The organism is Nonomuraea sp. JJY05 (assembly GCF_043496855.1).
GTDB lineage: Bacteria > Actinomycetota > Actinomycetes > Streptosporangiales > Streptosporangiaceae > Nonomuraea.
Genome location: NZ_JBIEIS010000059.1, coordinates 1 through 55,999, shown reverse-complemented (window position 1 = coordinate 55,999; position 55,999 = coordinate 1). Strand labels below are relative to the sequence as shown.

Here is a 55,999-nt window from a genome sequence, read left to right as displayed (position 1 = left end):
GGGGGCGGCGCCGTCGCGGCCGATCGTGTTGACCGAGCGAGGTGACACGGTGACGGAGAACGCGCTGCTGGCGGCGGCGCGGCACGACGGGGTGACGGTGATCCGTAACGCCTCCTCCAACTACATGGTGCAGGATCTGTGCTTCTTCCTGGAGCAGCTCGGCGTGCGGGTGGAGGGGGTGGGGACGACGACGTTGACGGTGCACGGGCTGCCGGACATCGAGCGGGATGTCGACTACTCCCCCTCTGAGGATCCGGTGGAGGCTATGAGCCTGCTGGCGGCGGCGGTGGTGACGTCGTCGGAGCTGACGATCTGCCGGGTGCCGGTGGAGTTCCTGGAGATCGAGCTGGCGGTGCTCGAGGAGATGGGCCTCGATTGCGATCGGGGGCGGGAGTACGCGGCGGCCAATGGTCGTACGCGGCTGGTGGATCTGACGGTGCGGCCGTCGAAGCTGGTCTCCCCCATCGACAAGATCCATCCGATGCCGTTCCCGGGGCTGAACATCGACAATGTGCCGTTCTTCGCGGCGATCGCGGCCTCGGCGCAGGGGTCGACGTTGATCCATGACTGGGTCTACGACAATCGGGCGATCTATCTGACGGAGCTGACGCGGCTGGGGGCGTCGGTGAAGCTGCTGGATCCGCATCGGGTGCTGGTGGAGGGGCCGACGCGGTGGCGCAGCGCGGAGATGATGTGCCCGCCGGCGCTGCGGCCGGCGGTGGTGGTGCTGCTGGCGATGATGGCGGCGGAGGGCACGTCGGTGTTGCGGAACGTGTACGTGATCAACCGCGGGTATGAGGATCTGGCGGAGCGGCTGAACGCTCTGGGGGCGCGGATCGAGACCTTCCGCGACATCTAGGGCGCTCGCCCTGGCACCGGCGCCTCGGTGTTGAGGCGCCGGTCCCGGACGGGTGTTTCTGTCGGTGCCTGCCGCTACCGTCGTGCTTGGTTCTTCGTGGCGCGAGGGAAGGGGTGGCCGGTGCGGCCTGCGGAGCTCGACCGGTTGACGGTGGCGGAGGCGGCTGACCGCTATGTGGAGCTGGTGCGGGCGCGGACGGTGACGGGGGCGTTGTCGCCGTCGACGGCGGAGGTGTATGCGCGGGATGTGGCGACGCTGGTGGAGTTGGCCGGCGCGGATGTGGTGCTGGACGATCTGACCGGCGCGGATGTGGATGCGCTGCTGCTGGCGTTCGCCCGCCGGCCGGATGGGCGGTTGCGTACTCCGGCCGGGGGGCAGTCGCCGTCGTCCCAGGCGCGTTTTCGGCGGTCGATCTCGGCGTTGTTCAAGCATGCGACGCTGGCGGGGTGGGTGCAGATCAATCCGATGACGGCTTCGACGGTGACGTCGAAGGAGCGTGGGGGGTTGCGGCCGCAGCGGCGGGCGTTGACGCGGGAGCAGGCGCAGGGGTTGATCGGGGCGGCGCGGACGTTGGGGGACGATCCCCCGCCCGAGGGCAAGCGGCGTGATCAGCGTACGGAGTTGCGTGATGCGGTGATCGTGCTGTTGCTGGCGACGGTGGGGCCGCGGGTGTCGGAGTTGGTGCGGGCGAATGTGGAGGATTTCTTCACCAACGACGGGGTGCGGTATTGGCGGATCTTCGGCAAGGGCGGGCGGACGCGGGATGTGCCGTTGCCGGATGATGTGGCGGGGGTGTTGCAGGAGTATCTGGCGCGGGGGCGGCCGGCGGTGGCCGAGAAGGCGCTGCTGTTGTCGTGGCGGGGGCGGCGGCTGGCGCGGGGCGATGTGCAGGCGGTGATCGATCGGGTGCAGCGCCGGGTGGATCCTGATCAGCAGCGTTCGGTGACGCCGCATGGGTTGCGGCATACGACGGCGACGCATTTGCTGGCCGATGCGGTGGACATGGACGCGGTGCGGCGGGTGCTGGGGCACAGCGATCTGGCGACGTTGGGGCGGTATCGGGATGAGCTGCCGGGTGAGCTGGAGGTGGCGATGCGTGCTCATCCGTTGTTGCGCGGCCGGTGAGGTGGTCTCCCGGGCCGCGCTCGATGGGAGCGATAACTATACCGGTATTTGTATCGGTGGGTATAGAGTGGGTGTCATGGTACGACCTCCGCTGACCCCCGAGGAGCGGCTGCGTGGCGAGCAGCTCGGCTTGGTGCTGCGCCGGGCCCGTGGCGAGCGCAGCATCGTCGAGGTCGCCGCTGCGGCGGGGATGTCGGCCGAGACCCTTCGCAAGATCGAGACCGGCCGGATCGCGACGCCGGCGTTCTTCACGATCGCCGCCCTGGCCGACGTGCTCGGCATCTCGCTCGACCACCTGGCCACGCGCTCCACTCCCGCCCCTACCTGACCTGCGGGCCGGGAAGGTGGCGGTGCTCTCCCCCGCCGCTTCCGCATGGCCGCGGGTCTTTTCGTGAGCGCTCAGCATCGTCGGCTTCGGGCCGGTCGCCCTCGGAGGTCATGCGCGGCCGGGGTGGTTGACCTTGACGCAGGGTCAATCTCTCAGCATGGTCGCCATGACCATGAGGATCGAGGTGGCGGAGCCACGGCAGGCGTCCGGTGATCGCCGGGGCAGATCTGATCGTTCCCGCAGGCACCGTCTTCGGCCTGCTGGGGTCCTACGGGGCCGGCAAGACCACCGCGGTCCGGATCCTGCCCGCGCTGCTGCCCGCGTTGTTGCCCGCGTTGTTGCCCGCGGACGCCGGGCGGGCCGGGTTCGCCGGGTCGTCACCTCGATCGGCGTCGCGCCGAGGATGTGGCCGGGCGGCTGCCGGAGCGATTCCAGCCGGTGGCTGCCGGGGATCGGCGTGCGGTGACGTACTCGGGCGGTATGAAGCGGTGCTCGCGGCGCTTGTGCCGGACGCGCGCCGCGAGCTAGGAGACTGATCTGATGCTGACCATCGGCGAGCTGGCGTCGTATGCCGGGGTGACGGTGCGTGCGGTGCGGCACTATCACGCCAAGGGGTTGTTGCCGGAGCCGGAGCGGGACCGCTCCGGCTATCGCAGGTACGACGCCGGCGCCGTGGTCGAGCTGATCAAGATCCGGACGCTCGCCGCGGCCGGGGTTCCGCTGGCGCGGGTGCGGGAGCTGCTGCGGGCCGATGAGGAGGAGTTCGCCGCGGCGGTCGCGGACATCGACCGGCGGTTGCGGGCGGAGATCGCGCAGCGGCAGCGGCTGCGGGAGCGGATCGCCCGGCTGGCCGCCGGGGACCAGCTGGTGCTGCCGCCGGAGGTGGTCGAGTTTCTCGAGCGGCTGCGGGCGCTCGGGGTCGACGAGCGGATCGTGGCGGTCGAGCGTGACGGCTGGATCCCGCTGGCCGCGCACTCCCCCGAGCGGGTCGCGGAGTGGGTGGCGCGCAAGCGGGAGCAGATCGCCGATCCGCAGCTCGTCGACTTCTATCTCACGCTGGGGCGGGCTCTCGACCGCAGCGCCGGTGATCCGGGGCTGGTCGAGCTGGCGGACAAGCTGGCCGCCTACATCACGCGGATGGCCGACGAGCAGGGCGAGGACTACGTCGACGTGGCCGGCGTCGAGCCGCCGTTCGTTCAGTTGATGGACGATCTGGCGTTCGACACGGCGCCGCCGGCCCGCCGGTTGATCGAGCTGTTGAAGGAGCGCGGCTGGACGGGCTGGACCCGGCTCGAGCGCGTGGACCCACCACCCGGAGCAGGGCCGGGAGACAGCGCGGTGCGGCGTTCGCGGTGACGCGGGCGGGGCCCGGCGAACTGGGCGGCCCGCAGGCGGCCTGACCACTGGGACGCTCGCCACCCGCGGCCGGGCGGCCCGAGGGCGGCCTGATCACCGGGACGCTCGCCACCCGCGGCCGCAAGGCCTTCGACGGCCAGCGCTTCGGACCGTCGTCGGCCACCGGGACGACGCCGAAGCCGTACCGGATTTCCGCTGTGCCCGCTGCGCTAGCGTTGGGCTCCATGATCGTATGGCTCAACGGCACCCACGGCGCAGGCAAGACGACGACCAGTGCGCTCGTGCAGCCACTGATCCCGGATTCACGGGTGTTCGACGCCGAGAAGGTCGGCGAGACACTCACGGACATCACGCCGGGGCTGCCCTGGACGGGCAACTTCCAGCACTGGCCGCCGTGGCGGCCGCTCGTCGTCGAGACCGCCCGCCACGTACTCGACTACACCGGCGGCACTCTGGTGATCCCCATGACTGTCCTGGTCGAGCAGTACTGGCGGGAGATCAGCACGGGCCTCGCCCACCACGCCATTCCGGTACGGCACTTCGTCCTCCACGCTGATCAAGACACGCTGCGCGGGCGGATCGAGGGGGACACTGTTCTTGGCCCTTCCCCGTTCCGTCTCCAGTACCTTGAGCCCTACGCCGAGGCGGCGCGCACGTGGCTACACGCCGAGGCCGAGGTTGTCGACACCACGCATCTCACGCCCGCCCAGGCCGCCCTGCAGATTGCGGAGGCCGTCAAGGGTTGAGGCCGGCCCGCTCCTTCGTCTGCCTGCGCACCGGCCGGGCCGCGTCCTGCTCGACGCGCTGCCATACGCCACGTCAAACCCGGCCTCGAGGCCATTTACGCCGTCGTCGAGGGCCCGGCTCCACCGTGCCGCCGGTACTGACATCGTCGATGCCGGCGAGTTCATGGACAACGGCCCCGGCTCTCGCGGCCTTCCCAGGCACCCAGGCCCGGCTGCCCCATCCCACAGCGCCGGGAGGGCCGTCCGCGACGCCTCTCACTGACCTTTGCGCCCGATCCCTTGGCGGGAAGTGCCGGCCGGATTGTCGGAGCCGGCGGTTAGGGTCCGCGTCATGATCGCTTGTTTGTGGCGGGCCTGCCGGATCGCGGCGACGGCGTACGGTGCCCGGTGGGACGAGGTGTCCGCATGAATCCCTGGCAGGAGGTCCTCGACCGCATCGAGGAGGGCGACGAGGAGGATTTGGCGGCGTTCCTGGACGGGTTGAGCGACCTGGGCCGGCGGGCGGTCGCCGTGCAGCTGCCGGGTCACCTGGCCGAGGAGCTGCGAGGCGGGTTCCAGGCGCGGCGGGAGATCGAGGGCCTGGCGCCCGGATTCCGGCTGGCGGGGGCGGCCTGCTTCACGGGGGCGCAGCAGGTGGCGGCGTGGTTGAACCGCAGGGAGCTGCGCTGGGTGCGTGACCCTGAGCGGGACGCCGAGCGGCTGGTGTTCCTGCTGCGGCGCCGCCCTGTGGAGTGGCGTCGTGACCTGGCCGTCCGGTTGGCGGAGCGGCTGCGCCCGCCCGCCGGCGGCAGGTGGCGGCGCGGCCAGGGCGTGCCCGGTTGGGACGTTGCTGCCGCGCTGATGTCGCAGACGGGCCTCGAGCCGCCGGACGATGACGCTTTCGTCGTCGGGTGGGTCTGGCGGTTGGTCCTGCGGCGGCACGCCGACGGTCGTCGCCTGGACGGCGATCCGCTGCTCGCTGCCTTGCTGCCGCGCTTGTTCCAGGCGCAGGGGGTGGCCGGCCCGCTGGCCGTGGACGAGAGCCGGGGGGTGGGCCGGAGCGTTCTGGGCGAGCTGGTCGTGCTGGCCGGCGAGGGCCGGGTGCCGCGCGGGACGTTGATCGACGGTTGCGCCGGCCGGTTCCTGGCCGGCGGCCCGGCCGAGGAGATTGCCCCGTTCGTACGGTTGTGGCGGATGTTGCGGCCGTTGGCGGAGGAGATTCCGGTCCTGGAGTTCGTCCGTCTGCTGCCGTCGGCCTCCCTGGTGCTGGCGGAGCTGGCGCTGGAGGAGCTGCAGCGGGCCGAGAGTGCGGGCCTGCTGGATGAGGAGCTGTTCGCCGAGGCCGTGGGGGCGCTGGCGTACCGGCCGGAGAAGAAGTTGCTGCAGTCGGTCGTGCGGTGGCTGGCGCGGACGCCCGCGCCGCGGGGCGGCGGCGGGGTGCCGGCGCTGGCGATCCTGTTCGACGTCGACACTCCTGCGTTGCGGGAGCGAGCGGTGCGGCTGGCGGTCAAGCTGGCCCCGCACGCGGGCGACGCCGGCCGGGAGGCGGTCCGCGAGGCCGCGGCGCGGCTGCCCGCCGGCCTGCGTGAGCGGGTGGCCGCCGGTTACGGCGCGATCGCCTCGGCGGAGCCGGAGCAGCCGGTCGCCGGGGTCCTGCGGGCGCCTGAGCTGCCCGCCCTCGCGCCGCCGTTCGCCTCCCCGGCCGAGCTGGTCGCCGAGTTGCGGGCGCTGGGCTGGTCGGAGGAGCCGCAGCGGTGTGAGCGGGTGCTGGCGGGGATCGTCGAGCTGACCCATCGTGACCGTGACGGCATGGTGGCGGCGCTGCGGCCGTGGTGGGAGGAGAGCCGGCCGCAGGCCGACGATCCGAACGTGTACGTGTTCGACCGCCATGTCCACGATCGCGGCGTCCATACGCTGCTGGCGCGTTGCGCGCTGGCGGTCGTGGCGCCGCAGGAGAGCCGGCGGCTGAGCGCGGCTGTGGCGGAGTCGTACGCCTACCACGCCTGCGGTGATTGGCCGGCCCAGCGGCTGCTCCGGCGCCGCCTGGAGGAGGTGATCGCGCTCCTGGAGGGTGGAGGGACGCTTGCCGGGCTGCTGGCGACGCCGACCGCGGCCACCGGCCATGTCGACGCCGCGTCCCTGGTGGGGCGGATGGAGCTGCTGCGGGATGCCGAGCCGCTTGCGGCCGACTTCGAGCAGGCGCTGCTGCGGCTGCCCCGGGACGTCGATCCTGAGCTGCTCGTACGGGCGGACAAGCTGCCGTCGCAGGCGGGTCGGGTGCTGGCCGCGTGGTTGCGTGACGGCGGGTGGCCCGACCCTTCCGTGGACTGCCAGGTGCGCCGGCAGGAGCGGACGGGCTACGGCCTGCGCAGCGGCTCCTACCGGCTTCTGGTGAAGGTCGTGCCGCCTGCGGGGCTGCCGGCCTGGCTGGCGGAGTTGTGGGGGTCGGAGGCGCGCTCCACCTATCTCTCCGACCGCAGCGATGCCGTGTGGTGGCCGCTGATCATGCCCTCGCACCGCGAGATCGTGGCCGGCTGGCTGGTGCGGTGCATGCCCTGGCTGTCTGCCTCGAACGATTTCAGGATGGCCGCGCTGGCGGCCCTTGCCCAGGGTGAAGGACCTGTGGGCGCCGCCACCGCGGTGGCGGTCGCGGGCGGGCTGGCGCACCGGTGGGACGCGCAGCGGGCGGCGGCGGCCGAGGCGGCGCTGACGCTGGCCGCACGCGGGCAGTTCCCTGCCGCCGAGGTCGGGTGGGCGGTCGTGGAGCTGGTCCGGCACGAGTTCGTCACGCTCAAGCGGATCACCGTGGCGCTGGACGACCTGGCGGCGGCGGGTGCGCATGCCGAGGTGTGGCGGGCGCTGGCGGTGGCGTTGCCGCTGCTGCTGCCCGGCCCCGGTGAGCGGCCGCGTGCCGGGCTGGGCGAGTTGCTGGGGGTCGCCGTGCGGGCGGCTGTTCTCGCGGGTGCGAAGGGCGAGATCTTCGGGCTGGCGGAGATGGCGGCGCGCAAGGGGTCGAGCCTGGTGCTGCACGAGGCCAGACGTCTGTACGAGGCCATCACCCCCTGACGGCTGAGCCGTGGGGGTTTGGTGAGGCGTTTACGCGGGGCGCGGCGGCGGTGGCCAGCCTGGCGGGCGGCTTTGACGGGTTCGGGCCGCATCCGGTTGATCGGGGCGGGGCTTGTGGTGGCACGGGTGCCGGAAGCGTGGTGGCCGAGGTGCGGTCGGGGCCTTGCGTTGGGTCCGCCGGCGGTGGAAGGGCTCTCTCTTCGTCGCCTGCTCCCCCACCCGCTCGGCGGCCCGGGTGTCGTCAGGGTGGCGTCCGGCCTCAGGATCACCGTCATCTCGCGGCACTTTTCGCGGGGCTTTTCGTGAGGGCGGGAGTCAGAGGGGCTCGAGGGCGTCGGCGGGAAGGGCCGGCGCCTGCCACAGCTCGTGGACAGGAGGTGACCAGTCGCTGGCGAAGGGGCCCTGCCGGGTCGCGATGAGCCCGACGACCTCGTCGCGGGCCGCGGTGACGTGCCGGTGCACCTTATCGTGGATGAGCCCGAGCCGTCTGCCGTGCAGATATTCGTCTTCGTCCTTCCGTCGGCGCCGGGACAGGTCGGGTTCGACGATCAGGTGGAGCAGGAGGACGTGGCGGCCAGGTGCTGGGGGCGGGACCCGGCCTGCTCTACACCGGCACGCTCACCGTCCTGGCCGCGGTGTCCGTGTACGGGTGGACGCCCTCGCGGCGCCGCAACGCCCTCACCCGCGGCGCGGCCGGGTCGGACGAGGACCCAGGAGGTCAATAGGTGACGCTGCCCTTGACGACGCTGATCCCGCGTTCCTTGGGGATGACGGTGTCCAGGATGCGGAGCTTGTCGTTCGCGCGGCGCCAGCGGTAGCCGCTGCCGCGGACGATCATTCCATGGTGGTATTTCTTGGGGAGGTAGCTCACGACATCGAGATGGTTGGCCCGGTCCCAGAAAAGCCCTTGGGGGAATTCGTTGATGGGGATCGTTATGGCAGGGCCGACGGGCTTGTCGGCGGTCAGGTCCCACAACCGGATGGAGACGGGTTTGCCGATGGTCTCCGAATCGATGTAGGCGACGACCGCGCCGCCCATCCGCAGGGCGCCGAACTTCGAACCGCGACGCACCACGGTCCACGTCTTGGTGGAGAAGACCTCGTCCACCTCCGGCTGGCGGACGACGGGCGGGCGGCGGGCGATGAGGTAAGCGTTGTCCGGGCTGAAGGAGATCGCCCGGTCCGGCGTGAAGGGCAGCGTGTGGACCTGCCCGGTATAGGTATCCACCACCTGGTACGACGGCCCGATGACCGCGAAGCGGCCCGCCGGGGAGAGGTGTTTCAGCGGGTTGGCGTCGGGCGACCATGTGCCCGGGACGGCGCGGATCTTTCCCGTGGTCAGGTCATGGACGACCAGGGCGCCGTCGCTCTTGCGGTAGTAGGCCACCTGGCTGCCGTGCGGCGTTGGGACGGGGAGCACCGCGTCGGCCAGGCGGATCATCCGGCCGTCGCTCAGCCTCAGCCGCCATACGGTGCAGGGCTCGCCCTCTTGCATGGGGCAGGGGTCGACGACGTAACGCGCGAAGACCTTTTTCGTGGTGAGCGCGTCAGCCGAATGCGCCACCGCCAGCGGCGAGACCGTCACGAGGGCCAGAAGTAAGGCCGTTCGGAAAAGCAGTCTCACGGCGGGCCCCCGGTCGGTCCTTTTGATGACTGGCCCGATTATTGAGGCGAACGGCCCGTGACGTCCAGGTCACCGGCACAACGGCGCCATGCCGAGCACGGGCCTGACGCCGCCCAGCAGGTGCCGCGTGAAGTACTGGTCGCCGTATGGGCTCGTCAATCCAGGCGTTGACGTCGTGGCCGAGGAGGGTGAGCCACGCCTTGCCGCCGTCGCAGTACTGGCACCGGGTGGGCGCTCGCCATGGCCGGGATGGCCGAGGTTGCCGCGCACACCGCGGGGCAGGCTGCCCTCGTCCACCTCGGCCAGGTCATCTCAGGCCCCGCATCCGGGCCATGAGCGTCAGGCACGCCGGCAACGCCACCGGCTTGACCGCCTCGTAGCGGGACAAGGTGTCGGCCTCCCCCGGAAGTCGGCGAGCTTCGGCGGCGCTATGCCGTCCGGCCAGGTGTCGGTGTCGCCGAGCGCGTCCACCTGATCCGGCCATTTCACCTGCTTGCGGAATCGCGACCGGGTGGCCTGCTGGGCGCGCTTTCTTGAGCCGGTTGAATGTCGATTCGCCATCTGGTCGCGGGTGGTGGCAGATGGCCAGGCGACCTCAGATCTCTGAGTCGGCTCTACCGCGCGATCGATCGTGCTGCGGCCGCGACGCCGGGACCGGCACGCTGACTCCGCCGAGGGCGGACATGATTGCCGGTGCCGACGGATCCGTCACTCGGCCGCTGGCCGATGTCGCTTCCGCGCCTCGGAGGCATTGCGGTGTGCAAGCGAGGGCCATCGGTCGGCGGCCCACTCCGGCCAGCTCTGCCACCCCGGTGGCGGAGCGGGGATGTCGCCGCCGCCGAGTTCGGCGGCATCTGGTGTCTGGAACTGCTTACGCCATTTGTCGATGTCCGCCTCGCTCATCGGAAATGTCGTGTGCGGTGCGGTTGCCTGGCGGTGTGCGATCCGGGCGCGTTGGACGTCCTTGTCGATGGGCAGGTACATGACTTGGCAGTCTGCCCCGGCCGATGTCGCCAGCCGGCGCAGTGCCGACCGTTCGTCGCGGCTCCAGAGCCCGAAGTCGAGCACGACGCTGGTGCCCAGGTGCAGCGCTTGCAGGGCCAGTGCGATGAGCCGTCCTTCCAGCATGTCGCGCTTGCCGTCGGGCTGCGACCCGTCGAACAGGGAGATCATCCACTCGTCCGGGGTCAGCCGCAGCGCGCGGTGCGCAGCGGCGAGTTCTTCGGCGCGGGTGGTCTTTCCGGCGCCGGGGAGCCCGACCATCAGGAAAAGCTTGGCGGGTTCGGGCTGCACGTCATGGTTCGGCATCGCTTTCGCGGTGGCTGCGTCCGGCTTGTCGGCGACAACGGCGGGGAATGCCTCGGACGTGCGAGGGAAACGATCTTGGTGCGTTGGATGGAACTGCTGCGACATGGATTTGCTCCCCGGATCACGCAGGACGATCCGGCAGCACAGCGAGACACGCGATGGGGCTGCCGGCGGGACACACCTTCGGCCCGCGCCGCGCGATCAACGTGAGCAAGCGTCCTTAACGGCAGGCCGGCTCCCGTTGTGCTTCAGCCGGTCGCGACGGCTGCCTGAGCGGCGCTGCCCCTGGCCGACAGTTTTCGTATGTGTCGTACGGCGATGAGCGGCACCGTCACGCCGATCAGGTTGCAGTACGCCACCGCGGCGTAGAAGCCATCCGCGCTGCCGACGGCGTGTGCCGCCGCCGCGCCGACCGCGACGATCAGGCCGAAGTAGATCGCGTTGAGCACGATGGCCCGGAAGCCGCCGCCGGTCTCCTCCATGACGGTCAGCGAGGCGAGCACGGGCCCCTGGACGGCGTAGCTGAGCGCCACGGCGCTCAGGTAACTGCCCGTAGCTGCGGCCACCCCGGCGTCGCCGCCTACCAGCCGCGCCAGCGGGTCATGCAGTGACCACACCAGCACCGCGATCACCACGTAGGTCACGACGGTGACCTCGATGCCACCGCGCATCGATTCACGTATTCGCCGCCATTCGCCCGCGCCGCGTTGCTGGTTGATGGTGATCGCTGTGGCTGTACCCAGGACCATGCCCGGCAGCAGCACGACGCCCTGCAGGGTGGAAGCGACCGTGAACCCGGCCACGGCGTTCTCCCCGTAGTTCCCGAGGACGCCGATGACCGCGAGGTTGTACGCCGAGAGCACGAGAAAGGACATGGCGATGGGCACACCGATGCGGCGCAGGTCGGTGAACACCTCGCGCCGCCAGATCCGGACGGCCGGCGGATGCCACAACTCGGTGCGGCGCAGCAGCACCAGGCCCATGGTCAGGCCGGTCAGACCCGCTGCCGCCTCGGCGATGGGCACCGCCGCGATCCCGATGCCGGCACCGAGCCCGAGGCCGGCCACGAGGCCGATCCTCACGCTCGCCGTCCAGATGACCAGGACGGTGGCCTGCCGCACATACCCATAGCCGCGCAGGCTGGACGCGCACAGCTCCGCCCCGACGGCCAGCAGACTCGCGGCGCTGGTCCAGCACAGGAAGGAGGCAAACGTGTCCCGCAGGCCGGCGTCCACATGAAGGAGGCCAGACAGGGAGGGAGCCGCGACCGCGAGGACCAGGTACAGGGCCGCGCCGAGCCCGAGCCAAACCCTGGCCAGGCTGGCGGCGTTCGACATGACGTCCTGGGGGCGCCCGGCCCCCTTGCTGATCGCGGCGGCGACCTGGTTGCAGACCGCGAAGCCCACACTCAGGGCAAGGACGACGAGGCTGACAGGCTGATACAGGGAACGCACATAAATGGCCTCTCCCCCCATACGCCCCAGAATGGCGATAATTCCGAGCTGGGCAGCGAAATTAAGGGACCCGGCCACAAAAAGAGGAACAGCGAGGCCGGAGATGGCTCGCCACACCCCCCTTCTTTTATGAGCGGCTAAGGAAAACATGCGGACCTCCGGGGACGCAACGGCTCGCGGCGCGAATTGACCTGTGGGACGATAGCTACATTTGTCGACAAATGTCCACATTTGAGACCGCCTACGTGTGCAGCACCCGCGCTCCCGAAGTCTGCGGCCTGTAGGGGTCCCGGTAGCAATCGCGAAAAAACAACGAACCCGTCTCTGACCTGCGTCGCTGCCCGAGACCCGGAACCTGCTGAACGCCGACCGCCTCGCGCTGCTTCCCGACCACGCCACGGTCATCAACACCGCCCGAGGCAGCCTGATCGACACCGGCGCGCTCACCGCCGAATGCGTGAGCGGGCGGCTCAGCGCGATCCTCGACGTCACCGACCCCGAACCGCTGCCGGTCGACTCACCGCTGTTCGGGCTGCCCAACGTGCAGCTCACGCCGCACATCGCCGGCGCCATGGGCACGGAGGTCCATCGCCTCGCCGAGGCCGCCCTCGACGAACTCGAGCGGTACGCCAAGGGGCTGCCTCCGGCGTACCCGATCCATATGCGCGACCTCGCCCGCATCGCATAACGCGCCCCGCAGCCGGACGAAGATCTCCGGTGGCAGAATCTCCAGGATGACAATCCCCGACACCGTCGGTCATATATGGCGCACCAGTGTCCTGTTGCAGAGCACCCGATGGACGGTACGGCACCTGGCCCGCCTGGCGGGGCCCGCCCTCATCGCGTCGCTACCGGTGGCCATCGTGGTGTACCTGGCGGCCATGCCGCTGGTCGGGGATGCGGGCGGCCTGGTCAACGGGCAGTTCGCGCTGCTGTCCGCGCTCCCTGGACCGTTGGTGGGCTGGACGGTCGCGATGGGGGTCGTCTCGATGCTCGCGCACGCCGTGGTGCTGCCCGCGGCTGTGCTGATGGCGGCGGGGCTGATGCTCGACCGCTCCGTGGCGGGCGTCCGCCGCGCTGCGGCGCGCGCCCGCCACGCTCGCGGCCGCGGCTACCGCCTGGCCGGCGATCGGCTGGCACACGCCGGGGTCGCGCTGCTCGTGGGCGTGCTGGGGGTGCCCGCGCTGGCTTCGCGTGGGCCAGGCAGGAGCGCACCAAGACGGGACCCGTCGGTGCCAGCGCCCGGCTGGCCGACGGCCGCCTGGTCCTGACCGCCTGGAACGCGGACCCCCAGGTCCGGGGCCGCCTGGGGAACGCCGTCCGGCTCGGCCTGCTGATCTGCGACGGCAACGGGTGCGTGCCCCCGGCGGGCGGCAAGCCGCTGTCCCAGCCCACCTTCGACCCGCAAGGCAGCTCCGTGGCCCTCGCCGTACGCCCGGACGGCGGCAGATGGCCGCCGAACTGGAGTCGCCCTTCGACGACAGCGGTTATCGCAGCCTGGCGGTGGCGGTCGGCGCGGACGACCGTCCGGTGGCCGCGCGGCTCAACTCCAGGAACGGCGCCCTGTCCGTGATCACCTGCGCCGACGCGGACTGCACGACGCCGCGCGTGACGACGGCCCGGGACGGCCGGGACACGGAACCTTCGTACGAGAGCCGCATGCGCGGGGGTGTGTCCATGGCCATGCGTGCCGACGGTCGCCCGGTCATCGTCCACCGCGACATGCGTGACGGGCTCGGTCAGCCTGCTCGACTGCCGTGACCGTGACTGCGCCCGGATCGACCCGGTCGCGCCGGCGGGCCTGTCCCGCGGCGCGCTTCCCACCGTGGTGACGGACGCGGCCGGGCGGACGCTGGTGGCCTACCAGGACCTCGCCGCCCACCGGATCATGCTGGCCGCCTGCTCGGACGGCCGGTGCGAGAGCGCCGCCGTGGGCAGGATCCGGTACGGCCCCGGCGCCGGCCTGGCCATGACCCTGGACGGCCAGGGCCGGCCGGTGATCGCCTGGACGGACGACAACGGGCTGCGCTACGGCAGCGAATGGGCCCTCAAGGTCACCACGGTGCTCAACGCGAGGATCCTCACCGGGCCCCGGCCGGAACCCCCGGCACGCTGATCACACCAGTCCGCAGGACCGCCAGGCGATCGGCACGCGCGGCGACCACTGCCCGCCGTCGCCGCGCACCACCACGTACGCGGTGAGCGGCGCCGCGAACGAGCTGCCACCGCACAGGACCCGCCCCGTGTCGACCGAGTAGCTGCCCGCCGGTCCGTTACCGCCCGGCTGCGCCGTGGCCCGGCCCTGCCACAGCACCCGGTCATCCGAGGCGCGCCTGACCTGGACGGCGACCTGGGTGCCCGGCGTCAGGTAGTAGCCGCGGACGCCCACGGTCTGGTACGGCCCCTCGTTGGTGGTGGAGCAGGTTTCACCGTCGCACGAGGGCCCGTTACCGGCGTGGTTGCGCTTCATCATGACGACCCAGGCGAGCCTGCGGGCCGCGCTGCCGTTGTCCTGCCGCGCCTGGGAGCGGGAACTGGGGACCACGCACCGGTAGTCACCGGTGTACGCCTCCCGCCAGACGAACCCGGTCGTGCACGCGTGCCAGACCCCGGAGGCGTTCTCCGACCGCGTCCGGTCGCGTACGGCCGGGTCCACGCAGACGTGGTCGCTGGACCGCGCGCCGCGCCAGACGTACCCGCTGGCGCAGGTGTCAGGGGCGAACGCGGTCTCGGCGCCGGCCCCCGTAACACCGAGCACCGACATCGCCAGGCATCCCGACGCGGTCATCGCCGCGAGCCTGCCGGAACGTGTGAGCATGTTCTTCCCCCGGGAGAGATCAAGGAACGGATCGCGGGCGGGCACTCCCAGCCCCGTGATCGCATCCTGTCCCGCGGCCCACCGCCGGACATGAGTAGCCCCTACTCATATTCGGCTCTCCGGAGTGGGCCCTTGCTCAGGCCGCCACGACCGGCGCGACCCCCGCCGGGAGCACGGCCCCGTACTACCCGTGGTTCGTGGACGGCGAGTAGAGCATCGACACCGGGCGGGTGGCGGCGTCGAACGACGCCGCTGCCCCGGTCGCACCCATCCCGCTGACCCCCCACGGCTCGCAGACCATGTTGACGCCACCGTGTTGCCACTCGTTGATCCACACGAGAGCGGCGTTGATCTCCCTGCAGCGCCGCAGGTTCTCGGGGGTCGAGGAATAGACCGTCGCCGCGAGTCCGAAGCTTGTGGTGTTGGCCAGGTCGATGGCTTCGGCGAAGGAGTCGACCACGGTGACGGGGGCGACCGGCCCGAAGGTCTCCTCTTTCATGATGCGCATGTCCGAGGTGACCTCGGTCAGCACCGTCGCGGGGTAGAAGTATCCGGGCCGGTCTGGTTGCCCGCCACCGCAGAGCAGCGTCGCCCCGCGGCCGACGGCTTCGTGGACGTGGTCGTGCACGATCCTCCTCTGGGTGTCGTCGACCAGTGGTCCCAGGCCCGGGGAGTAGGGGTCGTCGCTCATCGTCCAGCCTTCGGCTTCGGCCACGAGGGCGGCGATGAACTCGTCCGCGACCGCGCGGTGCACGTAGATCCGCTCCGACGACGTGCAGATCTGTCCGCTGTTGAGGAACGTCGACGTCGCGACCGCCTTGGCGGTGGCGGCCACGTCGACGTCGGCGTCGACGAGGACGGGGTCGTTCCCTCCCAGTTCCAGGATCGTTCGCTGAAGGCGCTTGGCCGCGGCGACGGCGACGCTGCGGCCCGCCTCGACAGACCCGGTGAAGTGCACCAGCTTGACCGCCTCGTGCTCGGCCAAGGGCTTGCCGGCGCGCGCGTCGCCCAGGAGAAGGTTCACCACGCCTGCCGGAAGGTCGCACAGCTCGACGAGCCGGGCCGCGGACAGCGGCGCCTTCTCCGAGGGCTTGATCACCACTGTGTTGCCGGCGGCGAGCAGGGGGCCGAGGGCTCCCAGGATCGAGGTCACCGTGAAGTTCCAGGGCACGATGAGTGCCAGCACGCCCAGCGGCTCACGGATGACCACTGTCCGTCCGGACTCGCCCGGAGCTGTGACGTCGGCGACGAACGGATAGGACCGCGCCCGCTCGATGCCGAGCCGGAACGAGGCGATTCCGCCCGCGATGAACTGCTCGGCGAGCGGGACAGGCTTGCCCATCTCCCGGTTCTCGAGTTCCGCCAGCTCGCGCACATGCCGTTCGAGGAGGTCGGCGGTGCGGCTCAGCCGGCCGAGGCGGTCCTCGAGGTCGAGCCTCGCCCAGCCCGCGTGCGCGGCCTGCGCCGACTCCACCGCCGCCGCGGCGTCGGCGGCCGATCCGGCCGGAATCAGTGCGACGACCTGTTCGGTGGCCGGGTTGACGACGCTGCGGAGTTCCGGGTCCGCGGCTTCGACCGGGGTGCCGTCGATGATGTTGCTCAGGCGCTTCATCTGCTCGTTCCTTCTGGATCGAAACCGGCTTCAGTGGAGCCTGCGGGCCATGTGCTCGCCGAACATCACGCAGGCGAGATGGGTGTTGGCGCGTGGGACGAAGGGGAAGACGGAGGCATCGACGACTCGGAGACCCTCGAAACCGAGGACCTCGCACCGGGGGTCGACGACCGTCTCCGGCGCGTTCGGATCTCCCATCCGGCACGTGCTCGTCGCGTGCTGCGTGTCGACCACGCTGGCGCGCAGGTAGTCGCGCAGTCGCCCTGGTGTGTCCAGGGCATCGCGCAGCGACGAATTGACCCGCCAGAGATCGCCGTCGGCGATCTCCGCGAAGCTGGAGTGGGCCACCAGGTCGCCGAGGAGCCTGATGCCCGCTTCCAGGCGGTCGATGTCGCGCTCGTCCGACAACATGTTCAGCGCCACCCGGGGCTGCGTGCTCGGGTCGGCGCTTCGAAGCTTCAGCGTTCCGCGCGAGTAGGTCCGGTTGACGAACACCCCGACGGCACCGGCGCCGGCGCGCACTTCGGCCGCCGCCATGGCCATCGCGTTCTGGTTGAGGGCGACCAGCATCATGTCGTTCCCGCCGGGCACGGTGCCGCTGCTGTAGCGCACGCAGCAGTTCGTGTGCCGGTCGGCGGGGCCGGCCGAGGCCGCTTCGGTGAGCGGGATGCCGATCAGGGCCATCGGATGGTCCTGGAGCCCACGGCCCACCGGCAGATCGGCACGGACCTCGATGCCCAGCCGTCGGAGGTCATCGGCGGGGCCGATGCCCGAGCGCATGAGGATCGAGGGCGAGGCCGTGGCGCCCGCGCTGAGCGCGACCTGGTTCGCGTGGAAGGCCGATCCGTTGGCCAGCCGGACGCCGACTGCCCGAGCACGTTCGAAGAGAACCACGTCGACCAGGCTGTCGCCGCGGATGGTGAGGCCCGGGTTGTCGCGACGTGGCTCCAGGTAGGCGTCGTGGCACGAGACCCGTCGACGGTCGATCGAGTTGATGGGGTAGGGAGAGACGCCGGTCGCGCCGGGTGCGTTGACGTCCGGGGCCCACCCGAAACCCGAGGCGAGCGCTGCCGCGCGGAGCGCCTGGTCGACCGAGCCCCACGTGTCGACCGGGGCCCGGTAGACGGGGATCGGGCCGGCGGTGCCGTGGTAGTCCTCGTCGCCGAAGCCGGCGTCGGACTCCAGGGCGACGAAGTCCGCCATGACCTCCGCGGACGACCATCCGGTGCAACCGGAGGCCGCCCACTCGTCGAAGTCCTCGATGGGCGGCCGGATCGCGATCTGCCCGTTCACCGTCGAGCTTCCGCCGAGGCCCTTGCCTCGCCAGTACAGGTAGGGCTCCTGGGCCTCGGTCCTGGTGGCCAGATGCCCGTCCCACAAGAACGCGTTGTAGTCGGAGTTCAGGATCGCGTTCAACGGATTCGGCGACCTCCATGCCTCCGGAAGCTGCGAGGCCGCGTAGTCCCGGCCGGCCTCGAGCAGCAGCACCCGCTGTCCCGCGTCGGCGAGCCGTGCCGCGAGTGCCGAGCCGGACGAGCCCGCTCCGACGACGATGGTGTCGTAGCTGCCTGCTGATCCCATCTGGCCTGATCCTTGGTCTCGTCGCTAGGCGGTGAGGTCGAGCGTGTGAACGGTCATCTCGCCGAGTGCCGCGGGAAGGGGTTCGACGCCGAACCCGGGTCCGCCGGGGATCGACACCGCGCCGTCCTTCATGACGATCGGCTCGGTGATGTCCTGGGCGTAGAACCGATCCGAGCCCGAGATGTCGCCGGGCAGCGTGAAGCCCGGGAGCCCGGCCAGCGCCGCGTTGGCGGCTCGGCCGATGCCGGTTTCGAGCATGCCGCCGCACCAGACCGCGACGCCGTGCGCCAGCGCGAGGTCGTGGATGCGTGCCGCCTCGAGGTATCCCCCCACTCTTCCAGGCTTGATGTTGATGACACTCGCCGCCCCCAGCGCGATCGCGTCGGCGGCCGACCGCGCGTCAACGATCGACTCGTCCAGGCAGATCGGCGTGGTGAGCAGGCCCGCGAGCAGAGCGTGTTGCCGCAGGTCCTCCTCGCCCAGCGGCTGTTCGATCAGCAGCAGATCGAAGGGGTCGAGTCTGCGCAGCCGCTGGGCATCGGAGAGACGGTAGGCGGTGTTCGCGTCAACCTGCAGCGCGATGTCGCCGAACCGCTCGCGCACCGCCTTGACCGGCTCGAGGTCCCACCCGGGCTGGATCTTGAGTTTGATGCGCGCGTAGCCCTGGTCGACGAAGTCGGCCACCCGGCCGAGCAGGTCGGGAATCGACTTCTCGATGCCGACGCTGACCCCCGAGGGCACCGAGACGCGGGTCACACCGAGCTGCGCTGCGAACGACATGTTCCGAAGCCGCAGCTGGGCATCCAGGATCGCCATCTCCAGAGCGCCCTTGGCCATGCGGTGGCCGACCACGTGCTCAAGTGCCGCGCCGACCGTCGATGCCGACACGGCGTGACCCGCGGCCTGCCACTCGAACAGCGCGGGCACGAGGAATCGCCGCAGGACCTCTCGTGCTCCCTCAAGGTATTCCGGCGAGTAGAACGGCTCGGCGAGGGCGACGCACTCACCCCACCCTGTCACGGTGCCGCCGTGGTCTGAGGCCGTGACCCGGATCAGGAGCGGAAGGCGCTCCGTCTGGGTGGAGAACGAGGTGGTGAACGGGTGGATCAGCGGCATCCGGACCGTGATGAGCTCGACACGCTCGATGTGCATTCTCAGGTGCTCCTCGTGAGGCAGTAGTGACCCCGGCGGTCGAAATCGACGACGACCCAGCCTTCTTCCAGCAGCCCACCCAGCGCCCGTCGTAGCGCGAGCCGCCATGAGATCGCGAGCTCGGGTTCGTGGCGCCGTAGAGCCTCGATGTCCGAGGGGATCTCCACGACGCATCGGGTCAGCGACTCCGCCCGGCCGAGGTCGAGCTGGGGTCGCCGGTCCACGGACCTCAGCACGGCGGGGCCGTGCTTCTTCTCGGCTCGTGAGGGCGCCGTGGCCTGCCCGATGTGCCAGGCCACCATGATCCGGTCGCTGTGCTGGCCCTGGTTGAGCCCGTCACCCATCGGTCCGTAGAAGTCGGGCAGGTAGACCTCGACCTCACAGCCGAGCTTGTGGAGGTTGAAGTACGCGTTCCGGGCCACCAGGGGGTCATAGGTCCACGTCACGCGAGTGACACCGCGGGCCAGGCACCAGTCGCGCTGGTGGTGCTTGAGGGCTCTGCCCCATCCTGTCCCCGCCGCGTCTGGTCGCACGCCGGCGATGTGGGAGTGCAGGGCATTCTCCCGGGGCGGGTAGAAGAACCCGACGCAGACCGCCATGAGCTCATGGCCGCGGAAACCACCGGCGACGTAGTTGCCCGCGTGCGCGAACGCCGTGAGGAGCTCCGGGCTGACATGCGACTGGGTGTTTTCGACCTTCCAGATCTGCGCCACGAGCTCGGAGGCGGCAGACATCTCCTCCGGGCGGTGAAGCAGCCGCAACTCCATGGAGGTCGAGCTCGGCGCCTGGGTCGTCATGAGCACTCCTGCCGCAGGAAGCGGCTTCCGTTGTAGACGCCGCCGGCGACGGGCCGGAACTGCTTCTCCCCCGCGAGCTCAGCGGTGGTGTAGGCGTAGCAGCCCGGGATGTTCGAGGCATGCAGCGCGACGAACTCCGGCTCTGCTGCCGTGCCGTCGCGCAGATGCCCCTTCCGCTCCCACAGTGTCAGTCTGAGACCGTCCGCGTCGGGGGCCACCTCCGCGCGATAGCCGGCGCACTCCCAGGCGCCCTCCAGCGGTTCGGGCGGACGTGTCATGTCGGCCCGGACCCGGACCGGGGGCAGACTGCCGTCGATCGACGACGTGACGTCCGCGAACAGCTCGTAGAAGAGACCATCCGGTTGACCACCGCTGGTCAGCAACGCCACCGCGTAGTTCGTACCGGGGATCAAGCGCAGGTATGAACGTTGGCCGATCGTGCCGCCGTCATGGCCGTATACGAAGGTTCCCCGCCAGTCCTCGAGGAACCAGCCCAGTCCCCAGCCTTGGACGGTGGCGACGCTCTGTCTCAGATCGACATGCTCGATGGTCATCAGGCGAGCGCTGCCGGCTGACAGCAGACGAACGCCTTCCCGGGTCACCCCTCCGCGCAGTGACATCTCCGCGAACGTCAGCAGGTCGCCGACGCTCGCCACGATCAGGCCCGCGGGTCCCATGGATCGGGTGATCGACCACTGGGGCACCGGGGCCGACTCGTCGCCGAAGCCGGCGTGGCCGGTCGCCGTGGCGAACCTGGGTGCGTCCTCGCTCAGGGTGATGGTGTGCCGCAGGCCCATCGGCTTGATCAAATAGTGGAGCAGCGCCTCGTCCCACGTCATGTCGCGGAGCACCTCGACGATGCGGCCCGCGACGACGAAGCCGGCATTGCAGTAGGAGAATCTCTCTCCAAGCGGGTGGATGTGGGAGACGGCGGCGAGGTGCTCCACGTACCGCGCGACGCAGTCGTCTCCCCTCCCGGTGTCGGTGAAGACGTCCCCGTCGATGCCGCTGGTGTGGTTGAGCAACGCCCGTACCGTCACCGAGGGCGACTCGTCATCGGCCAGCCTGAAGTCCGGCAGGATTTCGCGCACGGGAGCGTCGAGATCGAGCAGCCCCTCGTCGACGAGCTGCATGACGAGCATCGTCGTCCAGACCTTCGTGATCGACCCGATCTGAAAGACGGCGTCGTCGATGACGGGTTCCCGGGTCGAGACGTTCAGGACCCCGGAGCTGACCGTGATGCGGTCGAAGACCGTTCCGCTCCGATCGAGCTGCACGATGCCGAGTTGCGCCCCGACGACTCCGTGCCGTTCTCGGAGGAGGTCCAGACGGCGGCGCCAGTAGTGCTCCCCACGTGGGGCCGGCGACAGCGCGGCCGGCCGTGCGGCGGCGCGGGTGTGCAGCTCGACCCATTCCACGACCCGGGCGTGGTAGTCGACGCGGTGATCGACCTCGCCGTCGGCGATGAAGAGGTGGCTGCCTCCTGGATAGACCACCAGGCGAGTCGGCACACCCTGGATCCGCAGTGCCGAGAACCACTGCTGCGCCTGTCCGATCGGGCAGGTGTTGTCGTTCTCGCCGTGCAGCACGAGCGTGGGTGTCTTCACCTGCTCGACGCGTGCGATCGGAGAGCTCTCGATGAGCCGGACCACGTCTGTCGGCGCGGCACCTGCGGTCGCCGAGGCGAAAAAGCCTTCCGGCAGCAGTCGCTGACCGGCGATGGAGGCGAAGTCGCAGATCAGGCCGCCGGCCACCGCGGCCGCGAACCGGTCGGTGTGGGCGGTGAGGGCACAGGTCGCGACGCCGCCGTAGCTATAGCCGGCGACAGCGAGTCGCTCGGGGTCGGCGATCCCCTCGGCGATCAACTGGTCGATCGGCTCGATGAAGTCCGCCAGATCAGCTCGTCCCCAGCCGCCGTCGACGGCTCGGTAGAACTCCTCGCCGTACCCGTCGGATCCACGGGGGTTGAGCGTGAGGACACGCCACCCGCGTGCGGCGAGGAGCTGTTGGTACAGATGGATCTCGTCGGCCACACCGGCCCAGGCGTTGTGCGGCCCACCGTGGATGTCGAGCAGGAGCGGAGCGGTTCCGGTCGTGTCCGGTGCCGCCATCAGCCACCCGTGGACGACGACGCCATCGCTGATCGTGAACTGTCGTGGCTCCGGTCGACAGAGCTGGACCCCGGGGAGGCTCTCTTCCATCAGCGAGGTGAGGACCTCGACTTCGCCGGTGGCGAGGTCGACGATCGCGACCTCGGCGAACGACTCAGGAGTGGTCAGGACGATCGCGGCACGGGGTGCCTCGGCGGCCACCGAGAGCGCGGAGACGACCTGATGCGGCTCCGCGACGATCGGCCTGCCCTCTCCGCCATCCGGACCGACCCCGTACAGATGGGTCCAGCCACGGTCACGCAGGCAGAAGACGATCTCGCTGCCGTCGTGGCTTTGCGCCGGGTGGCCACCTGGGTAGCCCGTCGCGCCCGGCAGCACATTGCGGTCCAGCCCAGCCGTGATGTCGGTGTCGGGCCTGCCGTCGCCATACAGCCGGAGAAGCCGGGCATGACCTGCCACCATCGCGGGTGATCCCACGGCGAGCAGCGACGCGCCGTCGCGAGCCCACATGACCGGACCGGTCACTCCTGTGGCCTGTCCGAGCACCTGCACCGGAGCGAGCGGGTCGTCGACCTCGACCGCGTAGGCGCGGCGTTCGAGCTCGACGTCCGCGCGGTGGGCCATGGAGGCCGTGAATGCGAGGCGGTCGCCGTCGGGCGACCATGCCGGGCCGTCCGCGTCGTAGTCGCCGTCGGTGACCTGTCTGATCTGCCTGGATCCCAGGTCCATCACGAAGATCTGGCGGCGGACACTGCCGATCCAGCCGATCTCGTCCGCCTTCTGGTCGAGCGTGTCGATGACGATGGGCGCAGCGGCGTCGCCGGGCGCGCGGTTCACGGGTGCGGAGAACGCGACCCGGCGACCGTCCCGGCTGACGGCCGCGGCCCCGGCCCCCAGCGGCAGCTCGGTCAACCGCGTCGGCTCACCCATGTGCGGCAGGAGATGCAACTGCGGGAATCCGTCGACATCGCGCAGGAACATGATCCCCGTTGGGACGATGCGAGGTGCTCGATCCGTCGGCCCGTGGGTCAGCGGCTGTGGCTGAGAGTCGCGGGAAACCGCCCACAGCGAGGTCTCCGTGCGGTGCTCTGCCGCCTGGCGCCGCGTGAAGACGACCGTTCTTCCATCCGCCGTGATCGCAGTCTCGGGAACGGTGACGACCTGACGGACGTCATCGAGACTGAACAGGCGAGAGTTCATAGAGTGGTTCCTTTGCCGAAAAGAGGGGTGCCGATCCGGGGGACGGCACGGACCAGCTCACGTGTGTAGGGATGTTCGGGGTGGTCGATCACCTCGGTCGCCGATCCGACCTCGACGACCTCCCCGTCCTTCATGACTGCGACGTCGTCGCACAGCTGCCTGACCACAGCGAGGTTGTGGCTGATGAAGAGAACCGTCAGATCGAGGTCCCGCTGGACGCGCATCAGCAGATTCAGCACGGTCCCCTGCACCGAGACGTCCAGCGCCGAAGTGATCTCGTCAGCGAGCAGCACCCGGGGCTCGGCGGCCAGCGCCCGCGCGATCGCGACGCGTTGACGTTGACCCCCCGACAACTGCATGGGCAGATCGCCGGCACGGGCCGGGTCGAGCTCGACCATCTCGAGAAGTGCGGCCACCTCGCCGCGCCGGTGAGCGCGATCGCGTCGCGTGGATCTTCCGCGTACGGCAAGCGCCTCCTCGATCGAGGCGCCGATGGACATCCTTGGGTTCAGGCAGGAGTTGGCGTCCTGGAAGATCAGCTGCACGGTGCGGCGAACGGACGCGGCGCTCCCCCGGGCACCGACGACATCGGTGCCGTCGACCAGGATACGGCCCGTATGCGCCTCGTGCAGGCCGACGACGGCGCGAGCCAGCGTCGACTTGCCCGAACCTGACTCGCCCACCAGCCCCACCGTCCGGCCGCTCGGCACGTGGAGACTCACCCCACGGACCGCCTGGTGGGCGGCGGGTCCGTGCCCGTACCTGACTCCCACGTTCTCGAAGGCGAGGTCGCTCACACCGACCCCTCCCTTACGGCGTCGAGGGGAAACTCGGCACCCTCGGTGATCGTGGCGAACTCGGTGCCCGGGACGGCGTCCATGTGCGGCACCGCCGCCACCAGCGCCCGGGTGTAGGGATGCGCCGCGCGTCCGCTCGCGAGATCCTCGGTGCTCAGGCTCTCCACGATGGCTCCCCGGTACATGACCAGGACCCGCGTGCAGAATGACGAGACCAGCGAAATGTCGTGCGAGACGAACATGACGGCCGTCCCATGCTCACGGTTCACCCTCCGCAAGAGCGCCAGGACCTCCCGCTGCACCGTGACGTCGAGGGCCGTTGTCGGCTCGTCGGCTATGACCAGCGCCGGTTCGCCCATGAGCCCCATCGCGATCGTGGCTCGTTGCCGCATGCCACCCGAGAACTCGTGGGGATACTGGCGGGCGCGGCGAGCCGGGTCGGAGAGCCGTACCGCGGCAAGCCGGTCGACCGCACGCCGGCGTGCCTCGCGCCGGCTGAGGCCGCCGTGCAGCAGACCGACCTCCGCGACCTGCGTACCGACGTGAAGGGCGGGGTTGAGCGAGGTCGAGGGATCTTGGAAGACGAACGCCAGCCGCGTACCGAGCTGTCGGGCCAGCGACTTGGAACGCGGTCTGCCGGGCACCTTGCCCCTGACGACCAGTTCCGTGCCGTCGAACTGGACCGATGACGCCGCCACGTGAAGTGGCTCTTCCAGGAGTGACGCGACCGCCATGCAGGTCAGTGACTTCCCCGAGCCCGACTCACCGACGATGCCGACGATCTCCCCTCGATCGATGTCGAAGCTGACGCCACGAACCGGCGTCGCCCATCCATCCCCCCGGGGCGCCTCCACGCGCAGGCCGCGTACGCGGAGCACGGGGTCGGCCGCGACCTGCGGGACCGGTGATGCCGCCGTCGAGCCGGTGGTCTTCCGCCGCCGGCGGCGGCCGGAGGGCCGGTGCAGCCCGAATGCCCGGGCGAGCACCTCGCCGGCGAGCGCGAACGTCACGCCGGCGAACACGATGGCGGCGCCCAGCCCCAGAGACGGAGCGGGGTTCACGTAGATGGCTCCCATGCTCTCGTTCAGCATGCGGCCCCAGTCGTAGTCGGGCGCCTGTACGCCGAGGCCCAGGAAGGACAGCCCCGTCGCCGCGACCAGCGCGGTGCCGGCGCCGATGCTGGCGTTGACGATGAGCGGGTCTCGCACGTTGGGCAGGACGTGCCGTACCAGGATCCGCGCTCGGCTGACGCCGAGGATGCGAGCGGCGGCCACGAAGTCGCGCCCGGTCACCGACGCACCGAGGGTCTGAGTGAGCCGGGCGTAGGACGGCGCCATGGCCAGGCCGATCGCCAGTGTGACACTGGTGGCGCCCACACCGAGGGTGATCGACACGACGATGGCGAGCAGGAGAGCCGGAAAGGCGAGTGCCACGCCGATGGCGCTGTTGACCAACCGCCCCAGCCGCCGGGGCGCGATCGTCGGCAGCAGGCCGATGACCACACCGACGAACACGCCGAGGGCGGCCGACAGGACGGCGGTGACGATCGAGAGCCGGGTCGCGGTCAGCACCCGCGCGAGAACGTCCCGGCCACCCGCGTCGGTGCCGAGGAGGTGGTCCGCGCTGGGCTTCGCGGACAGTTGGGTCAGATCGGCCTGCCGCGCGGCCTCGCCCCACAGCACCGGTCCGAACACCGCGAAGAACGCGACCACCATCAGGGCGGCCAGCGCGCCGATGCCGAGGGGAGAACGCAGGACGGTCAGGAACCTGCGGCGAGACGAGACCGCCATGGGCATCGGCTCGCCCGCCGCCGTCGCGGCGGCCGGCCCCGCCAGCGCGGAGTCGGGAGTGGACATGCTTGTCACCGCCATCACGTGTCTTTCAGCGCTGAACGCGGGTCAAGGCAGACCAGGACGATGTCGATCAAGAGGTTGGAAACGAGGACGATCAAGCCGTAGACGATGACGATCCCCTGCGCGAGCGGAAAGTCCTTGCTCCGCACCGCGTCCACGATCGTGAGCCCGAGTCCGGGCCACGAAAAGATGGTCTCGATCAGCACCGTGCCCGCGACGAGGGAGCCGAGCACGATTCCGGCGACGGTGAGCGAGGAGGTCACCAGGTTCGGCAGAGCGTGGCGGAAGTACAGGCGCCACCTCGACATGCGCTTCGCCCGCGCCGTCCGGATGTAGTCCTGCTCGAACACGGTGAGCGCCTCGACCCGGACGATCCTCGAGACGCCCGCGGCGACCGCGATCGACAGTGCCAGGACGGGCAGCACGTACGAGCTCGGATCGGTTCGGCCCGCCACGGGCAGCAGGTGGCTCTGAACGGCGAAGAAGTACACCAGAGCGACTCCCATGAGGAACTCGGGGATGACGGCGAACAGGCCGCTCGCCGAGGTGTAGGCCAGGTCGACGGTGGGTCTGCGGCCGCCTCGGGTGAGCGCGGCGACGACGATGCCGAGCGGGATCGACACCAGGAGCACCAGCGCCAGCGACAGGAACGCGAGTTCCAGGGTCGCCGGCAGGCGCTGCTCGATGATCGTGGTCACCGGCAGGTGAAGGGAGAAAGAGTCTCCGAGATCCCACGTGAGCAGCCCCTTCCAGAAGTTCAGGTACTGCGTCCACAGCGGGTCGTTCAGTCCCAGGCTTTCGCGTTGTGCCTCCACGACCGCGGCCGTCGCGTTGATTCCGAGGGCATTGCGGACCGGGTCTCCTGGGATCAGCCGGACCATCAGGAAGACGACGGTCACCAGGGTGACCACCGAATACGCGAGCCGCACCAGCCGCCGCACGATGAAGGCCCCCAGTCGCCCACCTCTGCCCCGGAACGTTCCGGTCGCGGAATCCGGTCCCGCCCCGGTTCCCGTCAGCAGGGTGACGGTCGGTTCCGTGGTCACTTCAGCACGCGGATCGCGGAGCCGCCGATGGGCAGGTAGAGCGCCGTCGCGCCATTGAAGTACATCTTGTACGGCGTGACGGACACCGGTATGAGGTCAGCGCTTGTCATCAGGGTCTTCTCCGCCTCGGCCCAGGCCTCGCAGGCATCGTCACCGGTCCGGCCGGCGGCCGCGGCGACGCTGCGGTTGTAGTCCTTGTTGTCGATGGAGGCGAAGTTTGTCCCCGCAGGGGCGGCAGGTCCGGAGAGGTACTGCGGGAAGATGGCCGGTGTGCCCGTCTGGAGGTTGAGCCCCAGCGATGCCGTCCAGCCCGACGGGTCTTTGGCCGCGAAGGTCCGGCTGATGATGTAGTTCTCGTCACCACCGTCGAGTTTCACGGCTGCGCCCGCGGTCTCCCACTGCTTCGCGACGTATTCCGCGGCGGCGCTGCCCGTGTCCGTGGAGTTGTCGTAGACAAGTGTGATGTCGACCGGCTTGCCCACCGCGCGCAGGGCCTGGCCGGCGGCGTCCGGGTCGTGGGAAGGCAGGTTGCCCTGGACGGTGTCGTAGGCGCACCGGCTCGGGTGTACGGAGAGCAGCGATTTCGCCCGCTCGCCCTTGCCGCCGGTCAGAATCTTCGTGAGGGTGTCGAGGTCGATCGCCTGGGTCAGTGCGCGCCGTACGGCGGCCTCAGCGGTCGGGAGACCTTGATGGTGGTTGTAGACGATCATTCCGGACATGGCCGGCGTCGGCTGCGACTTGAGAGCGGCGAGGCGTTCCTCGTCCTTGCCGCTCACTATGGCCGCGTTGAGTTGACCGGACAGCAGCAGGTTCGCTCTGGTCGACGGGCTCGGCACGATCTTGGTCGTCACGGTCTTCGGCATCCCCGGCGTGTTCGAGGTGCTGTTCTTGGAGCCCCACGTGTAGCCCTCTCGGCGGGTCATCGTGATCGAGTCTCCGGCCACGACGCGATCGATGGCGAACGGGCCGGTGCCGTCGCTCCCCGCGGAGAGGCTCTTGGGGTCCTTCAGGCCGCGCTCGCACACCAGCTGCTGCGCGCCGATGTCGTACAGCATGAAGGGCCGCGGCTTGGAGGTGGTGACGGTGAGAACGTTCCCCTTCGCGCTCGCCTTGGCATCTGCCGGCACGACGGATTCCAGGCGCGGCGACTTGTTGGCGGGGTCGACGATCCAGTTGAGGTTGTCAGCGGCGGTCTGCGCGGTGAACGGCGTGCCGTCGGCGCAGGTGATGGCGTCGTTCAGGGTGTAGGTGACCTTGGTCGGGCTTTCGGTCCAGCCCTCCGCCAGGAAGGGCGCGGGCTTGGCCGTCTCGGGGTCGAGGAAGATCAGCGTGTCGTAGGAGTACATTCCGACGATCTGCGCGTTGACGAGGTTGGTGACGAGCGGATTCAGGTCGCCTGGGTCGGAGTCGATCGCGAACGCGAACGTGCCGTCCGTCGCGAAGCCCGCCTGGCCCCCGTCCGAGCCCGAGCCCGAGCCGCCGCAAGCCGCAAGAGCCGGCAGAGCGATGAGGAGGGCTGCGAAAGCAGCGGCGCGTCGATTCATGGCAGGCCCGCCTTAAGGTCCGAGTCGGGGTGTGACGTCGAACACCAAGACTCACCCGCCTGGTCGCAGAGGCGCATCGTACGTCCGCCTGATCTGCGTGCGCGGACCTTGGACGATCGACCAACCCGGGACCGGCTGATGCGGTCCCGGTCGCTACGCGGGAGGCCGCGGCGATCGCCGACCGGGGCCGAGGCGGAGTTGCAGCATCAGAGCGAATCGTTCGTCGGGGTCGGCCAGATCCACGCCGCCGATCGTCTCGATCCGGCCGAGCCGGTATCGGAACGTGTTCTTGTGCACGTGGACGGCTCGTGCCGCGGCGGCGACGTCCCCGAAGTGCTCGAGCCAGCTCTGGAGTGTCGGCACCAGCTGGGTGTCGTGTTCGGTGTCGTAGTCCTCCAGGTCGGCGAGCGGGCCGGTCAGTTCGATGCGGTCGGCTGCCATCAGGTCGCCGAGGCGGAGCAGGAGGAACTCGATCGCCACGTCCGCCAGTGACGCGACGCGTCTGCCCGCGCGCGGATTGGAGCTCAGCACCCGCATCGCGGCATCGGCATCGCGCCGGGATGAGCCGAGTTCGCTGACGTCCTCGACGATGCCGCCGAGTCCGGCGCAGAACTCGGTGGTGGTGTCCAGACGGGCGATGAACTCGGCGGCCAGGTCCTTCATGGCGGCCAGCGCCGGGGCGGCCGCGGCACGCACGGGGACGACGGCGTAGACCGCGCCGCCGAGTTGGGCGACGATGGCACGCGGATAGGTGGGCCTGAGGTGCGTCCGAAATGCGGAGGCCGTTCGCTGGATGTCGGCCGCCGTGCGGACCTCGTCGTCGGACTGCAGCGGCCCCAGGACCAGGACGCAGGCCGGCGACGAACCGAAGGCCAGCTGCTGCGCGGCTTCGTGCGCGCCGGTCCCTCCCTCAAGGAGCATGGACAGCAGGGCCACTCCGAGTCGTTGGGAGGCATCGGCGCTGACGCGGGCACGCAGCATCTCGAGCGCGATCACCCGTGCTGCCTCGATCATGGCGGCTTCCCGCTCGGGGGTGAGCGGCCCTGCCACGGCGGCCCAGATGGAGCCGAGAAGCTCATTGCCCGCCTGGACCCTCATCGCCGCCCGAGGACGGGTGCCGGGGGCGGGGTTCTGCATGAACACCGGTCGCTCCGAGGCGTACACGCGGCGGAACATGCCCTGTTCTCTCTGGTATTCGCTGTAGATCTGCGGCACCTGGAGGCCGAGGATCGTCAGGCGGCGCGGCTCGTCGGCGCCGGCCTGGTCGGCCGAGAAGGCGACCACCCGCGACGACAGATCCTCGATGGTGACCGGGGCGTCGAGGAGAGCCGACAGCGAGTTCGCCAGGGCGAACAGGTCTCGGTCCGCATCGCCGCCGACAGCGGGCGCCCCATCGGCACCGAGATGCAGAGCGCCGCTCAGCAACGTCGCCACCTGGATCCACGATGCGCCCTGCACCAAGCCGAAGACGGACACCTTGCCGCGCTCCGCCTCGCGGGCGACCTCCTCGTCGACGGCCAGCGGCTCCCGGACCACGAGGGCCGTGGCCCCGGCTTCGCCCAGCGCTCTGACCAGGGTGACCAAGCTGTCGTCAGCCGCCACGCCGACGCCCAGCACCACTGCGTCCGCCGGGACGTCGGGTTGGTCCAGAGGATCGTGAAGGATGACGGTCGTCACGGCACGAGCCGGCTGACGTGGCCCCGCCTTGATGGTCAGCAGCGTCGAGCCGAGCCGCTCGACCACCCGCCCCAGGTCCGCTGGACTGCTCGTACCGCCTTGCATTGTGTGATCGTACATCTGTGTCCGATTTGATTCGGTCGATCGACCCAGTGTTGGCGCGAAAGCCTCGACAACAATGGGGGTGACGCGTGGCACCGACGAAGGAGCAGCTCAGCGATGAAGGCGTACATCTCCGTCGACATGGAGGGCGTCGCCGGCATCGCGACCCTCGACCAGATCGTGCGCGGCGGGTACGGCTACCCACGAGCCCAGGAGCTCATGACCGAGGAGGCCAATGCCGCGATCGCGGGCGCCTTCGACGGCGGAGCGACGAGCGTGCTCGTGAACGACTCCCACGGGACGATGGACAACCTGATCCACGAGCGCCTCGACCCGAGGGCACGGCTGGTCTTCGGGCAGCCCAAGGCCCAGTGCATGGCCGAGGGCCTGACCGAGGACTGCGCCGTGGCGCTCTTCGTGGGCTACCACGCGCCGGCCGGCACGCCCGGGCTCTTGGCGCACACCTTCTCCGCCTACTTCGGTGAGGTCAGAGTCAACGGATCACCGGTGTCGGAGGCCGAGGTCAATGCCCTGTACGCGGCATCCCTCGGTGTCCCGGTGGGCCTGGTCACCGGGGATGACGTCATCGGCGCGATCGCGACCGAGATCTTCCCTGAGGCCACGATCGTGACCGTGAAGAAGACACACGGATTCTCGGCCACGGACTCCGTCGCGCCGAGCGTGGCGAGGAACCTGGTGCGGGAAGGGGCCGCCGATGCCGTGGCCCGCGCGTCGGCACTGAGCTGTCCGCCGCCGCCCCCGTCGTTCGAGGTCGAGGTCGACCTGCCCTCGCCGGTGGCCGCCGAGCTCGCCGCCTGCATCCCCGGCTGCGCCCGGACGGCCGACCGGACGGTGTCGACAGTCCTCACGGCGTCGGCGGATCTCCTCGGATTCATCACAGTCCTGTACGAACTCGCGGCGAGCAGCGAGCGCGCGCGTCAGGTGATCTCCGCCCGCCGTTGAGGCCCGGCGCTCCTACCTGTGAGTTCTTCGATGAGGGTGGTGAGCAGTCGCGTACGCGGGAGGATCCACGCGATCTCCGCGTGCTCGTCGCGGGCGTGGGCGCCGCCGCCGACGGCACCGAGCCCGTCCAGGGTGGGCACTCCCATACCCGCGGTGAAGTTCCCGTCCGATGCGCCGCCGACCGTCATCTCCTCCAGCGGAGGATGGCCGAGGCTGCGTGCGATTCGTTGTGCCTGGCTGAACAGCGCGGCTGCCGCGCTCCGTTCCATGGGCGGCCGGTTGATTCCGCCCCGCACCCGGATCTCCGCCGGGACGAGAACCGGCGCGACCTCGCGGATCGCCCGGTCCACGCGGTGCTGCTCCTCGGCGGTGCCGGCCCGGACGTCGACAGCCACGGTGGCCGTCGCGGGCACGGTGTTGGGCGTCGTGCCCGCGCTCATCACCGTCGGGGTGACGGTCGTACCGGCCGCCGGGTCAGCGAGCTGGGCGATCGCCAGCACCACCTCGGCGATCGCGATGGTCGCGTTCACGCCCTTCTCCGGATCGAGACCGCTGTGCGCGGCACGACCGAGCACCTCGATCCGGTAGAGGGACACGCCTTTGCGCCCCGTCTTCAGTGCGCCGCCCGGGCCGGCCGCCTCCAGCACGAGGGCTGCCCGGCAGCGGCCTGCTTCCTGCTCGATCAGTGCCCGTGATGTCGTGGACCCCAGCTCCTCATCGCCCGTGATGAGAAGGGTCACCTGGTCGAGGACGCCGGTGCCGCGGCATCGCCGCAGCCACGCGAGAGCGTGGATCGCCTGGACGAGGCCGAGTTTCATGTCGAAGCAGCCCGGGCCACTGACGACGCCGGCAGTTTCGGTGTAGGGCAGCTCGTCCAACGTGCCGAGCGGCCAGACGGTGTCGTGGTGCCCGAGGACCATGACCTTCGGATCGGCCCCGCGCAGCAGGACATGGTCGACTCCGTCGACGCACAGGATCTCTGGCCGACGCCCCAAGCGCTCATGAACCAAGTCCGCGACCACCCGCGCGGAGCGGCCGACCGCGTCCAGGTCCGTCGACGGCGACTCGGTACGAACGAGTCTGCTCAGATCCTCGAGGAGGAGCGACAGGTTCCCGGACGCCTCCGGCCCGGTGGAATCCTCGGGTGTCGGCTTTTTCCTCATGAGCCGGCAGCGTTCGCGAGCCGGGTGCGCAGGAACGCGGCGAGCAGGTCCGCGGAGTGGTCGTCGAGGTTGGTGAGGACGACGACGGTCGTCGCGGTCGCCGGATCGTGGCCGGCGAACGATTGGAATCCGGGCAGTTCGCCGTTGTGGCCCCACATGCCGTCGAAGTTCGCGATGCCGAGGCCGTAGGTGATGGTGCTGTCGGGCACCGGGTGGGTGCGCATGCGTTCACGCCGGGTCTGCTCCTGGAGGAGGTCGCCGCGCACCGATGCCTCGATGAGCAGTCTCAAGTCGCCCACGGTGGACACCGCGTTACCGGCGGTCCACGCCCAGGACGGGTTGATGCGCGTCGCGTCGACGAGTTCGCCGTCCCGGCGGTGGTACCCACGCAGCCGAGGATCCGGCAGGGCGGCGGCGTCGTGCGTCAGCGGCGGGAGCTCGGTCTCCCTCATGCCGAGGGGGTCGAAGACCAGCCGGCGCGCGACGTCCTCGACTCGTGCGCCGGTTACGTGCTCGATGAGCATTCCCAGCATGATGTAGCCGGCGTTGCAGTACGCCCAGGAGGTGCCGGGCTCGAACTGCTGCGGGTTCCGCAGGGCGACTTTGAGCAGCTCGGAGGGAGTCCAGAGCCGGTCGGGCTCGAGGAGCAGACCGGCGACGAACTCCTCCGAGGTGTAGTCGGGCAGGCCCGAGGTCATGTCGAGGAGACGGCGAACGGTGACTCCTCGCGGGATCTGCGGCTCTGCCAGATGGACCTGTATCTCATCGTCCAAGGAGAGGTCTCCGGCTTCCGCCAGGCGCAGGACGATCAGCGCCACGATGGTCTTCGTGAGGCTCCCGATCCTCATGCGGCTGCCGGCGGTGAGCCGCACCCCGGTGGCCAGATCGCAGACGCCGAGCGCACGGGTCCAACTGCCGTACGACGGACCGCTCACGTGGACGACGGCACCCGGGATGCCCAGTCGCCGGCGCTCTCCGTCCAAGGCGCCGAGCAGGTCTGGAGTCGAGGACGCATACGCATCCGATGCATTCTCAGGCAAGCGGAATCCTCACTCGTGGGTGTTATGCCGACCTTCGCATCATTGTCCTCACCAGGTATCGGCGCATTGTGCCGAAGGCCGGAAGCGGCGCGAATCCCTCGTGCGATCGACCGAATGCCCGGGAGAGAGCTCTGACTACTGTGAGGCCCAGAAGACGGGGGCCGGTCACCTTGGGAGGAGAATCGCGTTGTCGAGCGTTGAGAAGGACGAGCTCGCGGAGTCCGGCGACACAGGGATCATCGGACCGCCCGATTCCATCAGGCAGCTCCCGCGTTTCGCGGGGCCCTCCACGTTCGCCCGCCTGCCGCGGCTCGACGAGGTCTCCCGGGCCGACGTCGCGATCTTCGGCGTGCCGTTCGATGCCGGTACCACCTACCGGCCAGGCGCACGATTCGGCCCGGAGGCCATTCGCGCCGGCTCCAAACTCCTGAGGCCCTACCACCTCGGGCTCGAGATCGAGCCGTGGTCGAGGTTGCAGATCGCCGACGCCGGTGACGCCGGCGTGACTCCCTTCGACATCGCCGAGGCGGTGAGTCAGATCGAGTCGGCCGCTCAGCGGCTCTATCGAAGTGCTGACCGGATCATCACTCTGGGCGGCGACCACACCGTCGCCCTCCCGATGCTGCGAGCCGCCCATCGGCACCACGGCCCCGTGGCACTCATCCACTTCGACGCCCATCTCGACACCTGGGACAACATGTTCGGTGCGCGGCTCACTCACGGCACTCCGTTCCGCCGGGCCACCGAGGAGCGACTGCTGGCGGTGAACCACTGCGCCCATGTGGGCATCCGCCACACAACCCCGGCCGCCAAGGATCTGGAGGACGACAGGGAGCTGGGATTCGCGACGATCTCCACACTCGACGTCGCGCGGCGCGGCATCGAGCACGCCGCCGACCGGCTCCGGGAGAGAGTGGCTGATCGGCCGGTCTACATCAGCATCGACATCGACGTGCTCGATCCCGCCCATGCGCCCGCGACCGGCACCCCTGAGCCCGGCGGACTGAGCACCCGGGAGCTTCAGCTGCTGCTGTACTCCCTCGCGGACCTCGACATCGTCGGTGCGGATGTCGTCGAGGTCTCACCCGCCTACGACCACGCTCAGATCACCGCGCTGGCCGCCGCCGGCCTCACGTTCGACCTCCTGGCCATGGTTGCCCGGGGAAGGTAGTCATCGGAACGGCCCCGGTCCGGGCCGCGATCTCGTGGCGGGCACGCCGTTTGTCAGCGCTTTTGGCGAACGCGACCACCGAAGGGGTCGTCCGCGAGCCCTCGGTGTTGGTGACAACGGTCGGCTTCACCGCCTTCCAGCACGCACACGACCGAGTTCGTCGTGCCCAGGTCGATACCGACGGGTCGGGTCATCACCGGCCTCCTTCCTTGCGGCGCTCCTCATGGCACCAGCTCCGCCTTGCGCGGTTCACCGCCACCACAGGCGCGCCGTGGGCCAGCCGAGCCGCGGCACCTCACGCGTATCCCTGCGAGTCAGGCCCCACCGGGTGGCGCCCATCCGCAGCAGCACATGTTCCAACGGCGCAACAGCAGAAGAACGCTCCACGATCACGACCGCCACATCAGCCGCGTGAGCAGGAACACGCCGGCGGACGGCGCGCGCGGACACGTCGAGGCCAAGGTCCGGCGTGTGGGTGCCCCGGACAGAAACAGACCGCCCTTCGAGTCGGGCGCCGCCTCCGCGCGTGGCGTCGTAGGCTGCGCGCCGGGCGGGGTCGCGCAGCACGGCATAGGCATCGATCACCTCAGCGAACCGTTCCCGTTCCGCCGGCCCGGCGGGGCGAACATCAGGATGCAGGACGCGCACCAGTCGGCGGTACGCGGAGGTGATCTGCTCCGCAGAGGCCGACGATTCCACACCGAGCACCCCGTAAGGGTTCCGCCGGGGCTGCTTGCCGCCGTACCGTACAGTCACCGTGCTCATCTCCTGCGCCACAGACATCAGCTGGATGCGCTGCGACCTGCAGGTATGAACGGAACCTCGATATGAATGCTATAGCAGCGCACAGCTGTGCAGGGAAAACCTCCTGATCACCATGCGCATCAAATTCACCATTCGTAGCAGAATCGGGAGCGTCGGCGCCTCCTCCGGGAGTCCAGGCACTCCTCCGGACCTGTTCCTCGGATCCGGAGGCTTGGGTCATGTGACAGCCCGCTGGTGGGCCGTCCCGTAACCGCGCAGCCGCGGGATTACTCAGAGCACAGGTCACCGAGTTCGGCCGATGTGTCAACAGCCATGACTCCATCGCACCGATTCGCGCCGTTGGCTTCGCCACTTGATCGTCACACCCGTCGCGAAGGCCGTTGCCCGGCCCCGGAGACTCGGGCCAGGCAACGGCCTTCATAACGCCCACCAGTCCATGGGTCCACTGCAGCGGTCGGGACTGTCTCGATAACGATGGCGGCCGCCTACGGCCTGCTCCAACTGCTCGCCCTGCTCACCCACATCGGACCCTGAAAAGAGGATGTTGCGTTTCTGCTCCACCGACAGCTTGGATTTGCGGCCGCCGGCGTGGGTGAAGCAGTCCAGGAAGCCGGTGCGGGCGTCCAGCTCGATCAGCAGGGAAGCGATCGGTACGAACGGCAGCATCCCCGACAGCTCCTCCCGCAGTTCCTTGGCCTCGGCCGGGATGTCCTCGGCCGACAGCGGCGGGATGACCAGCCGTCCGGCCTCGTCCAGCCGGACCGCGCCGACGTCGTTCGGGGAAGCGCTGGCGAGCGTCTCCTCCAGATCCTCCAGGGCCTGGTGGAGCTCCTCCTTGACCTGCTCGATCGCCTCGGCCGCCTGAGCGGGTTTGCGGGCCAGCTGGCAGAACTCCGCCCGTTTGCCCTCCCACTGCTCGGGGGTGTACAGGTAGGTTCCCGGGTCGGCGTAGCGGCGCGAACACATCCCCGCTGCGCAGACCATCCCGCAGCGCGAGCACGGTGCACAGCTCCCAGTAATGCCGGAACGCGGTGTCGTCCCCGCTCTTGCGCGCCTTGGCCAGATAGTCGGCGTACCGGGCGGGCACGAACGACGTCGGCGCCCCGGCCGGGACCTTCCGGCCGCCGGTCCGGTTCAACTCCCTGAGGATGGTGACCGCGTCCATCAGGTCCGCGGTGCCGGGCCCGCCCTGGAAATCAACCGCAGCCAGCACCCTGGGGGTGAACTTGCGCAGATAGGTGTAGGACGCCTCCAACGCCGCCAGTCGACCATGATCCCTGGGGAGCGGCTTCCACCGCACCGCGGCGACCTCGCGGAGCTTGTCCATCCCGATCCGCTCCCGCAGCATCCCGCCGACATGTTCGTCCGGAACACCTGGGTCGACCAGGACCGGCAAGATCACATCCATCAGTAGCTGGCGGGCCTCGCCCCTCTTGGCCCGCTCCGCCAAAGCCTCGTCCGTCTTGGCCTTGGCGTGCGGCTCCCGCCCCGACACCGCCTGATCTAACAAGGCGATGACCTCGTCCAGCTGGTCCACCGCGGACTGGGCCACCACCGCGAGCAGGATCGGGAACCGGCGCTCCTCGCGCCGCCTCAACCCCTGCACCGTCGAGCGCTGCCCCAACGTGGCCAGAAACCGGCGCCGCTCCCGCGGCAGCATCGACAGATCCAGCAGATGCGCGTCCAACGCGCGCAGGTACATCAGCTTGTCGATCGCCAGCTTGATCGACGTCGGCGTTGCCTCCACCGCCGGCGTCGTCAGCCACGCCAGCCGGGTCGCCCCGATCTCCGGATCGTGCACCAGCAGCCGGTCCAGATCCGCCCGCGTCGGCCTGGTCAGCAGATGATCGACCTTCTCCGACGTCAACGCGCCCGCACCGGTCCGAGCGGTCGCTACCATCTCCTTCAGCGTCTCGCCCGTGGTCGGAACCGGTTTCCAGTCCAGATACTTCAGCACCAGCTTCAGATGATCACTGCGGGTCTGCGCCCGCCGCCCGTACTGCTCCAGCATCCCCGGATACACAGCCAGCTGGTTCGCCAGCCGAAGCACGGCCGCCTGCGGCACCGCCCAGATGTCATCGGGCACGAAACCCAACCACGGTAACGTGCACAGCTGGACGGCCAGCCCCAGCCGTGCCGCGGGCCCGCGCCCGCCGCCACGGTCCAGGTTGTCGATGAAGCCCAGATCCTTCCGCGTCAGCGTGAAGAACCGGATCAGCTCCTCCCGGCCGATGTCTGGATACGACCGCAGCCGCTCCATCTGCTCATCAGAGAAGAACTGGGTCGCCAACCCCATCAACCTCCACGGAAGCACCACAACCAGTACGAATCGTAGCGGCAAAGATCGTCAACCGCCCCAAGAAGCCGAATAACAGCAGGTCAGCGACGGGTTCGTGGTATTTTCCGCGATTGCTACCGGGACCCCTGTACGTCGAAGACCTCGATCTACACCTGGACGACGACCCTGTCCGCATCCACGGCGACGGCCGCGGCGGGCCGCTGTCCTACGACGCCGCCCACCACCGCCGGCCGAGTTACTGCGCCGCCGCGGGCGTGCAGATCGACATCCACCAGCTGCGGTGCGTGGCTAGTGTGGGAGGGGGCGCGGGAGCAGCGTGGGCTGGCGTGCGCGGGGTGATTGCGCTGGGCTTGTACGGGTTCGTGGCCACGTTGCAGCCGGATGCGCGTTTCGGGCGGATTCTGGCCGCTTACGGCGGGGTGTTCGTGGTGGGTTCGCTGCTGTGGGGTGTGGTGGCCGACGGGTTCCGGCCGGATCGGTGGGGTGTGGTGGGGGCGTTGGTGTGCCTGGCGGGCGTCTTGGTGATCATGTATGCGCCCCGGGGCTGACGGGCGTTCCTCTTGATCGCGAAGTGACTCAAGCGGCGATCCCCGTAGCGGGACGGTCAGCAGCGGGCGCCGATGGGGCCCTGGGACGGCGTCGAGGTCGGACGGAGACGGCTGGACGCGTACGGCGCCCGCGTGGTCGGCGACGCGGGGGCCGCCATGTCGTCCATGATGCTGAGCCTCAAGGCGCCCGGCCGATGACGCCGGCCTGCGGTCCGCGGGCGGCGAGGGTGGTGTTACGCATGCCGTCTTCTGCCTTCGTAGCGGATCGGAGGGCTGACGGATGACAGGTGGTGAACGGAAAAGCGCGGGCTCCTGACCCGGAGGGACCGGTGCTAGCGGAGGTGGGAGACCTGGTAGTGGCTGATGAGCCACTCGGCCGGCGAGCGCCTCAGCAGTACGAGGAGGTTGACGCTGATCGTGGGCCGGTCCGTGAAGGAGAAGTCGACGCTCAGGTAGCCCAGCACGATGTCCTCGGACAGGCGCCGGCTTTCCAGGACACGGTAGGCGGCCGACAGGCCGGCGGGCTGGGAGGCATAGTAGTCGGCGACGCCCTGCCTTCCCACGCTGTAGGGACGCAGTCCTTGGAAGATGGCGTCCTCGGTGAAGAGGGATGCGATCTGATCCGGGTCGTGGTCGTCGATGCCTGCCTTCCACCGTTCGAGAACGCCGCACAAGATCGCTTCGATGTCTGTCATGTCGCTGTTGTCTCTCAGTGGCCGGCGCTCATGCCGCCGTCGACGTGGAGAATCTCGCCGGTGACGAACGGGGCGTTCTCCAGGTAGAGCACCGCGTCGACGATGTCGCCCGGTTCGCCCATCCGGCCGACCGGGTGCAGGCCGGCGAGGACCTCGTGGGTCTGCTCGGGGTGCATGGGTGTCTTGATGGTGCCGGGCGAGACGGCGTTGATGCGGATGCCGCGAGTGGCGTACTCGATGGCGAGGGACTTGGTGGCGGACTGCAGTCCGCCCTTGGTCAGCGAGGCCAGGACGGAGGGTACTCGGGCGTCGGCGTTGTCGACCAGGCTCGTGGTGACGTTGACGATGTGACCGCCGCCCTGGGTGAGCATCCGCTCGACGGCCAGCTGGGTGATGCGGAAGAAGCCGGCGAGGTTCACACCGGTCACGGCGGCGTAGTCGCTCTGGGTGTAGTCGGTGAAGGGCTTGGCGACGAAGATTCCGGCGTTGTTGACCAGAGTGTCGACGCGGCCGAACCGCTCCACGCCGGCGGTGATGACACATTCGGCGGTGGCGGGGTCGGCGAGGTCGCCCTGGACGGTCACGACGCCCGCGTCGTCGCAGGGGGCGATGGTGCGGGAGGTGGCGACGACGGCGTAGCCGAGCTTGCGGTAGGCGTCGACGAGACCAGCGCCGATGCCTTGCGAGCCGCCGGTGATGACCGCGACCTTCTGAGCGCTCATGATGACCTTCTTTCCTGGTGGGGTGGGATTCCGCGACCCGTCGTCGTAGAGCTAGCCGACCGGTCGACTATTGGAATGTAGAGGCCTGGGCGGAGGGAGGTCAAAGGTCAACAGGGCTTCGGCCAGGACCTGTTTCCTCGCACCTGATAGGCCCGGACTCCCAGAGGCCGGAACACCAGCGTTGCGTGCGCGGTGGTGCTGTCCAGGGTGCCGTCAGCCCTCGGCGTGCAGGGCGTCCAGCTGCAGCTGCGGGTCTTGATCGGTTGTGGACACCCGCGCCTATCCGATCTTGCGGCCGTGCACCGGGCCGACTCGCCGGGTCCGGTCATCGTGCGGTCCGCTGTTCGGCCGGCGCGCCCGGTCGGCGCCGTTGACGGTGCGTTCATGCGGTCGCCCACTCGAATCGCCGACCGCGGGCTTGCTACCGCCCGAAAACCCCTTCACCGGCCCGGTCATCGATCTCGCAGAGCGGCTGCACAGCCTCGCCACCCCTACCCAGCGTCGACGCCTGGTGGATGCACACCTGTCCTGGTATCTCGGAGTGGCCGGGGAGCGCGCTGCCCGCCAGCAGCAGCTGACACCCACCCTGAACGACTACCTCTACACACGGCTGCTGTATGTGGCCGGCTTCTCGACGATCGCGTGGTTGCAGGTCAGCCAACTGGATGACATCCCCGACACGGAGATCAACTTTCCGGCCGTACACGCGCTGACCGAGATGGCCAGCATGGTCGCCGCCCTCGACGACGACCTATTCTCCTACGGCAAAGAACTCTGGCACGCCTCCCGTCATCCCCAGACAACCGGTCCCATCCTCAATCTCGTCGACCTCTACCAGAGCTACGACCAATGCAGCCGTGAGGAAGCCCAGCGGCGCGTTGTGGCACTGCGCGATCGCATCCTGGCTCGCTTCACCGAGGTCCGCGACCTGGTCCTGCCCGGCGCAGTACAAGCACTGCGCCGGTACCTATCCGATTTGACCTGCCTGATACGCGGCAACTACGAATGGGGCATCGAGGTCGGCCGTTACACCAACCCCGACGGCCGCCACCCCGGCGCCATAAAGTCACCGGCACGGTCACCGACAGGCCCAGCGCCCTCGGCCCGCCCGAAGGCATCCCTTGCATCGGATGGTGGTGGCAAGACATGCCCGGACTGGACTGACTGCTCCAGGCGGTGGAGATCGTGACGGTGTTGATCAGGCGGCGCAGGACGGCGTGACGGTTGCCGGCGTTGATCTGGGCGGCGAAGGCGAGGGCGGCCGGGTGACGGTTGATCATGGCGCGCGGGTCCTTCTGGTCGCGCGCTTCAGCTCCCGCACGGTGGTGACCAGCGTCGCCACCCGCCGCTCACCCCTCAAGTTCTTGATCCTCGCGGCCTTGGCCTTCATGCCGTAGGAGGCCAGCTCGGCCGGCTTCACCGGCGCCACCGCCGACAGGTCGATCGCGCCCGTCCCGAACCCGAGCACATACGAGGTGCGGTCCAGCGCCTCGACCTGGCCCGTCCCGGTCAGCTTCACCACCGGGGTCCGCATGCACTCCAACGTGGAGACCCGCTTGCCGTCCGGCACCTCCAACTCCAGCAGATCCCGGATCTCCCGCGAGTGCTCGTACGGCGTCGGCACCCGCTCGGCGTGCTCCTCAATGCACGACGGATCGTCGATCCCCAGCTGCTCAGCCGCGTAATCCACGACCACCCGCGGCACGTCGATCGGGTCCTCCAGGAACGTGCCGAGCATCCGCACCGTGCCCCACTGGACGGCCCAGCCGAGGCGGTTGTGCCGCCGCCGCTTTTTCCGATGTACGCCGCACGAGGAGGCTTGAAAGCCCTCGAAATGCCCGGTTGTTGCCCTGGTTGCCGTATGAGCGAAAAGATACCTTTCTCGCGATAGCCGTTCTTCGCGCCAGGAAGACAACCGCAATGCGCAGGGTCGAGAAGAACGGGCATCGTGCTGGGCGTGAGTCCATGAGCGCTGCTCATCAATGCAGCGCAGATGCGGAATGGTACGGCACAGCACTGATCGCAGTTCGGGAATTCACCGAGATCATGTGGTTCACCAGGAAGATCAAGCAGGAGATCACAAGGTACGAGAGAGGGAAGATGAAGAAAATGGCATGGGCATCCATGATTGCCCTGACGGCCGCGTTCATGACTACTCTGACCCCCTCCGCGGCGGCGGCCTCGCCGACGGACAACGAGGTTCACAATACGAGCACGATCGCCGTCGGCGCCGTCCAGGTCTACAGGGGCCCTTCCTGTATTTACAGTCAGGGCTGTTACGATGCCCTGATTCCAGCAGGGCAATACTCAGGCTGGCGGCACACGGCCGCCATTTTCTACGGAGACAATTATTGCCTGAGAGTCCGCCGCTGGCTGCCGGGAGGCGGTCTGGGGCCCGTGGAGATCAGCCCTGAGGGGCCTGGGTACGCCGTATTGCCCGATGCTCCGCCTGGTTTCGACGTGAGGGCAAGGGCAATCGGCGATCCCCTCTGCGACCGCTCAGCACAGGCCTCCGGGGATGCAGGATACTTTGTTCGGGCCGAGCATTGACGCTGACGGCACGGCTCTGCGTCCGCCGAAGGCGCGTGCGAACGGCGCAGGGTGGCCCTCGATGACGCGCACGTGAGCCGGCGGCAATCGTTCATCTGTGCTCCCGGGGTCCACTGCATCACGACCATAGGCCGTTCAAAGGATTGGCGGCGTGCGCCGGGATCCGCAGCGGCTGGCGGCGTTCTGGTGTGAGGTGCTGGGCTTCATCGTGCTCGGTACCGAAGACGGCGCGGTGGAGATCGGAGCGCGGGAAGGGGTTCGGCGGATTGCGGCCGACTCTGATCTCCAACCCCATCGCCGGGGCCGAGGCGGGCAGGCTGCGGCCGCACTTCGGCGTCAACGCCGCCGACCGCGATCAGGACGCCGAACTCGAACGCCTCCTGAAGCCCGGGGCGCGGCCGACCGATATCGGCCGCACCGGCAAGCGACGAAATCACCCCTTGACCCGCGCTGGTCAGGTCGTCCGTTTTCGGCCGCGCCCGTGGCAGTGTGCGCCCGTGAGCCGTCCGTCTCAGGGCTGGTCCGGGATGCGCACCGTGAGCAGGGCGACGTCGTCGTCGTTGTCCGCGGGGCGGACTTGGTCGATGAGCACGTCGCCCAGCGAGGCGACGGGCCGCTGAGCCAGCGAGGCGGCGTACCGGCTCAACCGGGACATCCCTTCGTCCAGCGTCCGGGTCGGGGACTCGATCAGGCCGTCGGTGTAGAGCACCAGCGTGGAGCGGGGCGGCAGGTCGGTGGTGGCGTCGATGCGGACGGTGGGGATGCCGGTGCCCAGGAGCAGGTCGGTTCCCTCCTCCAGGAAGCGGGTGCGCCCGTCCCGCTCCACCAGCAGCGGCGGCGGGTGGCCCGCGTTGGTCCAGATCAGCCGCCATCCGCCGTCCTGGCGGCGCTCCAGCCGGGCCAGGACGGCGGTGGCCATCGTGCTCTGGGCCATGCGGGCCACCGCCTGGTCGAGCCGGTCCACGATGACGCTGGGCGGATCCTGGCCCGCGCCGGCGTAGGCGCGCAGCATGTTGCAGACCTGCGCCATGCCGGCGGCGGCGTCCAGGTCGTGGCCGACCACGTCGCCGATCACCAGGGCCGTGGCGCCGTCGGGCAGGACGAAGGAGTCGTACCAGTCACCGCCCACCTGCGAGGCGCGCGGCGCGGGCCGGTAGGAGGCGCTCATCTCCAGCCCCGGCACCGACGGCAGCTGGGGAAGCAGGTGGCGCTGCATGGTCTCGGCGACCCGCCGTTGCCGCTCGTACAGGCGGGCGTTGTCCAGCGCCAGGCCCGCCCGGCGGGCGATGTCCTCCACCAGCAGCAGGTCGGCGGCCGTGAAGGCCGCCGGCTGCCCGGAACGGCCCAGCGTCAGGGCCCCGACCACCTCGCGCACGCCGCGGATCGGCGCGATGCACGCCGAGTGCATGCCCGTCACCCGGAACAGCTCCTGCTGGGCGACCGCGATACCCGAGTCGGGAAGCCCCTGGTAGGTCTCCGGGCTCACGAGCGTGGCGGTGACTCCGCGCAGCGCCCGCGACAGGGGCATCGGCGACTCCTGCGGAACGGGCGGCATCGGCCCCTCCAGGTCGTCCCGATAGGTCAGCAGACCGTTCTCGAAGTGGGCGACGGCGGCGCGTGACACTCCGCCCTCCTCAGTGAGCAGGTCGACCACCACCCAGTCCGCCAGCAGCGGCAGGACCAGGCGCACGAGCTGGCGCAGCGTCTCGTTCACGTCCAGGCTGGCGGTGAGCGTCGTGGTCGTCTCCGCCAGCAGCGCCAGCCGGTCGAGCTGCGACATCGAGGCCGCGGCGCCGGCCGTCTCGTGCGGGGCCGGCGCGGATGAGGGGCTCTCGTGGAAGAGCACCAGCGCCCCCGTCCCGCCCCCGTCGAGCCGGCAGGGGGTGACCAGCCAGGCGATCCTCATCAGCAGGCCGTCACCGCGCTCGAACCACTCCCCCTCGCCCTGCGCGCTGCCGCCGACGATGAGGGGCTGGCGCATCGTGCAGCGGCTGCGCGGCAGAGGCTCACCGTACTTGCCCCGGTGCAGCAGGTCGTGGGCGTCCCGGCCGAGCAGCTCCTCGGCGGGGCGGCCCAGCAGCAGTTCGGCCTGGGCGCTGACCTCCACGATCTGCCCGCGGTCGTCCACCACGTACGCCCCCGCGTCGGAAAGGTCGGGCAGCCGGCGCAGCCGCATGCCGTCCACCGTCCACGACGCCCCGGCGTCGCCGGCTGACACGTTCATGGACGGCGCTCCTCCCCTGGTGACGGCGACCCGTGCCGCCACAGGCAGCCTAGAGGAACGCGGCATATGCCCGGCAACCGTCGCCCCTCAGGACCCGTCCCCGGTCCCGGGCATGGGCCGGCCCCGGCCGGCAGGCGACCGGGGCCGGGGCAGCCGCGGATCAGTCGGCGCAGATGGCGAAGACGCTGATGCCGACGTCGCTGTAGCCGTCCTGGCGGCCGATGCCGATCCAGCCGCGGCCGTCATCGGTGGGGAACGACCCGACCAGGATCGCCCTGTTGCCGCGGGCCTCGGCGCCGCCGCCGAGGACCCTCTTGCTGCCGGGGCAGTAGAGCGTGCGGCGCTGGAAGTTGGGGACGTTGGCGTTGGGCAGGGTGACGAGCTGGTAGCCGGGTGGCAGAGCCGATGGACGGGCGGCCGACGGGACCGGTGCGGACGCCTGGCTGGCGGCGGCGGTCGCCGTCAGGCATGCCCCCGCCGCGAGGGCGGTGAGAGGGATGGCCAGGAACCACTTCGACTGCATCGTTCTCCTTCTGTCCTGTCCCCTGACGGCCACGACTCCGGGCAGCGCGCAACACGCGGAGTGGCAGTACGATCGCGGGGGGTAAAGGAAATGACACGATGAGTATCCGCACTATCACCCATCGTGTCCATGCGTATTTTTGTTCGAGGCCCCCTTTGATCGGCTGCCGCCACGCAAACCCCGGCCCCAGCTCCCCCGCGAGGAGCCGCGGCAGGCGCGCACCCGGGCCGGCCGCCGCGCAGGTCACCCGCCGGAAGCGACCCCAGCGCGCCCATCATCGCGACGTGAGGATGGCCGGACCGGCGCGCCCGGCACCTCCCCCGCCATCAGCTCAGTCGTCGTGGCCGATGAGCATGAGCTGCCGCCACAGCAGCACCACGAACACCGCGGAACCGGCGAAAGCAAACCAGAAGGGCGCCGCGACGCCGAAGCGGGTGGCCAGGACGCCGCCGATCAGCGAGCCGACCACCAGCCCGGCGTAGACGCAGATGGCGTAGACGCTGCCCACCCGGCCCTGCAGCTCGCGCGGGACCGCGCGCTGGCGGACGGTGACCGAGGTCGTGCCCCAGATGAAGGCGTGCGCGCCGAAGGCCAGGAAGATGCCCCCGGCGACCCACGGCGAATGGGTCAGGGCCAGGCCCAGGTGGGTGAACGTTTCGATGATGAGCCCGATCCGCATCAGGGCGCCGAGGCTCACCTTGCGGGTGATGGCCCCGTACAGGCCGGTGCCGATCAAGCCGCCGATCCCGCCGATGGTGGTCATCAGGCCGAAGCCCATGGCGCCGAGGCCGAGCTGTTGCTGGGTGTAGAGGACGAGAACCGACCAGGCCGCGCCGAACGTGAAGTTGAAGATCAGGATGGTGAGCGCGAGCGTGCGGACCGCCGCGTGCCGGATGGTCCAGCTGAACCCGGCGATGAGTTCCCTTACGGTGTTGGGCCTGGGATCGTCGGCCTGACGGCCGTGCGGCGGCAGCGTGATCCGGGTGACCAGGACGATCCCCGCCACCACCAGGAGCAACTGGCCCGCGAACGGCCAGGTCAAGCCCAGGCCGAACAGTGCCGCGCCGATCGGCGGCCCGGCGAGCTGGTTGAGCGTGATGAAGCCCGTGCCCAGGCGGGCGTTGGCGACGGCGAGATCGTCCTTGCCGACCATCATGGGTGTCAGGGTGGCCGTCGCGTTGTCGGCGAACACCTCGGCGATGGACCGGAGCGTGAGCGCCACCAGCGCCGTCACCACGCTCACGGTGCCGGTCACCATGAGCGCGACGAGAGCCGCCAGCACCACGGCCCGCACCGCGTTCGCGACGAGCACGATCCTGCGCCGGTTGTACCGATCCGACAGCACCCCCGCGTACAGGCTGAACAGCAGCGGCGGCGCCCAGCTCACCAGGGCCGACAGCGAAATCATCAGCGGGTCGCGGGTCAGCGTCGCGATCAGCAGTGGGCCCGCGGCGGCCGCGACCCCGTCACCCAGATTCGTCAGCCAGCTCGAGGCCAGCAACCATCGAAATCCCGTCCCCAGCCGGGCCGGCAGGACGCGCTCCACCACTGTGATCACGAGCGCAAAACCATACGTTCTGCGAGGTTGTGCGGCAACGCGTTTTTCGCGGCCGCGCGCCAGATGGTGCGGCCGATGGGTTGCCGGCGTCGACCACAAGGGGGCCCGCATGGTCGGCGACGGCTGCGACGCCTACCTGCACGTCGTCATGGGGCTTCCGCCAGACGCGACCCGCCAGATGCCGTAACGCCTCTCGCGCCGGCAGGGCGTAACATCGGCAACTCATGAACCCTGACTTCACCGCAGCCACGAGGGGACGCGCGCGGGCGCGCGCGCTGGGCGTCGTCGTCGGCAACCTGCCGACCGGGCCGTTGAACGCGATCACCGACGTCGAGGGCGTCCTGGTGGGTCACACCACCGTCGACGACGGCGCCGATCTGCACACCGGGGTCACCGCCGTCGTTCCCCGGCACCTGAGCGCCGGACGGCCGGGGCTGCCGGCGGCCGTCTACGCCGGCAACGGATACGGCAAGCTGGTCGGCTCGACCCAGATCGACGAACTCGGCGTGCTGGAGTCGCCCGTCGTCCTGACCGCCACCTTGTCGGCGTTCCGGGCCGCTGACGCGCTGCTCACCTATCTGATGGACCGCCGCCCGGACGGGCTTTCGTTCAACCCCGTCGTGGGGGAGACCAACGACGGCTTCCTGTCCGACATCCGGCGCCGCCCGATCACCGAACAGCACGTTCTCGACGCGCTGGAAGGAGCATCCAGCGGGCCGCCCGCGGAGGGATGCGTGGGGGCGGGCACGGGGACGACGGCCCTGGGATTCAAGGCCGGGATCGGCACCTCATCCCGGCGGCCGGTGGTGGACGGTGCTCCGGTCACGGTCGGGGCGCTGGTCCAGGCGAACTTCGGTGGCGTGCTGACCGTCCGGGGAGTCCCGATGCCGGCCGGCGATCTGGTCCCGGGAGGCGGCCGGGACGAGCCCGCCGGCAACTCCTGCATGATCGTGGCGGCCACCGACGCGCCGCTCGACGCACGTCAGCTCGGCCGCCTCGCCCGCCGGGCGATCTTCGCGATGGGCCGCGTGGGTGCGTCGTACTCCCACGGGAGCGGCGACTACGCCATCGCCTTCACCACGGCGCCCCCGCACCTGCCGCCCCTGCCTGACGGCAGGCTGAACCCCGTGTTCGCCGCGGTCATGGACGCGGTCGAGGAGGCGCTGCTCAATTCCCTGTTCACCGCGACGACCACCACGGGCGTCCACGGCCGCACCAGTCATGCGCTCCCCTACGACCGGCTCTCGGGAAACAGCACCGGCCCGCACCTGTGATCGGCCGCCCGTGAAGCGACTGGGTGACGCGCTTGCCCGCGCCCCGAAGGAATTCATGATCGCGGGCGGCGCCGGATCGGAGCACGGATCAACATTTCGTGCCCGATGGAGCAGCGCTCACCGGTTCGGGGTAGAGGCGGCGGATGTTCGAGGACTTCGCAACCAGCATGATCGACGTGGGCGAGACAGAGCTGTTCGTCCGGCATGGCGGCTCCGGCACTGCGCTCCTGCTTCTGCACGGCCATCCCCGTACGCACGCGACCTGGCACCGCCTCGCCCCGCTCCTCGCCCCGCACCACACGGTGGTCTGCCCTGACCTGCGCGGTTACGGCCGCTCCGGCAAGCCGCCCACCACCTCCGACCACGCGCCCTACTCGGGGGTCAGAGAGATTTGGAACGGAATCCGGCGTTAACGGGGTTCCCACAGGTCAGCGAGCCGAGCCTGTACCTGCCTCCGAACGTGGCCCGCGCCGGATTCCGTTCGGTTGCACACCGCGCTGTTGATCTCGGAGTCTGTGCCTGCCCGCTTCGTTGGCCGGGACTCCCTCTGACTCCCGGTAAGCCGCCACTCAGTTGATCAGTGGGTACGGCGGCGGGGCGCAAGGACCTCGGTGACCTTGGCGATGGCTTCGGCGCCGGGTTTGACGTAGCGCATGGCGGTGCGGGGGTTCTTGTGGCGGGTCTTGCCCATGATGAGCTGCAGCGGGACTTCGGCCTCGCCGAGGTGGGTGGCCGCCGAATGGCGCAGCTGGTGCAGGTCGAGGCCGGCGTAATTGTCCAGCAGGACGCGGGCGCGGTCGTAGCCGAGGCGGGCGCGGCCGATGTGCGGGCAGATGTCGCCGGCGGCCGGGCGGCGGGCCGGGACGGGACGGCGTTCGGTCAGGAACACCGGCCCGTGCGTGCGTGTGCTGCCGTCGGGCAGCCGGAGCAGGCGGGGCAGCAGGTGGGCGGTGCCGCTGTCCCAATACACCCACTCGGTGGCGCCGCCCTTGGAGCGGACGGGGGCGCGGCGGTGCTCCAGGTCGAGGTCCTCGACGTTGAGCGCCAGGATCTCCGCGGCCCGGGCCGCCGTTTCGTAGAGCATTCGCCAGAGCGCCCTCTCCCGCAGCGGGATGTCGCGGCGTGACAGCAGCCGGTGGATGGTGGCCTTGGCCACGGCGCGGGTCTCGTCGGCGGTTTCCTTGCGGCGTTCGGCCTCAGCCGGGACCGATGGCGCGGCCCCGTGCTTCTTGGTCTGGCACCAGAGCAGCCAGGAGGTGACGGCGGCGCGGTTGCGGTTCCAGGTCGCCGGCGCGCTTCCGCCCCACAGGTCGGCGAGCGCGGCGCCGATCTCGGCGTCGGTCACCTCTACCAGCGGTCGGTCGCGGCCGAGCCGGTCGATGGTGCGGTCGATGGCCGAGGCGTAGGCGCGGTGGGTGTTGGGGTTGGCGGTGCGCGGGGTGGCGAGAAAGGCGTCGGCGGCCGCGGCGAGCGTGACGCGCCCGCCGCGCAGAGTGGCGACCTTCGGCGCGGCGCTCATGCCGGCCGCCCGGCGGCGCTCGTTGCACTGGTCCGGATGATGTACCGGATAACGTGCCGGAGTCGCGCACCGCCCCGGCGAGACGTTCGCCTGGTCGTCGCGCCGTCATGATCGCTTATGTACGTGATAATAGGCCATTATCACTTGCGATGGGACGGCCAGGCTGGTGGAGAACTCGGCCTCGGCGAGCCATCCTTTCGGCGATCAACTTTCCGGTGCGAGGGAGCCTAGATCACGGACGACATCGGCCAGGGCCCGGATGAGCCCGTTCTCCGTCTCGCTGCGCCACACCAGCGCATACGGCAGCGGCCCTATGTCGGTGACGGGCAGGTAGGCGATGTCCGGCCGTACCCAGTAGCGGGTCATGTGGGCGGGGAAGAGGGTGACGGTCTCAGCCATGCTGGTGAGGGTGATGGCCTCTTCGGTGTCGCGTACGGAAGGGCCGCGCTCGATCGGGCGGCCACGGCGAGTCTGGCGCGGAGCGTAGGCGTCGAACCAGTAGCCAGGCCCTACGTCGCTGCCAGGGTGACAAAAATCGGCGATGATCTCCAGGGAGACCGACGTGCGCCGGGTGAGCTCGTGGTCGACGGAGATGGCCAGCACCCGCGGATCGGCGAACAGGACCGGTCCGACGGTGAGGTCGGGCTCCTCGACGGGCAGCCAAACGACCAGGACGTCGACGTCCTGGCGGCGCAGCGCGGCGAAGGCGTCGCTGAACTGTGTGCGCTGGATGCGCAGCCGCCACTGCGGGTGACGGACGCGGAAGACGTCCCAGTAGGGGCGCAGGTCGTAGGTGTTGGTGGGGAGCATGCCGACGCGCAGCGTGCCGGTGATGCCTTGGACGGCCAGCCGGGCGCGCTGCACGCTGTCTTTCAGCCCGGCGTAGACGGGCCGCAGGTCGTCGCGGAGCTGCTGTCCGACCGGCGTCAGCCGTACCGTGCGGTTGTTGCGCTCGAACAGCGGCGCGCCGATCTGCCGCTCCTGCTTCTGGATCGCCTGGGTGACGCGGGCGGGCGACAGGCACAGCCGGACGGCGGTGCGGCCGAAGTGCAGTTCCTCGGTCAGGGTCAGGAAGATCTCGATGTCGCGCAGTTCCACGCCTGGCCTGCTCCGTTTACTCACACTAAAGATGATCTTGCGGGGTTCGTCGTTGTTCCGGGGGTTCACCGTACTTGATCCTCTAAGCGCACAAACCGTTCGTTCGATGGAGCATGTTGATGAACATCCTCATTTCTGGCGCCAGCGTCGCCGGGCCCGCCCTGGCGTACTGGCTGCGCCACCACGGCTTCACCCCCACCGTGGTGGAGCGCGCCCCGCAGGTGCGCGCAGGCGGGTACGCGGTGGACTTCCGCGGCGAGGCGCTGGACGTCTTGGACCGCATGGGCCTGCTGGAGCAGGTCAAGGCCCTGGACACGCACATGGGCGACGCGGCGATGGTGGACCGTGACGGCAACCAGTACGCCACCCTCCCCGCAGTGATCTTCGCGGGGGACCTGGAGGTCCTCAAGGGTGATCTGACCCACCTGCTGTATGAGGCCACCCGCCACGGCGTGGAGTACATCTTCGGCGACTCGATCGCCACCCTGGAGCAGGACGCCGACGGCGTGCACGTCACCTTCGAGCGCGGCCGGCCGCGCCGCTTCGACCTGGTGGTCGGCGCCGACGGGCTGCACTCACGCACCCGCTCGCTGGCGTTCGGGCCGGAGGAGCAGTTCGTGCGGCACCTGGGCATCTACACGGCGATCTTCAGCCTGCCCAACTACCTCGGCCTGCGCAATACCGGCCAGCTGTACAGCGTGCCGGGCAGGGCGGCCAACATCTTCAGTGCCCGCGACAACACCGAAGCGCGAGCGGCGCTGCACTTCGCCTCCGGGCCGCTGGCCTACGACCGCTACGACGACGAACAGCACAAGCGCATCGTGGCCGAGCAGTTCGCCGGCCAAGGCTGGCAGATCCCGCGCCTGCTGAAGGAGATGAGCACAGCGGAGGACTTCTTCTTCGATGCCAACGCCCAGATTGAGATGGGCCGCTGGTCCTCCGGTCGGGTCGCGCTGCTCGGAGACGCCGGCTACTGTTCGGCGCCGACCTCGGGCCGGGGCACCTCCCAGGCGCTGATCGGTGCCTACATCCTGGCCGGCGAGCTGGCCGTCGCCGACGGCGGCCACGCCGCCGCGTTCGAAGCCTACGAGCGGGAGATGCGCGGCTACGTCACCGAGCATCAGCAGGTCGGGCGCGAAGGCGCGGAGCGGTTCTTCATGGGCACGCCCACCCAGGAGGTACTCGACATGATCGCCGCCAACGCACCGGAGGTCGCCCGCGCACAGGTCATCAAGCTCAGGGACTACGCTCCCGGCCTCGCCGTGAAGTGACCTTCGGTGCCGCGACAATCCGCGCGGCGGCCTGCTCGGCTTCGAGCACGGCCGTCAGCCGGGCGCCGAACTGGCAAGGAGCTCTGGACCGGCAGCTGGGTGCTGCTTCTCGCCGACATTCCTGGCCCAGCCAGCGCCCAAATGCTGTCCGAACTGACCGGCAAACGCTGCTGCTCACCCGCAACATAAGGCAGCCGACGTCGTGCGGTGCCATACCGCTCGCCCCCTGGTCGGACCGCTCCTGTTCAGCAGGGTCCTCTCTTCCATACCCGCTCCGATTTCCGCCAGTTCCACGGCGACCCGAGGTGGCGTAGGGCGGAGGCTCTGCTGCTCCGTGCCGCGATGCGTGGCGCGGAGCAGGTCCGTTTGCCATGCCTAATCTGGATGTCTAATATCCAGATTATGAGGATGAGTGAGGGCGTGGAATGGGCCCTGCACAGTTGCCTGAACCTGGCCTGGGCGGAGCCGGGCGAGGCGATGACCACAGCTCGACTGGCGGCGCTGTATGAACTTCCCACGGCGTACCTGAACAAGCAGCTTCAGGCGCTGGCGCGGGCGGGCATCCTCACCTCCACGCCGGGCCCCCGGGGCGGGTTCCGGCTGGCACGCCGACTGGAGAAAATCACGTTGCTCGACGTGGTGACGGCGATCGAAGGGCCGGGCGAGGCGTTCCGCTGCGAGGAACTGCTGCGCAAGGGCCCGGGCGGCCGGGCGGATGTCGACTACCGCAAGGCGTGCGTCATCTCGCAGGCCATGCGGCAGGCCGAGCTGGTCTGGCGCAAGAAACTGGCCGGTCGGACGCTGGCCGACATCAAGGCCACGCTGGACAGACGCTCATCCCGCACACCCTAGGCCACGCGTGGCTGGTTTGCCGGACGTCGTCCCTGAGCGGCCCCGGCGCTTGGCCGAATTCTAGATATAAAACGTCCAGGACATCCAGAAATAACCGACATCTGAAGGAGACCCCGATGCGCATGAGCATCCGCAAGCCCGCCGCCGACGGGCTGAAGGCGATGTACGCGCTGGAGGCGTACCTCAACGCCAGCCCTGTCCCGCGCACCACGCTCGACCTGCTGAGGTTGCGGATCAGCCAGATCAACGGATGTGGCTACTGCGTGGACATGCACGCCCGCGAGGCCTTGGCGGCCGGTGTGTCCGACCAGCGCGTCCACGCGGTCGCGGCCTGGCGGGACACTCCGTTCTTCTCCGACGAGGAGCGTGCCGCCCTGGCGCTCGCCGAGGCGGCCACGCGGATATCCGACAACCCCCACGGCGTCCCGGACGACGTGTGGGACGCGGCGGCGGACCACTACGACCAGGAGTCGCTGTCCGCTCTGGTCATGGCGATCGCGTCGATCAACGCCTGGAACCGCATCAACGTCACCGTCCGCAACGCCCCCGCGTCCTGAAGGGCGACGCACGGGTGATCGGCCAGGCCCTTGCCCTGCCAATGCGATCCAGCCGAACGCCTCGGTGGCCGCGAGACTGTCCTCGTACTGAACCCGCACCGCGACGGCCCCACGATGTGATCGCCGTCCCCGGCAGACGCAGCGGGCAGCGCCGGCAGCGGGCCAGACACGCGCGATGCGCAACATGATCGCCGATCTGGAAGCACGGCTCACCGAGCCAGCCGCAGGCTGACCAGGGACGCCTTCGCGTCATGGCAGCCATCCTGCGGACGCACCCGGTTACGGACCTTGGTGGCGCAGAGCCGTCCCAGCAAGGTCTTGGGGCGTGAAGGTCGCTGCCGCCACCCGGAATTGCGGAACAAGTGCTTCCCACAACTCGTCCAGGAACTCGTGCTGATCGGCTGCTTCAGTCAGGGCTTCGAGGAACGGCTCGCCGGTGACCAGGCGCTGGCCATCGGATACATAGGTGGTCATCAGCACGGCATCACCGGGAGCCAGATCCCGGATGGAGAGAGTCAGCAGATTGGTCGACGTTCGATCGCTGAGGCTGCGACGGGCGGCGCCGAACCAGGCATCGGCGGGGGAGGCCAGGTTCACGACCACAGTGATTCGCGGCGTGAAGATCGGCGGATCAGGTTCATAGTCCAGGCCGTCCAGCGCGAGTACCGGCGGCTGGCCTGCCTGCAGGCGATCAGCCACGGTGACTACCTGCTCCCCGTTCCCGAACACAAGCCAGCTGTCACGTTGCGTGGCGGCGACGTAGTGTCGCAGTGGATCGTTCGGGGTTGGATCGGTCGGGCCGACGACGAGTTCGTGACCGACCAGGCGCAAAGCACGCGCCTTCGACGCCTGGCTACGGCCGGTCAGGAGATAGCCGCCACACATCGCACCATCGAGAGTCCTGGCCCACACCACGCTCCGTCCCGGATAGCGGCTGGCCTGGAGAATCTTCCGCAGCGGCTGCGTAGACACCCGAACTCCCTTTCGTGATCTGGCCGCTCGTTGATCCACCGGCGGCAGCCGTGGCCAGCCTACTAGCCTGACGTTCCTGACAGACCTTCAAGCGGCTGACCAGCTACTTCGCTCAAGAACCCCAGATAGCGGTGGATGCGGAAGGGCCGGGCACCAAGCTGCCGCCACGATCTGGTAACACAGGGCGCAGAGCGAAGACGCCCTGGCTATTCGCGTACAGTACTGGATCCCGCCAGCCACGGCCCCGTTCACCGTTTCTGGTGACGCCGACGCGGTTGTCCGTGTCACCGTAGTGTTCGCCAAAGCAGGGCAGCGAGTACGGGTGCGCAGTCAACAGGCCCAGCTTGAGACCGCAGCCAGAACCATGCCGTTCATGGCCGAGCTCGTCGTGCGCGGCGGCGACTGGTCAGCCCTGACCCGCAATGTCGATCGCCCACGGCACGCTGCGATAGAAGCCGCGGCAGCACTGCGCGGCCGAAGGGCCACGCTCCCACCCGCCCTGGTCATCCGGGCGATACTGACCTGGCTGCCAGCGCTGGTTCCACTGGACCTCAGGACATACGCTCGGATTCACTTCACCCGGCACGCCCGCCAGACCCACGACATGCTGCGAGCGTGGGCCGGCGTCGCTGGACCGGGCGGACAAGCCGCCGCCCTGCGTGAGCTCGCCGACGAACTCGCCCTGGCCCTGGAGCAGTCGACTCATGGTTGACCACGTACAGCAACTTCTGGATGCCGTGTTCCCCTTCTTCAAAGGGCTCGGTGACCCAACGCGCCAGCTCATCGTCCGGGCGCTCGTACGGGCAGGTGGCTCCGCCAACGTGTCGGAACTGGTCGAAGCCACCGGCCTGCCACAGTCCACCGTCTCTCGACAACTCGCACTCCTGCGCACCCACGGCATCGTCTCGTCCACGCGCACGGGTGCCAACCGCACGTACGCGATCGGGATTGGCCCAGCGACTCTGGACGCTCTTGAGAAGCTCGTCGCGTTGCTTCGCTCTTGCACGGATGAGCCCCCCTGACCTGACCGACGTCGCGGAGGCAAGGCTCGGCCACTGGGCGGGGGCCGTGAAAGGGCGCAGCCCGAAGGGTCGAGGGAGCCGACCGCCTGATCGTCGGCACCCGATGATGCCCGCCAGCTCGCCCTCGGGCAGACCGTTGGCTTCTTCCGCCGGTCAATCCTCATCGTCGGCATCGTCGGCGTCAGGATCACGCAAGGCCCGCCGGCCGCCACCCAACTGCGGCCGCTGAAACGAATACCTTCCGTGCACATTAATGTGTTTCCGGATGAAGGGACTGAGCCGGGCCACGTCGCCATCCAGCACCGGATAGCCCTGCTCCCGTAGCAGGCGCAAAGCATCGTCGACGTAGACGGTGTTCCACAGCACCAGGCAATTCAAAACAATGCGCAGAGCTCCTAACTGGTCCTCCATTCCCTCGTAATACCGCTGGAACACCTGGCTTTTGCGGCCGTGGAAGACTTTCTGCGCCAGATCGTGGCGGCCTTCCTGGAGGTTGCGGATGCCTTTGATGCCGCGCCGCATGCCCTCGTCATCGATCAGCGCCAGCACATGCAAACTCTTAAATATGCGGCCGTAGGTGTTGATCGCCTCGCCCATCGCGGTCGGCCGACCGTCGCGTTGCAGCATCCGTACCACGTCGTAGGGGTTGACGGCGCTGGTGTAGATGGAGCCGACCAGGCGCAGGAGGTCCGGCCACCACCGGGCCACCTTGCCCAGGTCCAGCCGCCCGCGCGCCAGCACGTTCAGCGCACCGTAGTCGGCATCGGCCTGCACCCGCCACAACTTCTGGTCCGGCAGATCGGCCAGCGCCGGCCTATATTCTTTATCCAGCAGATGCGCGAGCCCGAACACCAGATCGCTGTACGATCCGGTATCGGCGGCAATCACGTCAGCTCGGCGTCCCTCGCCCGAGCCGAAGATGACGTCCAGCGCGTGCAGGCAATCCCGGTCGGTGCCGGACACGATTTTCGACGCGATACCGAACGCCTGGTCATTGATCATATTCAGCCATGTTATTCCGCGTTTCGGACCGAAATACTTTTTGTTCGGCCGGGCGTAAGCGGAGGGCACCGGGACG

General features: G+C 69.5%; 52 protein-coding genes and 3 pseudogenes (1 of these 55 cut by a window edge). 25 read left to right on the top strand and 30 right to left on the bottom strand.

The annotated features are described in order from the left end of the window. From ACFKCF_RS54050 to ACFKCF_RS54025, 6 genes are all read left to right on the top strand, one after another. Window positions 1–859 carry the 3' portion of a helix-turn-helix domain-containing protein gene (locus ACFKCF_RS54050; protein WP_394504318.1) on the top strand. It extends 740 nt beyond the left edge of the window, so only the last 859 of its 1,599 coding nucleotides appear in the window; the start codon falls outside the window, past its left edge; it ends in the stop codon at window positions 857–859. A 120-nt stretch (window positions 860–979) separates the two neighbouring features. Continuing rightward, window positions 980–1,984: a tyrosine-type recombinase/integrase gene (locus ACFKCF_RS54045; RefSeq protein ID WP_394504278.1), complete on the top strand. Its 1,005-nt coding sequence runs from the start codon at window positions 980–982 to the stop codon at window positions 1,982–1,984. 76 nt (window positions 1,985–2,060) lie between these two features. Next, window positions 2,061–2,312, top strand: a complete 252-nt coding sequence (locus ACFKCF_RS54040; protein WP_394504277.1) for a helix-turn-helix domain-containing protein — start codon at window positions 2,061–2,063, stop codon at window positions 2,310–2,312. A 540-nt stretch (window positions 2,313–2,852) separates the two neighbouring features. Then, window positions 2,853–3,668, top strand: coding sequence for a MerR family transcriptional regulator (locus ACFKCF_RS54035; RefSeq protein WP_394504275.1), 816 nt, complete (start codon window positions 2,853–2,855; stop codon window positions 3,666–3,668). Window positions 3,669–3,892: 224 nt separating this feature from the next. Next, on the top strand, window positions 3,893–4,414 hold the full coding sequence (locus tag ACFKCF_RS54030; RefSeq protein WP_394504273.1) for an ATP-binding protein: 522 nt from the start codon (window positions 3,893–3,895) through the stop codon (window positions 4,412–4,414). A 405-nt stretch (window positions 4,415–4,819) separates the two neighbouring features. Further along, the gene (locus ACFKCF_RS54025; RefSeq protein ID WP_394504271.1) at window positions 4,820–7,459 is read left to right on the top strand and encodes a DUF6493 family protein; all 2,640 of its coding nucleotides are present in this window, start codon (window positions 4,820–4,822) and stop codon (window positions 7,457–7,459) included. A gap of 315 nt (window positions 7,460–7,774) precedes the next feature. Here ACFKCF_RS54025 and ACFKCF_RS54020 read toward each other — a convergent pair whose 3' ends face one another. Next, entirely contained in the window at window positions 7,775–7,921 is a 147-nt protein-coding gene (locus tag ACFKCF_RS54020; RefSeq protein WP_394504270.1) for a hypothetical protein, read from the bottom strand. A gap of 116 nt (window positions 7,922–8,037) precedes the next feature. Between ACFKCF_RS54020 and ACFKCF_RS54015 the strand changes: the two genes are divergently transcribed. Continuing rightward, window positions 8,038–8,184, top strand: coding sequence for a hypothetical protein (locus tag ACFKCF_RS54015; protein ID WP_394504268.1), 147 nt, complete (start codon window positions 8,038–8,040; stop codon window positions 8,182–8,184). Here the strand turns inward: ACFKCF_RS54015 and ACFKCF_RS54010 are convergent. The 3 genes from ACFKCF_RS54010 to ACFKCF_RS54000 all read right to left on the bottom strand — a co-directional run bounded on the left by ACFKCF_RS54010 (window position 8,178) and on the right by ACFKCF_RS54000 (window position 11,845). After that, on the bottom strand, window positions 8,178–9,083 hold the full coding sequence (locus ACFKCF_RS54010) for a hypothetical protein (protein WP_394504266.1): 906 nt from the start codon (window positions 9,081–9,083) through the stop codon (window positions 8,178–8,180). The genes ACFKCF_RS54015 and ACFKCF_RS54010 overlap by 7 nt on opposite strands. A gap of 708 nt (window positions 9,084–9,791) precedes the next feature. Continuing rightward, a complete protein-coding gene (locus tag ACFKCF_RS54005) occupies window positions 9,792–10,496 on the bottom strand; it encodes an AAA family ATPase (protein ID WP_394504264.1) in 705 nt (234 codons plus the stop codon). Window positions 10,497–10,639: 143 nt separating this feature from the next. Then, window positions 10,640–11,845, bottom strand: a complete 1,206-nt coding sequence (locus ACFKCF_RS54000) for an MATE family efflux transporter (protein WP_394504262.1) — start codon at window positions 11,843–11,845, stop codon at window positions 10,640–10,642. Between the two features lie 337 nt (window positions 11,846–12,182). On the opposite strand from ACFKCF_RS54000, the gene ACFKCF_RS53995 reads away from it, so the two are divergent. The 4 genes from ACFKCF_RS53995 (at window position 12,183) to ACFKCF_RS53980 (ending at window position 13,961) form a co-directional block, all read left to right on the top strand. Next, window positions 12,183–12,533, top strand: coding sequence for an NAD(P)-dependent oxidoreductase (locus ACFKCF_RS53995; RefSeq protein WP_394504316.1), 351 nt, complete (start codon window positions 12,183–12,185; stop codon window positions 12,531–12,533). A 46-nt stretch (window positions 12,534–12,579) separates the two neighbouring features. Next, a complete protein-coding gene (locus tag ACFKCF_RS53990) occupies window positions 12,580–13,116 on the top strand; it encodes a hypothetical protein (protein WP_394504260.1) in 537 nt (178 codons plus the stop codon). 178 nt (window positions 13,117–13,294) lie between these two features. After that, entirely contained in the window at window positions 13,295–13,606 is a 312-nt protein-coding gene (locus tag ACFKCF_RS53985; protein ID WP_394504258.1) for a hypothetical protein, read from the top strand. Then, the gene (locus ACFKCF_RS53980; RefSeq protein ID WP_394504256.1) at window positions 13,572–13,961 is read left to right on the top strand and encodes a hypothetical protein; all 390 of its coding nucleotides are present in this window, start codon (window positions 13,572–13,574) and stop codon (window positions 13,959–13,961) included. Before ACFKCF_RS53985 ends, ACFKCF_RS53980 begins: the two co-directional genes overlap by 35 nt. Here ACFKCF_RS53980 and ACFKCF_RS53975 read toward each other — a convergent pair whose 3' ends face one another. From ACFKCF_RS53975 to ACFKCF_RS53925, 11 genes are all read right to left on the bottom strand, one after another. Further along, window positions 13,962–14,663, bottom strand: coding sequence for a hypothetical protein (locus ACFKCF_RS53975; protein ID WP_394504255.1), 702 nt, complete (start codon window positions 14,661–14,663; stop codon window positions 13,962–13,964). Window positions 14,664–14,847: 184 nt separating this feature from the next. Beyond that, window positions 14,848–16,275, bottom strand: coding sequence for an aldehyde dehydrogenase family protein (locus tag ACFKCF_RS53970; RefSeq protein ID WP_394504253.1), 1,428 nt, complete (start codon window positions 16,273–16,275; stop codon window positions 14,848–14,850). A 30-nt stretch (window positions 16,276–16,305) separates the two neighbouring features. Next, window positions 16,306–17,856 carry a GMC family oxidoreductase gene (locus ACFKCF_RS53965; protein ID WP_394504251.1) on the bottom strand — a complete coding sequence of 517 codons (1,551 nt, stop codon included), beginning with the start codon at window positions 17,854–17,856 and terminating at the stop codon, window positions 16,306–16,308. A 24-nt stretch (window positions 17,857–17,880) separates the two neighbouring features. Further along, window positions 17,881–19,008, bottom strand: a complete 1,128-nt coding sequence (gene menC / locus ACFKCF_RS53960; RefSeq protein ID WP_225301994.1) for an o-succinylbenzoate synthase — start codon at window positions 19,006–19,008, stop codon at window positions 17,881–17,883. 2 nt (window positions 19,009–19,010) lie between these two features. Further along, window positions 19,011–19,805: a GNAT family N-acetyltransferase gene (locus ACFKCF_RS53955; protein WP_394504249.1), complete on the bottom strand. Its 795-nt coding sequence runs from the start codon at window positions 19,803–19,805 to the stop codon at window positions 19,011–19,013. Further along, entirely contained in the window at window positions 19,802–22,846 is a 3,045-nt protein-coding gene (locus ACFKCF_RS53950) for a serine hydrolase (protein ID WP_394504248.1), read from the bottom strand. The genes ACFKCF_RS53955 and ACFKCF_RS53950 overlap by 4 nt, the downstream gene beginning before the upstream one ends. A gap of 266 nt (window positions 22,847–23,112) precedes the next feature. Beyond that, on the bottom strand, window positions 23,113–23,889 hold the full coding sequence (locus tag ACFKCF_RS53945; RefSeq protein WP_394504314.1) for an ABC transporter ATP-binding protein: 777 nt from the start codon (window positions 23,887–23,889) through the stop codon (window positions 23,113–23,115). A gap of 20 nt (window positions 23,890–23,909) precedes the next feature. Further along, the gene (locus ACFKCF_RS53940) at window positions 23,910–25,769 is read right to left on the bottom strand and encodes a dipeptide/oligopeptide/nickel ABC transporter permease/ATP-binding protein (RefSeq protein WP_394504246.1); all 1,860 of its coding nucleotides are present in this window, start codon (window positions 25,767–25,769) and stop codon (window positions 23,910–23,912) included. Between the two features lie 14 nt (window positions 25,770–25,783). Then, window positions 25,784–26,812 (bottom strand): ABC transporter permease, encoded by a 1,029-nt coding sequence (locus tag ACFKCF_RS53935; protein WP_319711848.1) that lies wholly within the window; start codon window positions 26,810–26,812, stop codon window positions 25,784–25,786. Beyond that, a complete protein-coding gene (locus tag ACFKCF_RS53930; protein ID WP_394504244.1) occupies window positions 26,809–28,356 on the bottom strand; it encodes an ABC transporter substrate-binding protein in 1,548 nt (515 codons plus the stop codon). Before ACFKCF_RS53930 ends, ACFKCF_RS53935 begins: the two co-directional genes overlap by 4 nt. Before the next feature lie 153 nt (window positions 28,357–28,509). Beyond that, on the bottom strand, window positions 28,510–30,138 hold the full coding sequence (locus tag ACFKCF_RS53925) for a PucR family transcriptional regulator (RefSeq protein ID WP_394504242.1): 1,629 nt from the start codon (window positions 30,136–30,138) through the stop codon (window positions 28,510–28,512). 114 nt (window positions 30,139–30,252) lie between these two features. On the opposite strand from ACFKCF_RS53925, the gene ACFKCF_RS53920 reads away from it, so the two are divergent. Further along, a complete protein-coding gene (locus ACFKCF_RS53920; RefSeq protein ID WP_225301987.1) occupies window positions 30,253–31,098 on the top strand; it encodes a M55 family metallopeptidase in 846 nt (281 codons plus the stop codon). Here the strand turns inward: ACFKCF_RS53920 and ACFKCF_RS53915 are convergent. Beyond that, window positions 31,074–32,261 carry a M20 family metallopeptidase gene (locus ACFKCF_RS53915; protein ID WP_394504240.1) on the bottom strand — a complete coding sequence of 396 codons (1,188 nt, stop codon included), beginning with the start codon at window positions 32,259–32,261 and terminating at the stop codon, window positions 31,074–31,076. The two genes, ACFKCF_RS53920 and ACFKCF_RS53915, sit on opposite strands and share 25 nt — an antisense overlap. Beyond that, a complete protein-coding gene (locus tag ACFKCF_RS53910; protein ID WP_394504238.1) occupies window positions 32,258–33,244 on the bottom strand; it encodes a serine hydrolase domain-containing protein in 987 nt (328 codons plus the stop codon). Before ACFKCF_RS53910 ends, ACFKCF_RS53915 begins: the two co-directional genes overlap by 4 nt. A gap of 244 nt (window positions 33,245–33,488) precedes the next feature. On the opposite strand from ACFKCF_RS53910, the gene speB reads away from it, so the two are divergent. Beyond that, a complete protein-coding gene (speB, locus tag ACFKCF_RS53905; RefSeq protein WP_394504236.1) occupies window positions 33,489–34,472 on the top strand; it encodes an agmatinase in 984 nt (327 codons plus the stop codon). A gap of 52 nt (window positions 34,473–34,524) precedes the next feature. On the opposite strand, the pseudogene ACFKCF_RS53900 reads toward speB, so the two are convergent. From ACFKCF_RS53900 to ACFKCF_RS53890, 3 genes and pseudogenes are all read right to left on the bottom strand, one after another. Further along, window positions 34,525–34,666, bottom strand: a pseudogene (locus tag ACFKCF_RS53900) (Hsp70 family protein); the annotation flags it as partial. A 55-nt stretch (window positions 34,667–34,721) separates the two neighbouring features. Next, complete coding sequence (locus ACFKCF_RS53895; RefSeq protein WP_394504234.1) at window positions 34,722–35,255, bottom strand: J domain-containing protein; 534 nt, start codon at window positions 35,253–35,255, stop codon at window positions 34,722–34,724. A gap of 496 nt (window positions 35,256–35,751) precedes the next feature. Beyond that, window positions 35,752–37,527, bottom strand: coding sequence for a DUF4158 domain-containing protein (locus tag ACFKCF_RS53890; RefSeq protein WP_394504232.1), 1,776 nt, complete (start codon window positions 37,525–37,527; stop codon window positions 35,752–35,754). Window positions 37,528–37,815: 288 nt separating this feature from the next. On the opposite strand from ACFKCF_RS53890, the pseudogene ACFKCF_RS53885 reads away from it, so the two are divergent. Continuing rightward, window positions 37,816–38,084: pseudogene (locus tag ACFKCF_RS53885) on the top strand (YnfA family protein); the annotation flags it as partial. Between the two features lie 72 nt (window positions 38,085–38,156). Then, the gene (locus ACFKCF_RS53880) at window positions 38,157–38,282 is read left to right on the top strand and encodes a hypothetical protein (protein ID WP_394504230.1); all 126 of its coding nucleotides are present in this window, start codon (window positions 38,157–38,159) and stop codon (window positions 38,280–38,282) included. A 134-nt stretch (window positions 38,283–38,416) separates the two neighbouring features. Here the strand turns inward: ACFKCF_RS53880 and ACFKCF_RS53875 are convergent, their stop codons facing one another. Together ACFKCF_RS53875 and ACFKCF_RS53870 are read right to left on the bottom strand one after the other, a co-directional pair. Beyond that, entirely contained in the window at window positions 38,417–38,779 is a 363-nt protein-coding gene (locus ACFKCF_RS53875) for a YybH family protein (RefSeq protein ID WP_394504228.1), read from the bottom strand. A 14-nt stretch (window positions 38,780–38,793) separates the two neighbouring features. Continuing rightward, the gene (locus ACFKCF_RS53870) at window positions 38,794–39,501 is read right to left on the bottom strand and encodes an SDR family NAD(P)-dependent oxidoreductase (protein ID WP_394504226.1); all 708 of its coding nucleotides are present in this window, start codon (window positions 39,499–39,501) and stop codon (window positions 38,794–38,796) included. Between the two features lie 265 nt (window positions 39,502–39,766). On the opposite strand from ACFKCF_RS53870, the gene ACFKCF_RS53865 reads away from it, so the two are divergent. After that, on the top strand, window positions 39,767–40,690 hold the full coding sequence (locus tag ACFKCF_RS53865) for a terpene synthase family protein (protein ID WP_394504225.1): 924 nt from the start codon (window positions 39,767–39,769) through the stop codon (window positions 40,688–40,690). 87 nt (window positions 40,691–40,777) lie between these two features. On the opposite strand, the gene ACFKCF_RS53860 is transcribed toward ACFKCF_RS53865, so the two are convergent. Further along, complete coding sequence (locus tag ACFKCF_RS53860) at window positions 40,778–41,518, bottom strand: DUF4158 domain-containing protein (RefSeq protein WP_394504223.1); 741 nt, start codon at window positions 41,516–41,518, stop codon at window positions 40,778–40,780. Between ACFKCF_RS53860 and ACFKCF_RS53855 the strand changes: the two genes are divergently transcribed. Continuing rightward, a complete protein-coding gene (locus tag ACFKCF_RS53855) occupies window positions 41,422–42,051 on the top strand; it encodes a hypothetical protein (RefSeq protein WP_394504320.1) in 630 nt (209 codons plus the stop codon). The two genes, ACFKCF_RS53860 and ACFKCF_RS53855, sit on opposite strands and share 97 nt — an antisense overlap. A 142-nt stretch (window positions 42,052–42,193) precedes the next feature. Then, a pseudogene (locus ACFKCF_RS53850) lies at window positions 42,194–42,494 on the top strand (VOC family protein); the annotation flags it as partial. A gap of 68 nt (window positions 42,495–42,562) precedes the next feature. Here ACFKCF_RS53850 and ACFKCF_RS53845 read toward each other — a convergent pair. The 3 genes from ACFKCF_RS53845 to ACFKCF_RS53835 all read right to left on the bottom strand — a co-directional run bounded on the left by ACFKCF_RS53845 (window position 42,563) and on the right by ACFKCF_RS53835 (window position 46,356). Beyond that, window positions 42,563–44,275, bottom strand: a complete 1,713-nt coding sequence (locus tag ACFKCF_RS53845) for a SpoIIE family protein phosphatase (protein WP_394504221.1) — start codon at window positions 44,273–44,275, stop codon at window positions 42,563–42,565. A gap of 160 nt (window positions 44,276–44,435) precedes the next feature. After that, on the bottom strand, window positions 44,436–44,798 hold the full coding sequence (locus tag ACFKCF_RS53840; protein WP_394504220.1) for a hypothetical protein: 363 nt from the start codon (window positions 44,796–44,798) through the stop codon (window positions 44,436–44,438). Between the two features lie 331 nt (window positions 44,799–45,129). Then, on the bottom strand, window positions 45,130–46,356 hold the full coding sequence (locus ACFKCF_RS53835) for an MFS transporter (RefSeq protein ID WP_394504218.1): 1,227 nt from the start codon (window positions 46,354–46,356) through the stop codon (window positions 45,130–45,132). Between the two features lie 224 nt (window positions 46,357–46,580). On the opposite strand from ACFKCF_RS53835, the gene ACFKCF_RS53830 reads away from it, so the two are divergent. Then, window positions 46,581–47,630: a P1 family peptidase gene (locus ACFKCF_RS53830; protein ID WP_394504216.1), complete on the top strand. Its 1,050-nt coding sequence runs from the start codon at window positions 46,581–46,583 to the stop codon at window positions 47,628–47,630. 143 nt (window positions 47,631–47,773) lie between these two features. Next, entirely contained in the window at window positions 47,774–48,043 is a 270-nt protein-coding gene (locus ACFKCF_RS53825; protein ID WP_394504215.1) for an alpha/beta fold hydrolase, read from the top strand. Window positions 48,044–48,207: 164 nt separating this feature from the next. Here ACFKCF_RS53825 and ACFKCF_RS53820 read toward each other — a convergent pair whose 3' ends face one another. Then, window positions 48,208–49,149, bottom strand: a complete 942-nt coding sequence (locus tag ACFKCF_RS53820; RefSeq protein WP_394504213.1) for a tyrosine-type recombinase/integrase — start codon at window positions 49,147–49,149, stop codon at window positions 48,208–48,210. 204 nt (window positions 49,150–49,353) lie between these two features. Next, complete coding sequence (locus tag ACFKCF_RS53815; RefSeq protein WP_394504211.1) at window positions 49,354–50,271, bottom strand: LysR family transcriptional regulator; 918 nt, start codon at window positions 50,269–50,271, stop codon at window positions 49,354–49,356. A gap of 95 nt (window positions 50,272–50,366) precedes the next feature. On the opposite strand from ACFKCF_RS53815, the gene ACFKCF_RS53810 reads away from it, so the two are divergent. The 3 genes from ACFKCF_RS53810 to ACFKCF_RS53800 all read left to right on the top strand — a co-directional run bounded on the left by ACFKCF_RS53810 (window position 50,367) and on the right by ACFKCF_RS53800 (window position 52,927). Beyond that, window positions 50,367–51,518 carry an FAD-dependent monooxygenase gene (locus ACFKCF_RS53810; protein ID WP_394504209.1) on the top strand — a complete coding sequence of 384 codons (1,152 nt, stop codon included), beginning with the start codon at window positions 50,367–50,369 and terminating at the stop codon, window positions 51,516–51,518. A gap of 408 nt (window positions 51,519–51,926) precedes the next feature. After that, window positions 51,927–52,370, top strand: a complete 444-nt coding sequence (locus ACFKCF_RS53805; protein WP_394504207.1) for an RrF2 family transcriptional regulator — start codon at window positions 51,927–51,929, stop codon at window positions 52,368–52,370. 116 nt (window positions 52,371–52,486) lie between these two features. After that, window positions 52,487–52,927, top strand: coding sequence for a carboxymuconolactone decarboxylase family protein (locus ACFKCF_RS53800; protein ID WP_394504205.1), 441 nt, complete (start codon window positions 52,487–52,489; stop codon window positions 52,925–52,927). 279 nt (window positions 52,928–53,206) lie between these two features. Here ACFKCF_RS53800 and ACFKCF_RS53795 read toward each other — a convergent pair whose 3' ends face one another. Further along, window positions 53,207–53,899, bottom strand: a complete 693-nt coding sequence (locus ACFKCF_RS53795) for an IMP cyclohydrolase (RefSeq protein WP_394504203.1) — start codon at window positions 53,897–53,899, stop codon at window positions 53,207–53,209. A 373-nt stretch (window positions 53,900–54,272) separates the two neighbouring features. Here ACFKCF_RS53795 and ACFKCF_RS53790 point away from each other — a divergent pair, with 373 nt between their 5' ends. Together ACFKCF_RS53790 and ACFKCF_RS53785 are read left to right on the top strand one after the other, a co-directional pair. Then, window positions 54,273–54,611 (top strand): hypothetical protein, encoded by a 339-nt coding sequence (locus ACFKCF_RS53790; protein WP_394504201.1) that lies wholly within the window; start codon window positions 54,273–54,275, stop codon window positions 54,609–54,611. Next, window positions 54,604–54,921, top strand: a complete 318-nt coding sequence (locus ACFKCF_RS53785; protein WP_394504199.1) for an ArsR/SmtB family transcription factor — start codon at window positions 54,604–54,606, stop codon at window positions 54,919–54,921. Before ACFKCF_RS53790 ends, ACFKCF_RS53785 begins: the two co-directional genes overlap by 8 nt. Before the next feature lie 153 nt (window positions 54,922–55,074). On the opposite strand, the gene ACFKCF_RS53780 is transcribed toward ACFKCF_RS53785, so the two are convergent. After that, window positions 55,075–55,999: Tn3 family transposase (locus tag ACFKCF_RS53780; protein ID WP_394504197.1), on the bottom strand; the 925-nt coding region annotated here is incomplete at its 5' end.

What these genes read in the sequence shown, in the direction of transcription:
- ACFKCF_RS54040 (WP_394504277.1), top strand. Translation starts at nt 2,061, where the DNA reads ATGGTACGACCTCCGCTGACCCCCGAGGAGCGGCTGCGTGGCGAGCAG.
- ACFKCF_RS54035 (WP_394504275.1), top strand. Translation starts at nt 2,853, where the DNA reads ATGCTGACCATCGGCGAGCTGGCGTCGTATGCCGGGGTGACGGTGCGT.
- ACFKCF_RS54030 (WP_394504273.1), top strand. Translation starts at nt 3,893, where the DNA reads ATGATCGTATGGCTCAACGGCACCCACGGCGCAGGCAAGACGACGACC.
- ACFKCF_RS54025 (WP_394504271.1), top strand. Translation starts at nt 4,820, where the DNA reads ATGAATCCCTGGCAGGAGGTCCTCGACCGCATCGAGGAGGGCGACGAG.
- ACFKCF_RS54005 (WP_394504264.1), bottom strand. Translation starts at nt 10,496, where the DNA reads ATGTCGCAGCAGTTCCATCCAACGCACCAAGATCGTTTCCCTCGCACG.
- ACFKCF_RS53990 (WP_394504260.1), top strand. Translation starts at nt 12,580, where the DNA reads ATGACAATCCCCGACACCGTCGGTCATATATGGCGCACCAGTGTCCTG.
- ACFKCF_RS53985 (WP_394504258.1), top strand. Translation starts at nt 13,295, where the DNA reads ATGGCCGCCGAACTGGAGTCGCCCTTCGACGACAGCGGTTATCGCAGC.
- ACFKCF_RS53975 (WP_394504255.1), bottom strand. Translation starts at nt 14,663, where the DNA reads ATGCTCACACGTTCCGGCAGGCTCGCGGCGATGACCGCGTCGGGATGC.
- ACFKCF_RS53970 (WP_394504253.1), bottom strand. Translation starts at nt 16,275, where the DNA reads ATGAAGCGCCTGAGCAACATCATCGACGGCACCCCGGTCGAAGCCGCG.
- ACFKCF_RS53965 (WP_394504251.1), bottom strand. Translation starts at nt 17,856, where the DNA reads ATGGGATCAGCAGGCAGCTACGACACCATCGTCGTCGGAGCGGGCTCG.
- menC (WP_225301994.1), bottom strand. Translation starts at nt 19,008, where the DNA reads ATGCACATCGAGCGTGTCGAGCTCATCACGGTCCGGATGCCGCTGATC.
- ACFKCF_RS53955 (WP_394504249.1), bottom strand. Translation starts at nt 19,805, where the DNA reads ATGACGACCCAGGCGCCGAGCTCGACCTCCATGGAGTTGCGGCTGCTT.
- ACFKCF_RS53950 (WP_394504248.1), bottom strand. Translation starts at nt 22,846, where the DNA reads ATGGGTGAGCCGACGCGGTTGACCGAGCTGCCGCTGGGGGCCGGGGCC.
- ACFKCF_RS53940 (WP_394504246.1), bottom strand. Translation starts at nt 25,769, where the DNA reads ATGTCCACTCCCGACTCCGCGCTGGCGGGGCCGGCCGCCGCGACGGCG.
- ACFKCF_RS53930 (WP_394504244.1), bottom strand. Translation starts at nt 28,356, where the DNA reads ATGAATCGACGCGCCGCTGCTTTCGCAGCCCTCCTCATCGCTCTGCCG.
- ACFKCF_RS53925 (WP_394504242.1), bottom strand. Translation starts at nt 30,138, where the DNA reads ATGCAAGGCGGTACGAGCAGTCCAGCGGACCTGGGGCGGGTGGTCGAG.
- ACFKCF_RS53920 (WP_225301987.1), top strand. Translation starts at nt 30,253, where the DNA reads ATGAAGGCGTACATCTCCGTCGACATGGAGGGCGTCGCCGGCATCGCG.
- ACFKCF_RS53915 (WP_394504240.1), bottom strand. Translation starts at nt 32,261, where the DNA reads ATGAGGAAAAAGCCGACACCCGAGGATTCCACCGGGCCGGAGGCGTCC.
- ACFKCF_RS53895 (WP_394504234.1), bottom strand. Translation starts at nt 35,255, where the DNA reads ATGTCTGTGGCGCAGGAGATGAGCACGGTGACTGTACGGTACGGCGGC.
- ACFKCF_RS53880 (WP_394504230.1), top strand. Translation starts at nt 38,157, where the DNA reads ATGGGGCCCTGGGACGGCGTCGAGGTCGGACGGAGACGGCTGGACGCG.
- ACFKCF_RS53875 (WP_394504228.1), bottom strand. Translation starts at nt 38,779, where the DNA reads ATGACAGACATCGAAGCGATCTTGTGCGGCGTTCTCGAACGGTGGAAG.
- ACFKCF_RS53870 (WP_394504226.1), bottom strand. Translation starts at nt 39,501, where the DNA reads ATGAGCGCTCAGAAGGTCGCGGTCATCACCGGCGGCTCGCAAGGCATC.
- ACFKCF_RS53855 (WP_394504320.1), top strand. Translation starts at nt 41,422, where the DNA reads ATGCGCAGGGTCGAGAAGAACGGGCATCGTGCTGGGCGTGAGTCCATG.
- ACFKCF_RS53845 (WP_394504221.1), bottom strand. Translation starts at nt 44,275, where the DNA reads ATGAACGTGTCAGCCGGCGACGCCGGGGCGTCGTGGACGGTGGACGGC.
- ACFKCF_RS53840 (WP_394504220.1), bottom strand. Translation starts at nt 44,798, where the DNA reads ATGCAGTCGAAGTGGTTCCTGGCCATCCCTCTCACCGCCCTCGCGGCG.
- ACFKCF_RS53830 (WP_394504216.1), top strand. Translation starts at nt 46,581, where the DNA reads ATGAACCCTGACTTCACCGCAGCCACGAGGGGACGCGCGCGGGCGCGC.
- ACFKCF_RS53825 (WP_394504215.1), top strand. Translation starts at nt 47,774, where the DNA reads ATGTTCGAGGACTTCGCAACCAGCATGATCGACGTGGGCGAGACAGAG.
- ACFKCF_RS53820 (WP_394504213.1), bottom strand. Translation starts at nt 49,149, where the DNA reads ATGAGCGCCGCGCCGAAGGTCGCCACTCTGCGCGGCGGGCGCGTCACG.
- ACFKCF_RS53810 (WP_394504209.1), top strand. Translation starts at nt 50,367, where the DNA reads ATGAACATCCTCATTTCTGGCGCCAGCGTCGCCGGGCCCGCCCTGGCG.
- ACFKCF_RS53805 (WP_394504207.1), top strand. Translation starts at nt 51,927, where the DNA reads ATGAGTGAGGGCGTGGAATGGGCCCTGCACAGTTGCCTGAACCTGGCC.
- ACFKCF_RS53800 (WP_394504205.1), top strand. Translation starts at nt 52,487, where the DNA reads ATGCGCATGAGCATCCGCAAGCCCGCCGCCGACGGGCTGAAGGCGATG.
- ACFKCF_RS53790 (WP_394504201.1), top strand. Translation starts at nt 54,273, where the DNA reads ATGGCCGAGCTCGTCGTGCGCGGCGGCGACTGGTCAGCCCTGACCCGC.
- ACFKCF_RS53785 (WP_394504199.1), top strand. Translation starts at nt 54,604, where the DNA reads ATGGTTGACCACGTACAGCAACTTCTGGATGCCGTGTTCCCCTTCTTC.